Annotated in this window: 39 protein-coding genes; 22 read left to right on the forward strand and 17 right to left on the reverse strand. The window is 61.7% G+C overall.

Translation table 11 applies throughout. The features are described from left to right. Positions 1-446: 446 nt before the first annotated feature. The 3 genes from CXY77_RS01275 to CXY77_RS01285 form a co-directional block, all read right to left on the reverse strand. Positions 447-2,087, reverse strand: coding sequence for a P-loop ATPase, Sll1717 family (locus CXY77_RS01275; protein ID WP_140425436.1), 1,641 nt, complete (start codon positions 2,085-2,087; stop codon positions 447-449). A 575-nt stretch (positions 2,088-2,662) separates the two neighbouring features. After that, a complete protein-coding gene (locus tag CXY77_RS01280) occupies positions 2,663-3,229 on the reverse strand; it encodes a hypothetical protein (RefSeq protein ID WP_233197160.1) in 567 nt (188 codons plus the stop codon). A 7-nt stretch (positions 3,230-3,236) separates the two neighbouring features. After that, positions 3,237-3,665, reverse strand: coding sequence for a single-stranded DNA-binding protein (locus tag CXY77_RS01285; RefSeq protein ID WP_104129466.1), 429 nt, complete (start codon positions 3,663-3,665; stop codon positions 3,237-3,239). A 186-nt stretch (positions 3,666-3,851) separates the two neighbouring features. On the opposite strand from CXY77_RS01285, the gene CXY77_RS01290 reads away from it, so the two are divergent. Then, positions 3,852-4,586 (forward strand): VOC family protein, encoded by a 735-nt coding sequence (locus CXY77_RS01290; RefSeq protein ID WP_104129467.1) that lies wholly within the window; start codon positions 3,852-3,854, stop codon positions 4,584-4,586. 108 nt (positions 4,587-4,694) lie between these two features. Here CXY77_RS01290 and CXY77_RS01295 read toward each other — a convergent pair whose 3' ends face one another. From CXY77_RS01295 to CXY77_RS01305, 3 genes are all read right to left on the reverse strand, one after another. Continuing rightward, positions 4,695-6,497: a type IV secretory system conjugative DNA transfer family protein gene (locus CXY77_RS01295; RefSeq protein ID WP_104129468.1), complete on the reverse strand. Its 1,803-nt coding sequence runs from the start codon at positions 6,495-6,497 to the stop codon at positions 4,695-4,697. 169 nt (positions 6,498-6,666) lie between these two features. Continuing rightward, entirely contained in the window at positions 6,667-8,130 is a 1,464-nt protein-coding gene (locus CXY77_RS01300; protein WP_104129469.1) for an ATP-binding protein, read from the reverse strand. A gap of 23 nt (positions 8,131-8,153) precedes the next feature. Beyond that, positions 8,154-8,480 (reverse strand): hypothetical protein, encoded by a 327-nt coding sequence (locus tag CXY77_RS01305; protein WP_140425437.1) that lies wholly within the window; start codon positions 8,478-8,480, stop codon positions 8,154-8,156. 308 nt (positions 8,481-8,788) lie between these two features. Between CXY77_RS01305 and CXY77_RS01310 the strand changes: the two genes are divergently transcribed. Then, complete coding sequence (locus tag CXY77_RS01310) at positions 8,789-9,094, forward strand: hypothetical protein (RefSeq protein ID WP_104129471.1); 306 nt, start codon at positions 8,789-8,791, stop codon at positions 9,092-9,094. 55 nt (positions 9,095-9,149) lie between these two features. Here the strand turns inward: CXY77_RS01310 and CXY77_RS01315 are convergent, their stop codons facing one another. The 3 genes from CXY77_RS01315 to CXY77_RS01325 are packed head-to-tail and all read right to left on the reverse strand — an operon-like array spanning position 9,150 to position 12,256. Continuing rightward, positions 9,150-10,613, reverse strand: a complete 1,464-nt coding sequence (locus tag CXY77_RS01315; RefSeq protein WP_104129472.1) for an SCO6880 family protein — start codon at positions 10,611-10,613, stop codon at positions 9,150-9,152. A 2-nt stretch (positions 10,614-10,615) separates the two neighbouring features. Beyond that, positions 10,616-11,962 carry a conjugal transfer protein TrbL gene (locus tag CXY77_RS20025; protein WP_104129473.1) on the reverse strand — a complete coding sequence of 449 codons (1,347 nt, stop codon included), beginning with the start codon at positions 11,960-11,962 and terminating at the stop codon, positions 10,616-10,618. 24 nt (positions 11,963-11,986) lie between these two features. Next, on the reverse strand, positions 11,987-12,256 hold the full coding sequence (locus tag CXY77_RS01325) for a DUF6112 family protein (RefSeq protein ID WP_104090819.1): 270 nt from the start codon (positions 12,254-12,256) through the stop codon (positions 11,987-11,989). A 156-nt stretch (positions 12,257-12,412) separates the two neighbouring features. On the opposite strand from CXY77_RS01325, the gene CXY77_RS01330 reads away from it, so the two are divergent. After that, positions 12,413-13,993: a CdaR family transcriptional regulator gene (locus CXY77_RS01330; RefSeq protein WP_104129474.1), complete on the forward strand. Its 1,581-nt coding sequence runs from the start codon at positions 12,413-12,415 to the stop codon at positions 13,991-13,993. A gap of 12 nt (positions 13,994-14,005) precedes the next feature. Here CXY77_RS01330 and CXY77_RS01335 read toward each other — a convergent pair whose 3' ends face one another. From CXY77_RS01335 to CXY77_RS01360, 6 genes are all read right to left on the reverse strand, one after another. Next, the gene (locus CXY77_RS01335) at positions 14,006-14,653 is read right to left on the reverse strand and encodes a DUF6308 family protein (RefSeq protein WP_104129475.1); all 648 of its coding nucleotides are present in this window, start codon (positions 14,651-14,653) and stop codon (positions 14,006-14,008) included. A 30-nt stretch (positions 14,654-14,683) separates the two neighbouring features. Further along, positions 14,684-16,021, reverse strand: coding sequence for an FAD-binding oxidoreductase (locus CXY77_RS01340; protein ID WP_158252732.1), 1,338 nt, complete (start codon positions 16,019-16,021; stop codon positions 14,684-14,686). 76 nt (positions 16,022-16,097) lie between these two features. After that, on the reverse strand, positions 16,098-16,925 hold the full coding sequence (locus tag CXY77_RS01345; protein ID WP_199181833.1) for a transporter substrate-binding domain-containing protein: 828 nt from the start codon (positions 16,923-16,925) through the stop codon (positions 16,098-16,100). Next, a complete protein-coding gene (locus tag CXY77_RS01350; protein ID WP_104129477.1) occupies positions 16,922-18,775 on the reverse strand; it encodes a hydantoinase B/oxoprolinase family protein in 1,854 nt (617 codons plus the stop codon). The genes CXY77_RS01345 and CXY77_RS01350 overlap by 4 nt, the downstream gene beginning before the upstream one ends. Positions 18,776-18,778: 3 nt before the next feature. Continuing rightward, positions 18,779-20,863, reverse strand: a complete 2,085-nt coding sequence (locus CXY77_RS01355) for a hydantoinase/oxoprolinase family protein (RefSeq protein ID WP_158252733.1) — start codon at positions 20,861-20,863, stop codon at positions 18,779-18,781. A gap of 150 nt (positions 20,864-21,013) precedes the next feature. Beyond that, entirely contained in the window at positions 21,014-21,430 is a 417-nt protein-coding gene (locus CXY77_RS01360; protein WP_104129479.1) for a thioesterase family protein, read from the reverse strand. Between the two features lie 171 nt (positions 21,431-21,601). Between CXY77_RS01360 and CXY77_RS01365 the strand changes: the two genes are divergently transcribed. The 5 genes from CXY77_RS01365 to CXY77_RS01385 all read left to right on the forward strand — a co-directional run bounded on the left by CXY77_RS01365 (position 21,602) and on the right by CXY77_RS01385 (position 25,782). Beyond that, positions 21,602-22,564 (forward strand): phosphotriesterase, encoded by a 963-nt coding sequence (locus tag CXY77_RS01365; protein ID WP_104129480.1) that lies wholly within the window; start codon positions 21,602-21,604, stop codon positions 22,562-22,564. 72 nt (positions 22,565-22,636) lie between these two features. After that, complete coding sequence (locus CXY77_RS01370; RefSeq protein WP_104129481.1) at positions 22,637-23,458, forward strand: transporter substrate-binding domain-containing protein; 822 nt, start codon at positions 22,637-22,639, stop codon at positions 23,456-23,458. Positions 23,459-23,529: 71 nt separating this feature from the next. Further along, the gene (locus CXY77_RS01375) at positions 23,530-24,180 is read left to right on the forward strand and encodes an amino acid ABC transporter permease (RefSeq protein WP_104129482.1); all 651 of its coding nucleotides are present in this window, start codon (positions 23,530-23,532) and stop codon (positions 24,178-24,180) included. Positions 24,181-24,183: 3 nt separating this feature from the next. Beyond that, positions 24,184-24,948, forward strand: a complete 765-nt coding sequence (locus CXY77_RS01380; RefSeq protein WP_104129483.1) for an amino acid ABC transporter ATP-binding protein — start codon at positions 24,184-24,186, stop codon at positions 24,946-24,948. Positions 24,949-25,005: 57 nt separating this feature from the next. Further along, positions 25,006-25,782, forward strand: a complete 777-nt coding sequence (locus tag CXY77_RS01385; protein ID WP_104129484.1) for an enoyl-CoA hydratase/isomerase family protein — start codon at positions 25,006-25,008, stop codon at positions 25,780-25,782. A 43-nt stretch (positions 25,783-25,825) separates the two neighbouring features. On the opposite strand, the gene CXY77_RS01390 is transcribed toward CXY77_RS01385, so the two are convergent. Then, entirely contained in the window at positions 25,826-26,275 is a 450-nt protein-coding gene (locus tag CXY77_RS01390; protein WP_104129485.1) for a GNAT family N-acetyltransferase, read from the reverse strand. A 111-nt stretch (positions 26,276-26,386) separates the two neighbouring features. Here CXY77_RS01390 and CXY77_RS01395 point away from each other — a divergent pair, with 111 nt between their 5' ends. From CXY77_RS01395 to CXY77_RS01445, 11 genes are all read left to right on the forward strand, one after another. After that, positions 26,387-28,039 (forward strand): AMP-binding protein, encoded by a 1,653-nt coding sequence (locus CXY77_RS01395; RefSeq protein ID WP_104129486.1) that lies wholly within the window; start codon positions 26,387-26,389, stop codon positions 28,037-28,039. Positions 28,040-28,108: 69 nt separating this feature from the next. Next, the gene (locus CXY77_RS01400) at positions 28,109-28,846 is read left to right on the forward strand and encodes a TetR/AcrR family transcriptional regulator (RefSeq protein WP_158252734.1); all 738 of its coding nucleotides are present in this window, start codon (positions 28,109-28,111) and stop codon (positions 28,844-28,846) included. Positions 28,847-28,869: 23 nt separating this feature from the next. Further along, positions 28,870-30,099 carry an acetyl-CoA C-acetyltransferase gene (locus CXY77_RS01405; RefSeq protein ID WP_104129488.1) on the forward strand — a complete coding sequence of 410 codons (1,230 nt, stop codon included), beginning with the start codon at positions 28,870-28,872 and terminating at the stop codon, positions 30,097-30,099. 41 nt (positions 30,100-30,140) lie between these two features. Then, positions 30,141-30,902, forward strand: coding sequence for an SDR family oxidoreductase (locus tag CXY77_RS01410; RefSeq protein ID WP_104129489.1), 762 nt, complete (start codon positions 30,141-30,143; stop codon positions 30,900-30,902). Next, on the forward strand, positions 30,895-31,386 hold the full coding sequence (locus tag CXY77_RS01415; protein WP_104129500.1) for a MaoC family dehydratase: 492 nt from the start codon (positions 30,895-30,897) through the stop codon (positions 31,384-31,386). The genes CXY77_RS01410 and CXY77_RS01415 overlap by 8 nt, the downstream gene beginning before the upstream one ends. 5 nt (positions 31,387-31,391) lie before the next feature. Next, on the forward strand, positions 31,392-33,032 hold the full coding sequence (locus tag CXY77_RS01420; protein ID WP_233197161.1) for an amidohydrolase: 1,641 nt from the start codon (positions 31,392-31,394) through the stop codon (positions 33,030-33,032). A 713-nt stretch (positions 33,033-33,745) separates the two neighbouring features. Next, on the forward strand, positions 33,746-35,776 hold the full coding sequence (locus CXY77_RS01425) for an ATP-dependent RecD-like DNA helicase (RefSeq protein ID WP_369831283.1): 2,031 nt from the start codon (positions 33,746-33,748) through the stop codon (positions 35,774-35,776). 756 nt (positions 35,777-36,532) lie between these two features. Further along, positions 36,533-37,615, forward strand: a complete 1,083-nt coding sequence (locus CXY77_RS01430; RefSeq protein WP_104129491.1) for an ABC transporter substrate-binding protein — start codon at positions 36,533-36,535, stop codon at positions 37,613-37,615. Continuing rightward, positions 37,600-38,439, forward strand: coding sequence for an ABC transporter ATP-binding protein (locus tag CXY77_RS01435; protein ID WP_199181835.1), 840 nt, complete (start codon positions 37,600-37,602; stop codon positions 38,437-38,439). Before CXY77_RS01430 ends, CXY77_RS01435 begins: the two co-directional genes overlap by 16 nt. Next, a complete protein-coding gene (locus CXY77_RS01440) occupies positions 38,436-39,296 on the forward strand; it encodes an ABC transporter permease (protein ID WP_104129492.1) in 861 nt (286 codons plus the stop codon). Before CXY77_RS01435 ends, CXY77_RS01440 begins: the two co-directional genes overlap by 4 nt. 118 nt (positions 39,297-39,414) lie before the next feature. Next, complete coding sequence (locus tag CXY77_RS01445; RefSeq protein ID WP_140425438.1) at positions 39,415-40,218, forward strand: MBL fold metallo-hydrolase; 804 nt, start codon at positions 39,415-39,417, stop codon at positions 40,216-40,218. A gap of 5 nt (positions 40,219-40,223) precedes the next feature. Here the strand turns inward: CXY77_RS01445 and CXY77_RS01450 are convergent, their stop codons facing one another. Continuing rightward, a complete protein-coding gene (locus tag CXY77_RS01450; RefSeq protein ID WP_104129494.1) occupies positions 40,224-41,243 on the reverse strand; it encodes a LacI family DNA-binding transcriptional regulator in 1,020 nt (339 codons plus the stop codon). A 79-nt stretch (positions 41,244-41,322) separates the two neighbouring features. Between CXY77_RS01450 and CXY77_RS01455 the strand changes: the two genes are divergently transcribed. From CXY77_RS01455 to CXY77_RS01465, 3 genes are all read left to right on the forward strand, one after another. Further along, positions 41,323-42,705: a sulfatase gene (locus CXY77_RS01455; RefSeq protein WP_104129495.1), complete on the forward strand. Its 1,383-nt coding sequence runs from the start codon at positions 41,323-41,325 to the stop codon at positions 42,703-42,705. Next, the gene (locus CXY77_RS01460) at positions 42,692-44,017 is read left to right on the forward strand and encodes a glycerophosphodiester phosphodiesterase family protein (protein WP_104129496.1); all 1,326 of its coding nucleotides are present in this window, start codon (positions 42,692-42,694) and stop codon (positions 44,015-44,017) included. The genes CXY77_RS01455 and CXY77_RS01460 overlap by 14 nt, the downstream gene beginning before the upstream one ends. A gap of 832 nt (positions 44,018-44,849) precedes the next feature. Further along, the gene (locus tag CXY77_RS01465) at positions 44,850-45,170 is read left to right on the forward strand and encodes a hypothetical protein (RefSeq protein ID WP_104129497.1); all 321 of its coding nucleotides are present in this window, start codon (positions 44,850-44,852) and stop codon (positions 45,168-45,170) included. The last annotated feature ends 64 nt before the right edge of the window (positions 45,171-45,234 follow it).

Here is a 45,234-nt window from a genome sequence, read left to right on the forward strand (position 1 = left end):
CTACCAGTTCATATTTCGACCACACGTACAACACCTCACAAAAATCGAGTGTTGCGACGACCGGTTGAATCCGCCGTTCCCTTTACGGGAATTAAGGTTCGTCGGTGGCTGGAGCGAGGTGTGCACGCGAGTACGAACATTAGTGCAGACGAATTCGAAAAATGACACCGATCAGTTTCGTCTTTTCTGCTCCCGGGGTGTCTCCTAACCAATGGCGGGTACCACGGTTCAGGCATGTGGTTATGCGACGTAGTTATGAGAATCGGCCCGCCACAAGATTCCGGCGATTCTGAGGAAGCTCAGGTCGCGGCGGTGAGACGTCTTATATCGTCAGGGATACAAGACAGCTACTTTGGACGATGGCCCCTGCTCGAACGCACCATCCGTAGCTGGAAAAATTGCTTGAACCCGCACCTAACGACCTCTCCTGCGCACTTCCATAGGAGCTAGTCACTCACTTTGACTTCGAGAGCGGAGTGATACGCCCTAGCAACGAAGTACGACTCCACCAAGTCAATCTGACGTTCGAACTTGAGCGAATTGGGCTCTTCGATGTAAAACGTCGGGTTTCTTCGTCCTTGGGAAGCGACGCCCAAGAAACCGATGCTGTAAAGCATCTTTAGAATCGGCCCGTAGCGCGCAGCCCAAGACTGTTTCGAGTGCCCTGACAGTACGGCCGCCCCCAGCGGCTCCAGCCACCCCTTTCCCGTGAAACCATCCTCCGCGAGTAAAAGGATGCAGTCATCGAGCCGACGCTCGATCTCTTCCCGATTCATCCTTCCGCTTGCATGTCGGAATGTCTCAAATGCGCGATCAATCCCGGGGTAATTGATCTTCCATTCATCCCGCAGAGCAAGCAGCCGATTTTCCGAGTAGACAATCTCGGCCTGCTTGATCGCATCCCATGAGATTTGGCTCTTCCCCTCACTCTGCAGCAGACACTCCCGTACAAAGGAAATGAGATCGCGAGGACGCAGAAGCGTCCGGTCCAATAGATAAGTGAGTGCACTCCCTCGTTTTGCGTTCTGGTTAGGGAGGATTCCACGAAAGGACACCGTGTCCGCTTTTTGATAACGACTCGCAACCCTTGTGCGTTCGTCGATAAGACTTTCCAACTGCTGACGTGTCCAATTCATGGGAAGAACTAAAGAGCGGTACTTCTCTTCCTGCCCACCACTTGCCGACCCAAAATCAAGATGCTCAAAAATGTTGGTGCGAAGTGCCACAAGGACCTTTAGGTTTCTCACCCGTTTGAGGTCATGCACCGTTTTGAAGAGGGCCATGATCAGATCATTAGTGAGAACTGCATCAACCCAGTCCTTATCCAAGTCGTCAATGACGATATATGTGAAGTCTTGTGTAGACCCGAGGACGTCTTCGTCTAGGACATCCATCATCTTGTTCAGTCGCGCTAGTTGCGTCTCATTGATGATGCGCTGATACCGCTGGCCAAGTTCCCGACGATCGGATTCCGACATTTCGACAGATCCGGACGTCGAACCAGCGCCGGACCCAATACCTGGAAGCCCTGCACGCATTTCAGCGTCACCCTCGATCTTCTTCGTAAGCGTCGAGGTGATTTCGCGAACACGTTCGTCTGTCTCTGCCCAAAACTTGCCCTCAAACTCGTCAAGGTATGCGAGAGCCAGCTTCTTTCCCGGGTTCCGCGCGACTTTTTCACGGAGCGTTTGCAGAACCGTCGACTTACTGTCGGCGTTGTCGATTTTGTATCGATGTCGAATTACTTCCACGATGAACACATGTCGCCAGAGCGCCTTCCAGAACGACTGGAGGTCGACGTCAAGAGCTTGAAGCTTCTTCACAACATCGAGATTCGTTATGTAGGGCAGCGACAGGTCCTCAGGGACGATGCGAATGACTTTTTCAGGGTGGTCTTCCATAAGCCTTTTGAGAGCTGCGGATTTTCCTGATCCGGTTCTCCCGACAATGAAACATCTTGTGTCCAGACGGTCCGCAAGCGTTGCGTATTGCCCCGAGGAATAAAACGCTTCGTCGAGTATGGGGTCAGCTTCGGCCTGATCCCCGCCGATATTGAACCCTGATCCCAAACGGACCTTTTTGCTCATTGAGTCCCCACATCCTTGTGGATCAGAGTAGCTCAAGTGAACACGTCTTTCGTCGGCTTTGGATCTTCTGGCGTGTACTAACTGTCGCCTCAACTCAAGAAGCCGTGACTGTGACCGAAATTCGAGCGGATCGGCGCAATATTCTTGAAAATGACGGCCGAAACTTGCGCAGCTAGGCGGTGACGGAACTGCGGTGAGACATCCCATATCCCATGGGTTGGAAGACGGGCGATGTGCAAGCGGCCTTTTCACCAGTCGAGAGCCGCCGAGGCGATTCGGTGGTCGATGATCGAGCCGTCTGCCGTCGAGAACGGCGTGATGCCGGGAGGTATTGACCGCTAATGGCGCGGCGGACACCCGTGGCAACATTTTGGCAACATTTGAACGAAACTACATCGCTTTCAAGGGTGTCCAACTGATCGAAAAGCCGCGTAATAGTGCGGATCTGAAGCCGTTCCCGCAGCCTAATTGGGGCCGCATTAGGTTTCAAATCCCACCGGTACATCAGGAAAGGCGCCGGGCCACGATGGGGGAGCCCACGACGAGTCGTACTGACCCGGATGCCCATAGACGAATCAGGGAAAATCGGGTCCAGCATTGGTACGAGCTCCGGCCTCGCGTCGCCTTGCCACGTCGTCGACGACGAATTCCACGAAGTCCTCGTCGCGATCGCCGATGACGACGTCCTCAACTGCGTCGGCCAGAGGTTCACCTGGCCAAGCCGTCTGTCGCGTTGCCCGGTCCCGCTCAAGCCGCGTGCCCGAGATCGCGACCCAGTCGCGGAGCCGCTGGCGGGCATCCGCGAAGTCGCGATGCCAGCCGAGCGGGGCGGAGCCGTGCTGGTCGGGGTCGTAGGCGCCAAGCCAGTGCAGGTGCAGGGCGGAGAGCTCCCAGACGAGTTCGGCGTGACGATGCCAGAACGGCGGCACAATGGATGCCGGCAGCCCGTAGGTGCGTCGCAGCCAGTTCACCCACCGGTTGAGTTCGATCCATTCGGCCTCGGCGTCGTCGGCGCTGAGCAGATTCCAATTGATTGGATGCGGCGGCTCGGCCGTGAGAGGGCCGTCAAGGTCGTCCAACGAGCTCGCCCTGAACGCGTCATCGTGATCGCCGGAAGCCCACTCGACGAGTGACTCTGACATCGCCCGCTCACCGCCTCGAGCCTGTGTGCGCCGCTTCGTGCTCAACCTCGGTATCCCGCGCGGTCTTCGAAACGTCGCGATGGGTACGGTCGACCTGGTAGTTGGTGCGGGCGAGGTCGTGGCCGATCTTCTTGGCGACGAATTCCTCGCGTTGGGCGGTTTCGCCGTCGTGCTCGACCTGGAAGGTGCGCACATATCCTTCGGCGACAAAGCTGTCGCCCTTGACGAAGCGGGTTAGAGCTCGTTCAGCGGTGGCACGGTAGGCGACGAGGTCGTGGAACGTCGGCTCGAGCACGGTAAAGCTGCCGCTGTATTCGTGACGGAAGTGCGGCTGGCCAACTCGCGCATGGAAGCGAGTGTCGCCGTTCTCGGTGACCGATTCTTGCGGGTCTGATGCGATGAAACCGGATAGCGATTGCTGGGTGTGAAGTGCCATGGGACTTTGCCTCCTGTCATGTGGGCAGACCGTCGTGATCTGCGCTCACTAGGAGGTGCACCAAGCGCGTCATGGCATTCTTGCCGGTACTCGACGGGACCCGGCCGGCGAGGCCCGACTGCCACCTGAAGGTCAACGCGGGCAGTGTCTGGTCTCAAATGTGGCAGGCGAATAGGCTTGGGCGCCATGGCCCTTCGACTGGTTCAGGTGAATTTCAAGGCCCGGGATGATTCGGTGCTCGGCAGGTTTTGGGCGGATGCGCTCGGCTGGGGTGTGTCCAGCGAAGGTCCGGGCGTGACTAATGTTGAACCGCCCGGCATGGTCCTGCCGGATCCGGTCGCAGTCTGCGTCGACGTCGTCACGGTTCCAGACCCCGAGGCGGTGAAGTACCGCGCACACCTCGATCTGGCCACGTCGTCCTTGGCTCATCAAGCGGAACTGGTCGCGCGATTGAAGGCGCTGGGCGCAACATCCGCTGATATTGGGCAGGGCGACGTGCCGTGGGCGGTTCTGGCCGACCCGGAGGGAAATGTGTTCTGTGTGCTCGAGCCGCGGACGATCTATGCGGACACCGGGCCGATCGCCGCGGTGGTGGTCAGTTGTACTGATCCACGGACGATGGCCCGTTTCTGGAACGGGGCGATTGATTGGACCCTGCACGAGGTGACCGACGATTTTGCACGGCTGCGGTCGGCCGCGGGGGTCGGTCCGTATCTGGAGTTCGTGCGCGTTCCCGACGTCACGATGTGGACCCGCGTCCACCTCGACCTGCGTCCGTACCTTCGTGATGACCAGGCGGGTGAGGTGGCCCGGTTGAGATCTCTGGGTGCGATGGATACTGACATTGGGCAGGGCGACGTGCCGTGGGTGGTTCTCACCGACCCCGAGGGCAACGAGTTCTGCGTCCTCACCCCGGGGTAATCCCGTCGAGGGCTTGGTGATGCAAGTAGAGCGGATGTCCGCAGGTCGGTAACGAGACCTCTTTTATATGAGGGCAGTCTAGACGGTATCGGAGTGGGCGGCTGGTCGTCATTCCGGCTCGACCGGCTCGGGTGCGGGCACAGGCCGAGTCGGTGCCCGCATCAATCCTTCGATTTCCTCGCGGTTCGCGCGCAGCTCCTTGGCATCCGACCGGGCAGTCCACATCTGCAGGCTCGCGATGATCGGCGGGGCCGCTCGAAGCATGATCAATCCTGTACCAAACGGCAGGGTGCGGATCGTGTCAGGAGGCATGATCGGCACCCGGCGGATGGACCGCTGCGACGACCGCGAGCCGCGATCACCGATTGTGGTCGAGTCGGTCGATTCGTCGCGGTCGCCGATGAGAGTCGAGAGGTCGTGCAGGTCCCGCGAGTTGGATCCACCGCCGAGCACGATCTTGACGATCGATGAGTCCCAGATGGTGCCGGCAGCGTTGTCGCTCCACTTCGTGCGTGCCTGAGCGAGCGACTGCAGCACGGGCATGGTTGTGATTCCGGTGCCGCCGCCCTCCGCCATCAGCGTGGGAAGCGAGGGGAGTGGCGCTAGGTTGCCGATCTCATCGAGCGCCAGCAGCAGCGGCGGGTCGAGCCGCGCACCGGCGCTTCGGGCGGCGATGCGGCGAGCGGTCTCGACGAGGTCCTCGACGAAAGCCGAGACGAGGGCGGCCGAGTTGTTCGAGCCCGCGCCGGTGGCGAGCAGGTAGAGGGTGCCGTTGCTGCGTAGGAACCCCTCGGGGTCGAACCCCTCGCCCTCTGGCGGAGAGACGGCGTCCAACACGCGTGGGTCAGCCAAGGCGCCCAATGACAGTGCGACCCCTTGCCATATCGAATCCCGGGTGCGCGGGTCGGCCTCGAGCGTGGCCCGGAGGGAGTCGCCCCAGCCTGTGGCCGCGCCCGGCGTGCTCAACAGTATGGAGACTGCATCGTGGGCGGCGGCCGGGTCGAGGGTCCACCGAAAGAGGTCAGCTGGCGAGCAGTGGTCGAGCGCTGCCGCGTGCAGCATTGACTGGAGGGCCGTGCGGGTCTTGGCTTCCCAGAATCCGCCGCCATCAACTCCGCCCGCGGCCAGTCCGGTTCCGGCAGCGAGTCCCGCCGCGCGGATCATCGCGGTGAGCGGGTCTTCACATCCGCGGATTGGCGACCAGCGCAGGCCTACCGGAACGCCCGCGGCAAGTTGCTGCGGATCAAACACCGCCACAGGCCCCAGCCGTTGCCGAGCGCGCAGCGTCGTGGTGAGGTTGTCGGGGCGCGTCGACGTGGTCACGACCGGACCCGGGGCGTCGAGGATGGCGTTGATCACGATGTGCGCCCCCTTGCCAGAGCGCGGCGGCCCGATCACCAGGATCGAGTCCTCGACGCTCGCCCACACCGCAGTGTTGCGCGATCGCCCGATCCGATACCCGACATCGCTCGGGCCGGCCTTGGCGAGCGACGGTCGAAGATGCGCGGCGCGTTTCATAATGGCCGAATGCGACGCGGCGTGAGCAACCTCAGCCCGGGTCGCGATGCCAGCGATGCGGTAGGGGTCGGTCTTTGTTGTGACGCCCCTGAACATGTGCCACGACGCAAACGCCAAGGCGGATGCCAGCCCCACCAACACAATCGTCGTCACCCAGTATGCGACCGGGTTCAGATTCGGTGCCCGCAGCGCTGCGGCCGGGTTTCCTGGGTCGAGAAGCACGGCGAGTCCGGACTCCAGCCCGCCGTTGGGCTGCGCGATTCCACTCACCCAGGCCGCGACAGCTCCCGAGCCGCGAAGAAGCAGGGCTAACACCGCGGCAGCGATCAGGAGTCCAATGCCAAGATTGGTCAGCTCGTCGCCGAGGCCGGTCTGCGGTCGCTGGGTGGTCATCCGCTTGAAGATTCAGACTTGGGCCGGTACGGCTGAACGGGCTCGTGGGGGAGCAAGAGAAGTTTCGTCCGTCGGAAGGACACGGCGCTGGCCTTGGGCCGTCCGGCGAGCATCACTTGCGCTTCTCGTTCCATGACCAGGCCTCCTCAATCGAAGACAAGGTGCGCAGTTATTGCCCAGACGTCATCCGGGCCGTCGTGTCAAAGGCCGCGAGCTCGTCGGGGTGCAGCTGGTGCTGCACGACGAAGCTGCGATCTTTGATGCGCCAAAGGCCCTGACCGGTGCCGAGCGCGGGGAGAAGTCTCTGTTCGGTTCGGCTCAGGCCGAGTGCGCTCGCGGTGGAGCCGAGCTGGTCCGCCTCTTGCCGATAGACGATGCGCGTTTCCGCGTTGGCCAGCAGCGACGACGCGAGTGCCCGCATGGCCGACCCGGAATCGCCGACGTTGTCCAAGTCGCTGAGCTTGTGGAAGATGAGCATGTTCGCGATGCCGAAGTGCCGGGCGAGCCGCCATTGGGCGTCCATTCGGCGCAACAGCGCCGGATACGCCATGAGCCGCCAGGCCTCGTCGTAGATGACCCAGCGCTGGCCGCCGGCCGGATCGGCCAGGGCGGATTCCATCCACGCCGACGAGCAGGTCATCAGCACCGAGATGAGCGTCGAGTTCTCGGCCACCCGAGACAGGTCGAGCGAGACCATCGGCAGCGACGGGTCGAAGCGCACGGTGGAGGGTCCGTCGAACAGTCCGGCGAGGTCGCCTGCCACCAGTCGTCGCAGTGCATGGCCGACGAGGCGTCCATCGGCGGCGAGGCGGCCCTCGTCGTCCTCGGGGTTGGGGGAGAGGATGCGATCAACCACCATGGGCAGAATCGGCACTTCGGAGCTGCGCACGGCATCGGCCAGGGCGAGGTCGATCGCGGTGTGCTCGAGCGGGTTGAGTGGTCGATCGAGCACGGTTTCCGCTAAAGCGCCGATCAGGTCGCGGCGGCGTGCGGCCAGCTGCGCCGACCATTCGGCGTCCGACACGGATGCGGCGCGGTGGCCTTCGTCGAGTGGATTCAGCCGGTTGCGCAGTCCATGGCCGAGGATGATGGCCTTGCCGCCGACGGCCTCGGCGACGGCGGTGTGCTCGCCCTTCGGGTCGCCGGGTACGTAGACGCGGCGGCCGAAGGGGAGCGAGCGGGTGTAGAGCGACTTCGCCAGCGAGGACTTGCCGGAGCCGACGATGCCGGCCAGCACGATGTTCGGCGCGGTGATCAGGCCTCGCTGGTAGAGCACCCACGGGTCGTAGACGAAGGATCCGCCCGAGTAGAGGTCCTGCCCGACGAAGACGCCGGCCGAGCCGAGTCCCGCCTCGGCGAGGAACGGGTAGTGGCCGGACAGCGTTGCCGTGGTGTCTTGGTGCTTGGGAAGTTTTAATCGTCCGGGCGTGCGTAGCTGTGCAGGGCCTCCCTCGCCAGCTTTGGGTAGGTAGGCGCCCGAACGTGCTTCGTCCCGCTCGGCGTGCCAGCGCGTGCGGGCCGCGAGAGCCTTCGCTGTCTGCGCATCCGCTTCGATCTTCGCTGCCTCTCGTCGACGGGCTCGACGGTCGCGGCGCAGCTCGCCACGCGGCTCGACCAGCGCGGCCGTGTGCATCCGCTCGGTTACAAGCGTGTCTTTCACAGCGTGACCGTGCGCTCGGCCAGGCGCGCCGACCGCGGGGCGGCCCAGATGTCGTCTCGACGGGGAGCCAGCCGTGCCGGTTGCATTTCAGATTCAATCGGATGCCACCGCAACAGTGAAACGTACCGGTACGTCCTGCTGTAAGTCAGTGCGTACGGAGAGCCGTCGTGCTCGATGATGTGGTCGGTCCGGCCGGCCGGGATGCTGTCGTAGACGTACCCGTTCTCGAGGGCGGCGTCGGTCGTGGCCTCGCCGAGGTCCCGTGGCTGCAGGTAGTCGAAGGCAGCGGATGCTCCGCTTTGGTCGATTAGTCGGATCACCATGTCGGCCTCAGTTCCTTGCAGGAACACGACACTGATCCATCGGCAATCGCGTACTCTCGGCCTGTCGAGCATATTGACTCCCATCGCTTTACAAGACAGGAGCGCACCGCTCGCACAGTACTGCAAGGAAGGATCACACCAGCCGCGGCTGGCTTGATCGTCGCGTCGCATAGCGCGGTCTTGTCGGGTCTACTGGAACTAGTTGCCGGCGACCTACTTCTGCGAAGATGTTGACAGTTGGGCAGGATTTCACCTGCGCAGCATCCCAAGCAGCCGCGAGGCTGAAACGTCGACTGCGGAGGAACCCGATGACAAAAAAGAGCAGCAGCGCCAACAAGAAGATCTCCATGGATGCTCAAAAGGCTTGGGATGAGGGGAAGTCCTTCTACGCACCGAGTTTTGTCGACTTTGCGGGTACGGGAGTGGAGCAGATATTCGAGTCGGCCGATGAACCCTCGCGGATGGCTCAACGTCATGTTGACTGGGAGTCTGCGCTCGAAGGAATTTCCGCAGTCGGGTGGCAGCTGAACACCTGGTCAGTTCAGCGCACAGTGTCTGAGGGCCAGCTCAAGATTTCGTCCGACAGGGCGTTCGCGCTGTTCGTTCGCAGCTGAGAGTGATCCGCGACCACGATATCTAAAAATGGCTAAGAGGTGAGCCTTCAACGGCTTACACGCTCCGACACAACGGCAACGCCGCCGCCGTAAACGCCTGCGCCTGCTGGCCCACGAGCCGCCGCGTCTCACACGACGCCTGAATCGCGGCCTGCTCGATCGACGCCACCGCAGCATCAAGCTCATCGACCGTTGGAGCGGTCACGCACACTAGCCCGGTCGTGCGTAGCACGCCGTGGCCGGCGGTGAGGTCGGCTTCCTGGTGCAGGAGGTCGTCGTATTCGGCGGTGGCGCCGGCATCCTCTATTTGGCCGATGCGAATGCGTTGGTGGGCGTCGCTGATTAGCTCGGTTTTCTTCTTGCGCAGGTCGCGCGCGGCCCGGTCGGCGCGCACGGGCAGGTAGTGCAGTGACACCGTGCGCAGGATGCCGTTGGTGAAGACCAGCGGCGACAGAAATCCGGGGAACACCTGCGACCTGGGCCATTCGCTGATCCATAGCACCGCGTGAAACGCACTGTCGGTGCGGAGGTGATCCCAGCTCTCGGCGACCGCGACTGGTCCGGCCGTGGCCAGTGACCGCCCGACCAGCGGATGCCGCTCCAGATCGATACCAATGGCCGGGTCATAGGCGGTTCGCAGAATGACTGCGAGCTCGTCGGCGGTGAGCCAGCCGCATACGGTGAGATCCGCCGCGCGCAGCGCCCCGGTCAGGGCCGTCATTTCCTGCCGCAGCACCGTCGCTGCGCCGCGCATGCCGCCGCCTTGCGTGCGTACCTGCCGGGACGCAGCACTGAGGTCGAGGGAGAGCGCGATCGTCGTGGCATGGCGTTCACCGGCAGGCCCGGCCCGGTTGATGAGGTCACGGTAGGTGGTCGCGGCCCAACTGTCGTCGTTGATGCCGTGCCCCTCCCACCACTCGGACAGGCCGGTGCCCGAGTCGGGCAGCGTGCGCTCGGACACCTGCAGGCGCGCGATGCGTCCTGATCGGCAGGCGCCGGCCAGCACGCGCCCCCACGCGACCACGCGCCGATGCTGCTCGTCCGGGTCGAGCAGCGCGAAGGCCGGGTGCGACACCGTCACGACCGCGGTCAGGGTCTTCGCGTGCGGGTCGTGGATCATGACCGCTCCCGATTCAGGATCGTTCCATTCGCGCAGCGCGGCCGCATCGCCTGGCAGCGACAGCGTCCCCACCGGGCGCGGGCGGATGATGCGGCGCCGGTAGGTCAGTTGCTCATGACCCGAACGCCACACCCACCGGGTGACGACCGGCATCCACTCGACGATTTTGCGCCCACCGATCGGGATTCCCGCGATCACCGCTGCGATACCCCAGATCGGGCTCGTCCACGCGACGCCGGTGGCGCCGGCCGTGTAGAGCGCGGTGACGATGGTGAGCGTGCCGATCGACAGGGCGACCAGTTGCGGCACCGACAGGCCCAGCAGGATGCCACGCTTGGTCAGTCGCGAGAACTGCACCGGTGCAAGGCGGTAGTCAGTACGGTTCGTGTCGGTGTCCATGGCTACACGTCCCTAATTTTTCGTCCGGCTGGCAGCTCCTGCGGTGAAGCGGATGCCGGTGGTCGCGTCTGCTTGGATGCCGGCGCGCTCGGGGCGCTGGCGTTGCCGGCGGATTGGGTGTGGGCATCCGCTCTCTGAGCGACGGCGTTGCCGATCTTCGGGCCGGCCTTGGCTGCGGTGCTGACGACCGCCGCTCCGGCGGCAACTCCCGCGGTGGCCACGCCGGCGCCAGCACCCACTGCTGCGCGGCCTGCTCCGGCGCTCGACCCAGCACCAGCGTACGCAGATGTGCCGGCAGCCGACGACGAGGGACCGGGCCCGCCGCTGCTGGACGGTGCCGTTGGTGCAGGGCCAGCTGATGTCGCCCCACCGCTGCCACCCGGGCCCAGAACCTTCTGCGCGCTACTCATCATCGGTGCGCTCGGCACTGGCACCGGGCGGTTCAGCGCTGACTTCGCTTCCTGCTCGCTGGACATGGCGTGGTACATGTCGAGGCCGACGAAGTTGAGGAACTTGTAGGTGATGTAGGGCGCGAAGGCGGCTATGAACATCAGCACGATGCCGGCGATGGGATCGCTGACGGAGGCCAGGTCCGCATCGATCGGGGCCGAGACCTGCGCGACCGCGACCAGAAAAATCACGACGAGCACGAGCTTGGAGAGGATGAGCGCGATAACGAAGGCGACCCATTTGGAGAACCAGCCTTTGGCGGCGTCCCAGGTGGCGCCGGCGAGGGCGATCGGTCCGAAGACGATGGCCACGAGCAGCAGGGCTTTGCGGATGAGCAGGGAGAACCAGACGATGGCCGCGCCGCTGATGGCGAGGCCAGCGAGGAAGATCGTGAGGATGGCGCCGACGCCGGGTGCGCCGGGGCTGATCGCGGTGAGGCCCACGGCGAGCAGCGCGATGCGGTGGCCCATGCCTTCCATGGTGTTGCCGCTGGCCTGCACGACGCCGATGGAGAGTTGGTCGGTGATTTCGAGGAGCAGGCCGGTGATGGTGATGATGACGAAGGATCCAAGAATCGATTTGGCGACGCCGATCGCGGCGCGGGAGAGCGCTGTGGTGTCGCGGTGCACGAGACCGGTGATCAGTTGCAGGCAGAAGAAGATCAGGGTGACGAAGACGGCAAGACCGAAGAGCACGTTGTAGACGTCAATGTAGGTCGGGTCGGTGAGGTCGACGAGGGTGGTCGTGTCGAAGGCCGCCCAGACGGATTCGAAAAGCCAGGCGGCGGTGGAACCCATTGCGCCGGCGAGCCAGCCGAAGGGGGCGGCGACGACAGCGGATGCAACGTCGCCCACGCCGGTGCAGACATCCGCTACGACCGGCACATCGCACACGCTCATCAGCTGCCCCGTTCGGATTCGGGGTCAGACGGACTGGCCGACGTTCCAGAAAAAATTGACGAGGGTGACGGCGGCGCCGCAGATGATCGCTGCGCCACAGGCCACCATCACTCCGGTCTTGCCACGGGAGGCCAGGTGGGGGTTGGATGAATTGGCGCCGAACCCCCAGACAATTGCTGCGACGATGAGGGCGAGCACGCTCAGCACGAGGCCGATGGTCATGACCGCGCCGACGATGACGCGCAGCTGCTCAATGCCGGGAAGGCCCGTGCCGTTCGGGTTGATGTCGATCATCGGTGGCTCCTGTGTCGATTGGTGTGTACGACAGGGAGGAGAGCAGCGCATCCCGTGATCGCGCAGGTGAAATCTTCACGACTTGGAGGAGGTGCGGTGGGCCTAAGCGGCTTGCGCCGTCCCCTGGCTGGAACGTTGACCCTCTATGGTCGAGATATGATCCCCGGCGCTTCCCTCCACACGACCGGCACTGATCTCCGCGCACTGTGGCAAACCCAGCCCGCACTGATTACGACGAGCGTGCTCTGGGCGCCCGCTCACCGATTGAACGCCACCGTTGCCTGGGTCACCGTTTGGTCACCGGACCACATCGATGGCGATCTGGCAGGCCACCTTCTGCTGGCACGACCCGACATGGCTCTCCTGGCGATCGACTACGCGGTTGAGTGCGGTTCCGTCGCAATTGCAGTTCTCGGTGGCGCCGTCGATCTGGACCCAGATGTACTTGCGGCGGCGCGCCTGCGAAACATAGCCATCGCTACGGTCGAAAGTGCTCTGACGCCGACGCGTTTGTCACGCCAATGGAATACGCAACTAGTACAGGCACGTGATCGCCGGGCTGAAGAGGCGCTCGATCTGCATGAGCAATTGGCGAGGGCGCTGCTCGCGAACGCTGGAATCAGCGGTGCGTTGCGCTTGGCGCTGCGACCGCTGCCCGAGGTAGAAGCCGTCGCCTACAGCTATTTCGGCGAGATCGTCGGCTCGCGGCAACCTTCCGCACGCATCGTGACCCAAGTAGAGAGCCTGTTCATTACGGCGAAGCGCCTGCTCCACGACCACGACTGGGCCGAGGAAACACAGCCGGATGGCACGACGATCACCGCCGCTACCGTGCGAGTTTGGCGCAACCCGGAGGTCTTTCTTGCATTTCGCAGCACCCGGGCGGCTACTGACCGGGATCGACTTGCGTTTCGGCATTGCGCGGTCGCCGTGCTTCTTGAACTTGGTCGGCAGCAGACCGTTCGGCGCGCCCGCCGCTCTGCGGTGGAACCCTTCCTGCGCGGCCTCGATGAGGGCAGTCTCAGCCTGTCGGACGCGAGAAACCAACTTCAAAATCTCGGTTTCCAAGCAGTCGAGGGGTATCGGGTGCTCTGCCTGAACGCCCCAGTCGAACTCAGCACAGGGCAGGTATGTTCCCTTGCTGAGGATGCGCTTGAAACATCGGGAACTCCCATTGTTGGTTCGATCGACGAGCACGTTTACTGCCTCATCGAGGAATCCGGAACTGATCAGGCGCAACGACTCCTGGAAGCGTGTGTCGGCCGCGGTTGGACCGGGGTCAGAATCGGCGTTAGCCGGGTGAAGTCTGATGCGATCAACCTCCGTGCAGCTATGCGCGAGGCCAACATCGCTGCATCACAGCAGAGTCTCACCCAGAATGGAATCCAGCGAGTTGAAGACCTTGGCATCCAGTCGATGCTGGCACCCTTGCTGAGCTCTGACGCGACGACATCGTTTCTGGCTGGGCTGCTCGGGCCCCTGATCGAACGGGATATCGCTGACGACACTCGCCTGCTGGAAACTCTGATCGCCTATTTCGATGCTGGTTGTCATCCCGGGCCGACGGCGTTGGCCCTCAGCCTGCACCGACACAGCCTCGGGAACCGGCTCGACCGCATCGAAGGACTGCTTGGGATGGACCCGCGCGACCCTCAATACATGCTGACCTTCTCACTCGCCGTGCAGCTGTGGAAAGAGTTGGGCGAGTCGGGGCAGCGAGTCCTAACAGCCGAGTGAGGCGCCTGTCGGTCAAACGCTCGAGGAATCGACCATTTGTTGGGCAATGATGCAGTGCAGGCGAACGTCACTGAGTCTTGACAACGCACGACTGTATTCGTCGGGATCCGCTCGCAGTCGCACTCGGAGGCGAGTGAGCTCGTCACGGTTGAAAACGAGGTCTCGACGGATGGATTCCCAGAACATCGGTGTTGAACTGTTAAACTCGCGGGCGATCTCGCTCGCCAGGGGCGTGTAGAAGACGAACAAAGCGTCGGTGAACAAGGGGACAAGGTGCGGGCGACGGAGATGCAGAATCGCCAAGGCCAGCGGCGCGCCCAACCCGTACCGATACCGAAAGTGCGTGTACAGCTCGGTTATCTGATCGAGAAGTCCTGGATCAACCGAGGGGTCGGCGTCCCGCAACCGTACATGCTGCGGCACGCCGCCCCAATTCGCGCTTACCGCCGCAATGAGCGCTCGTGAAACCCGATCACCGTCGAGCTCGACGCCAAGGGCAAGGATTCGACCAAAATCGGCGAGTGTTAGTACGTCATTCGGCTGCGGATCCAGCGCAGGCAGAATGCCGGCGAAATCGAAGTAGATAACCGCATCCTGCCGATAAACGTGCAGCAGCAGCCACGCCTCGCTCTCATCGAGCCGGGTTCGGCCAATCCGCATTTCGCCCTCCGCAGGTTTGCTGTTGCAACTCTATGCGGAGACGGCAACCCGACTCCGCCGGGACGTTGGGGCCGGCCCGCGGCTGCCGAAGCGGTTCGCGTCGAAGGGGGCACTCCAACCGGGTAGCTTGTGCCCGCCTATGGCACTTATGGCTAGTTCAGCGGATGCCGGGCCGAGAGTCAGGCCAATCATGTTGTGTCCCGCAGCCACCACCACACGGTCGCTGGATCGAGCAGCGCCGATGAGGGGGAGTCCGTCGGGCGTCATCGGCCGGGGACCGACCCACTCGTCGAAACGGGCGTCCCAATCAATTCCCGTCAGGTAGGGGCTGGCCGCGCGAATGATGCGTTCGATGCGACTCGGGTTGAACTTGTCCATAGTGCCGTCGAACTCGACTGTGCCGCCGATGCGCAGTCGGTTGCCCATAGGCGTGGCGACAGCGTTTGATTCGGGCATGTTAATCACGTGCTTGGGCATCGTCTCGGGAGAGACGCTAAAGCTGTAGCCCTTGCCGGACTGAATGGGTGCACGCACACCCACAGATTTGAGCACCTCCGGGGTCCAGGCGCCTGACGCGATGACGACGGCATCAGCATGGTGATCGCCCTTATCCGTGTGCACAACGACCGAGTCGCGGTACGGAGTGACACCGGTGACTTCCGTATGCTCGATGAATTCGACGCCGACCGCAAGCAGAGCGGCGTGCAAATCGCGCACGAGGACCGACGGGTCAACGAACCATTGGTCGGGCCAGTGGTAGCCGGCGACAACTTTATTCGATACCACCGGAGCTAGTTCGCGAATCTCGTCGCCAGAGATCAACTCGGTCGGCGCGGCGAGACCGAACCGGCGCACGTTCTGTGAGACCGCAAACTCGCGGTGCGCCCGCGCGTTATCGGCGAAGCAGCGCAGATTCCCCGATTTATCCAGTGTGGTCGCGACTCCCAGATCGGGGAGCTGCTCGAACAGTTCGAAGCTGCGCTTTGACAGCGATGACAGGGCTTCAAACCCGTGCTCGTACGCGGCTGGTCGGCAGTTGCGGGCGAATCCCAGCAGCCAGCGGCTGAGGTTCACGCTTGGGGGTAGGTGAATGCGAAGAGCCGCATCGGGAGCCAGCGAGTTCGCAAGTCCGTTCTTGACCATGCCTGGGGCAGGCATCGGATTAGCCATTGACGGGCAAATCTCGCCAGCGTTCCCCTGTGACGCGCCGCTTCCGACCGCGCTGCGTTCGATCACCCGAACCTTGTACCCGGCGCGCTGACCGTACAGTGCCGTGAACAGGCCGATGAGCCCGCCTCCGACAACGGTGATCTCACTGATTCCGGGGCGCTGCGTGGGCAGGGTGCCCGGCCGGTTATCCGCGCTCATGATGTTTTTCCTTTTCTGTCGTGCTCGAGAAGCTGCGGGGTGGGCCGTGCAGCGCGCGGCCCACCGATGAATGCAACTAGCTGATGTCTTCGCCGAACCATTCCATGCTGATCTTTGTGTACGTGCCATCGTCATGGATGGCCGTCAGCGCAGTGTTGATGGCGGCCAGCAGCTCCGGGTTCTCCTTGTTGACAGGGATAGCGGCGATGTCAGGCAGCAGAACGTCGCCGACTGATTCAACCTTCAGATCGGCGCTATTGGCGAGGAATTTCCCGATGAAGCCCTGGGCGATGACGGCATCCACGCGACCAGCATCCAGGTCGCGGAGTGCGTCGACGGTTGCCTGATAGGTCGTGATCTCGCCGACACCGGTCAACGTTCGCGCGTAAGTTTCAAAGGTGGTGCCGAGCGCTACTCCAAGGTTGGAATCGGCGAGGTCGGTGACATCCGCGATCGGTGAGTCTTCGTGCACGAACAGGCTGGCACCGGTCGAGTAGTAGGGATCGGTGAAGTCAACCTCTTTAAGACGTTCTTCGGTGCTCGCCATGGATCCTACGATGGCGTCAAAACGATTGCTCTTCAAACCCGCGATCAACGTCGTGAAAGCGCCGGTGACGGGTGCCGCTTCCAGATCCAGCTTGTCGGCGATCGCATTACAGATGTCGACGTCAAAACCAACAAGGGTATTGGTGTCGTCATAGAAGTTGAACGGCCGGTACTCGCCGCTCATGGCGCAGATGAACTTGCCCTTCTCCACGGTGGTGACAGCAGTTGCGGCCGCCGTGTCGGTCGGTTCGGCCTTGTCAACAGCGGCAGAACAGGCGGTGGCGCCTAGGAGCAATCCTGCCGCGAGCGTGGTCGCCGCAATGCGGCGTAGTGCGGTGAGCGAGTGTTGAGTCTTCATAGGATTGTCCTTCTTTCATTGTTGGCTGCTGCGATTGATGAGGGAAATATGGGGGGAGCGGATGCGACGGCGCGGCTGGAACGCAGCGCCGCGGTTTTCGGGATATCGACCAGACCATCAAGGGTCAGGACGACGCCGTAGTCGGCTTCGGCCTGCGCGGCGTCGATATAGCCGAGCTGGCAATCGCGCGCGACCCGAGCGGAATCGCGCTCCAAAGGGTCGCCGTATCCGCCGCCGCCAGGGGCGTAGAACGTGACGGTGTCGCCGAATTCAAGGTCGAGGGTTGGTCCAGCTTGATTGGCCAGAATATGTGCCGCAGGCGTGCCTTCGTTGATAATCCAGCGGCTCACCCCGCCGCTGCCCCCACCGAATAACCCGTGGGGTGGGATAACCGAGCGCTGAGACGTGTGCGAGAACTTCACCTCGTTTCCGAGGGCTCGCCAAGATAGAATCACGCCCAGACCACCGCGATACTTGCCCGGGCCTGCGGAGCCGGGGCGCAGTTCTTTGCGCAGGTAGCGGACGGGGCCCTCGACCTCCGAACTTTCAATCGATGTGCTCGCGACGTTGGTTATCCAGCCGGGCATTCCGGTCAGGCCGTCTTTGGTGGCGCGAGCGCCAAGCCCGCCGACGCTCGGTCCGGCACCGTTGCCCCAGCCTCGGCGCCCGGAAACGTCGCCTCCATCGGGATGGCTGTCGCGATTGATGGCCGACGCAACGCAGTAGACCATTCCGCACGAGTTGGCCACAACGGCGGTCGGGACAGCTGGCGCGAGCGCTTCGAAGACGAGGTCCACGATCTGGTGTGTCACGGCCATACGCTGGTACACAGCGGCTGGGAACCGCGGATTCACCAGTGTGCCCTCTGGTGCGACGATGTGGACGGGGTTTGACGAGCCTTCGTTCTTGGGAATGTCGGTGGGGAGGAGCGACAACAACCCGAAGAGGCTGGCCGATATCGTTGCCGACATGGGGCAATTGATCGGTCCGGCAACGGATGGATCGGTGCCGGTGAAGTCAAAGGTGATCTCGTCGTCGTCGACGATCACCGTCAGCGCAAGCTTGACCGGGCCGCACATGCTCCCGTCTTCGAGCAGGGTCGTCTCGGCAGAATATCGTCCGTCGGCGATTTGGGAGATATAACTGCGGGTGCGTCGCTCTGCGTAGTCGATCTGACTGTCGATGGCTTCATCGATCGCGGAGAGACCGTACTTCTCAACCAGGGCGAGAAAGCCGTTCGAGCCGACCTTCGCCCCTGCCACCTGCCCGAGGATGTCCCCACGCTGTTCATACGGAGAATTCGTGTTGGCCAGAATCATTTTGAAGAGCTGTTCATCCAGAACGCCTTCATTGAAGAGTTTGATCGGCGGAATGCGGAGGCCCTCCTCGAAGATGGTCGTGTGCCAGCCTTCAGGATCGTTTCCGCCGGAACCAGCCAGGTGGGCGAAAATCGTCGAGAATCCGATCAAGCGGTCGCCGAGGAATATCGGGTGGTAAACGATGAAGTCCGAGGTGTGGTGCGCTCCGACGCTGCCGCCGACGTAGGGGTCGTTGGTCAGGATGATGTCGCCAGGCTTCATGTCGCTCGCCGGGATGTGCTCCTGGAGCATTGCTCGCAGGCACGGGCCAAGAGCGTTGAGATGAACGGGGATGTTCGCGCCTTCAGCAACGAGCCGGCCTGAGACGTCGAAGATGGACGAGGAGCAGTCCTTACCTTCCTTGAGAAGTAGCGAGTAGCTGGTGCGCTCCATCGTGTCGGTCATCTGTTCGGCGAGAGATTCCAAAGCACTACGGATGACCTCAACCGTGATGACGTCAAGTGTGCTCGTCGGAACGAGAGATGTGGGCATGGGTCAGACACTCCTTGAGGAAGTAGACGAGGCGAGGGCCGGTGCGAGATCGTAGATCACGAGACTGCCGTCGTCGGCGGGCTCCAGAAGGTGGCCGGGCGGCACGACAATGGTGCTTCCGGACTCTTCGATGATCGCCGGACCCGTGATTGAATCGCCCTGCCGGATGGCGGCGCGAGCGAAGACGGGTACGTCAAGCCAAGTGCTGAAGAAAGCGCGACGAGTCGTGGTGGGCATCGGCGCGACGCCGTCCTCTGCACGGGCGAGCGCAATAGGACGGGGGCTGTAGGTCTTTCCGATTCCGGTGACGCGGAGGTTCACGAGCTCGATCGGATCGGATTGGGACGCGTGTCCATATCGGCCTTCATGTTGGCGATGGAATTCGCGCTCCAGGCCGTCGAGAGTGGTGGTTGTGATTGGTCCGGGTGGGCACGGCACAATCAGTTCGAAAGTTTGGCCGAGGTAGCGCAGTTCGACGAATCGACGGATTTCGCGGGAATCCTCCTGGACATTGTCCTCTTCCAGCTGGAGCGCGCAGTCCGATTCGAGCTTTCCGAATGCGGTGTTCAGTGCCTCTACGTCGCTTCCAGCCAAGAGGGAGAGGAATGAGGCAAGAACGTCGTGGCGCTGCTCCGTGAGCAGGAGTCCAAGGGCGGAACTGTTGCCGGGATTTTGAGGAATCACGAGCCGGGGGGTGCCCAATTCGTGAGCCAGCGCGGCGGCGATGAGTCCGCCAGCGCCGCCGAAAGCGATGAGTGCCATGTCGCGGGGATCGTGGCCGCGCGCGATGGTGAGTCTGCGGATGGCTCGCAGTGATGCGGCAGCCGCGAGGGCCATGATTCCGCTTGCAACGGCAGGCATCGACATACCCAGCGGCTCGGCGACGGTTTCTATGGCGCGCACTGCGGCATCGCGATCAAGGGTGCGACGGCCGCCAAGGAACGCGTTGCTGCCCAGATAGCCAAGCGCGAGCGCGGCGTCAGTGACTGTGGGACGAACGCCGCCCTCACTATAGGCAGCGGGGCCGGGATGCGCGCCAGCGCTTTCCGGGCCTACCCGCAAGGCGCCGCCATCATCGACCCAGGCGATCGAGCCGCCGCCAGCGCCGATCGGGTCGACTTCAATGGCGGGTTGCTGTACTGGATGACCCTGCATGGCATCGCTGGGCACCTCGATGGGCGCACCGTCCAATACGAGGGCTACGTCCGTGCTGGTTCCGCCCATGTCGAGCGTTATCACCGCGGGCAGGTCTAGGTTGCGCGCGATCGCGGCGCCTGCGATGACGCCGGCGACTGGACCGGAATTCGTCACTCGGATCGGTTGGCGCCGTGCGGCGTCGAAGGACATCGTGCCGCCGTTGCCCTGCATGGTGAGTAGGACGGCATCAATGCCCATATTCCGCAACCGCTCCTCCAGATGTGCGAAATGCTCAGTGAGGCGGGGTTTGACGAATGCATCGACGGCGGCGGTGCTGGCTCGCTCATATTCGCCGATGGTGGGGCTTAGGTCTGACGACACTGAGATGTAGGCCGCCGGCAGGTGCTCGCGGACCAGGGCGGCGATTCGTTGCTCATGCTGATCGTTTTTATACGAGTGCAAGAGGCAGATGGCAACTGATTCGACGCCACTGTTCGCGAACGCAGTAATCGCTTGGCGCACATCCGCTTCATTCAACGGCTCGACGATTTGTCCGCGAAAGTCAATACGCTCGCGCACGCCGAGCCGCAGCTCGCGGGGAATGAGCGAAATGGGCTGTTCCCACTGAATGTTGTAGATGCTTCCGGCCCGGTGTGACCGAGCGAGTTCGAGCACGTCGGTGAAGCCAGCCGTGGTGATCAGTCCACTGACTGTTCCATCACCCTGAATAATGCGATTGACCATCACCGTGGTGCCGTACACCACTGTCGACACCTGGGCCGGGCTGACTCCGGCCGTTGCAAGAACGCGCTCGATGCCATTAAGGACGCCGATAACGGGGTCGCTCGGCGTCGAAGACACTTTGTCCACCCAGACGGCACCGGTTTCCTCGTCGAGCAGCACGAGGTCGGTGTGTGTGCCGCCCGTGTCGATGCCCACTCTGAAAGTCACAATTGAATCCTTTGCTCGGGCTGGAATTCCGCGGCGTTGGCCGCTGAAAGCCATCCCACCAGCGGGCACATAGTCTTGTCACCTTCCGAACGGCAGGTTCGCGACGGCGCTGCCTGGACAAATGTCTAGTGTGGCAAATTGATGATCGCGCTATCCCTTTAGGGATTCCAGCCAACGACGCTCCGGAACAGTGAACGGGCGCGACCGCCCAGATCCCTCGTTGATGGCGACCATAACCACGTTTCCAGCGGCGTAAACGCGAGCGACCGAATCCGCTGGTGCGTCGTAGATGCGACATCTCAGAGTGAATGAGGAGGTTCCGACTCGCGAGACGCTGAGGCCAACCAGCACCGGTTCGTGTCTATAAGTCAACGGCATGGAGTAGTCGAGGCCTTGGCCCGCGACAACAATTCCACTGGTGAGCAGGGACGCGCCATCGCCCGTGGTCGGAAACCAGCGCGCCCGCGCTTCTTCGAGGAGTCGAAAGAATTCGACGTTGTTCAAGTGCCTGTTGGCGTCCATGTCCGCCCACCTCAGTGCGACTTCGATGTTCTGTTCCGTTGGCATGGCCGATTCCGTTCTCTGAGATCTTCTATGTGACGTTCCTGTTTCGTTTGCACCGGAAGCTTGCTTCGCAGCAGGTGCCGCCTATATTGTAAAACACATGATCGATCGATCGATCGATCAATTCGTCAGGGAAGCTCAGCTCGCTGGCAATCTCAAGGGGCGGGAAAGAACATGGCAATACAGACTGTCCTTGGTCCGGTCGCCGCGTCCGATCTTGGTATTACGCTGCCGCACGAGCACCTTTTCATCAATCTCCTTCGGGAGCGTCGCGGAGACGGCCTGACCCACGATGAGAACCTCCTACGCGACGAGTTGGCGGTTTTCCGCGCGCAGGGCGGCGCCACGGTTGTAGAACTGTCCTCTCATGACCTCACTGTGGGCGCATCCGTGGCGGCGACAAGAGACATAAGGCGGTCGACGCGTCCGAGAGAGAATGTCGAGGCCATCGCTCGACTCTCAAAGGCCACCGGATTGAACATCGTGCTCAGCACGGGGCACTATCGGGATCCATTCCTGAACCATGAATTTTTCGACATTCATTCCGTGGACGAAATTGCTGAAGGAATGGTTGGCGACCTTACTGAGGGTTTTCCCGGGACGGATGCCCGTGCGGGTGTGATCGGCGAGATCGGCTCAGATAAATGGTTCATTTCGGCGCGCGAAGAACGTTCCTTTCGGGCCGCTGCGCGCGCCTCGCGCCTCACTAACGCGGGGCTCTACACCCATGCCGCGCGCTGGCCGGTCGGTCTTGCACAACTGGATCTGCTCGCCGAAGAATCCATGCAGCCCGACCGGGTTGCCGTTGGTCACGTGGATACGGTGCCGGACCCTGACTACGCGATCGCAGTTGCGAAACGTGGCGTATTCGTCGGGGTCGACACGATGTTCGAGTCGACCGAACATGCTGTTCGGCACCGTGTGGAGCTTGTCCTTCGGCTAGTGGACGCAGGTTTCGCCGACCAGATTCTCCTCTCCCAAGACGTGTGTGTACCGTCTCAGCTTCAAGCGAGCGGGGGTCCTGGATTCGGGCTCGTTCACGGCCTTTTCAAAAGTACGGCTCTTAGCTCGGGTCTGGACGAAGGACTCTTCAACCGGATAGCCACTGACAACCCGGCGCGCTTTCTAGCCGGATAGGCGTCCGCTAACTCACTAACCCGCAAACTCCAACGCCCAACAGAATCGCACCAGAGGAAAGAAGGATATTCGATGAATCACATCCGCACCCCACGCGCAATGCCCGGTCGCATTGCGGCAGCAGCGCTCATTGCTGTGTCGTTACTCGGTATCACCGCATGCTCAGCTGAAGTTGAAACAGACCCGTCCGCGTCGGCATCAACCGTGACGACAGTAGAGTCGGGCAAACTGACCTGTGCAATGAGCGGTGAATACCGGCCCTTCAATTTCTATGATGAGACGAACACACTCGTTGGCTTCGACGTTGACATTTGTTCTGCCGTCGCTGAGGAGTTGGGACTCGAGGCGGCCCCGACAACTGGTGCGTTCAACACATTGATTGCAGGTCTCACCAGCAGCCGATACGACGCGATTATCGGATCTATGGCTGTCACGGATGAGCGCAAGACTCAGGTGGACTTCAGCGATTCTTACTATTCAACGGGTGCTGAACTTTTCGTCGGCAAAGACTCGTCTATTCAGGACGTGACCGACCTGCAGAGCGCGACTGTGGGCGTTGCTCTGGGGACCACGTTTGAGGAATACGCTCACACCCTTGAAGGGGTGAGCGACGTTACGACCTATCAGGCCGACATCGATGCTCTTCGCGATCTCGCGGCAGGTCGCGTTGATGCGGTGATCACACAGGGATTTATGGGCCGTTACTTGGCAAAGAACGCGGACCTCGAAGTTGTTGCCGTAGGTGACGTTCTGTACCCCGATATCGCAGCCATTCCCGTGAATAAGGACACCCCGGAGCTGTTGGCTGCGATCAACGAAGCACTCGCCACGATGCACGAAGACGGTACCTATGCCGCCATCAGTATTGATTGGTTCGGCGAAGACATCAGCTAGTCACTGGGTGGGCGGCCTGGTTCGCTGCCGGCCGCCCACCTGAATCGTCGCTCAACCACCGGGAGTATTACATGGAATTTCTGAATGCCCTAATAACTAGCTGGCCCACCTTGATTAAAGGATTAACGGTCACGCTCAGCCTCACAGCACTCACGCTCGTGTTCTCGGTCATCCTGGGCGCGATCATCGTCACCCTCAAAATGAGCAAAATACGCGCCCTGTCTGCGTTCGCCACGGCTTACCTCGCCATTGTGCGTGGCGTGCCGCTCATTGCACTGTTGTTTGTCATCTATTTCGGCATCGTATCGATCGTCAAGGTCGACGCCTTTGCTGCGGCCGCCATTGGTTTGAGCGTGCACAGTTCTGCCTATGTCGCCGAGATCTTTCGATCGGGAATCAACTCGGTTCACAACGGCCAGATTGAAGCATCGCGATCTCTCGGTATGAGTCGCGTAGCCACGATGAGTAAAGTCGTGGCACCCCAGGCCCTGCGAGTTGTCGTGCCAGCGCTCGTCAACCAAGCCATCATTTCTCTGAAAGACAGCGCGGTAGCGTCCTTCATCACTGTCGATGAACTCTTCATGAGCGCTCAACGGCTTTCCGCGGCAACCTTCCAGCCCCTCACCTATTACGCAATCGTCAGCCTGTATTACCTGGCAATTGTCGGGGCGATGACCTATTTCTCCGGTCGCGTCGAGCGCTACTTCGAAAAGCGAGGCTAAACCATGATCAATACCGCATCCCTCACGACCACACCGCGCGTCACCATCACCGGGGCGGTGAAGAAATTCGGAGACACCGTTGTGCTCAACGGCATCGATCTGCAGGTTCGCTCCGGCGAAGTCGCTGTACTGATCGGCCCTTCCGGGGCTGGCAAGAGCACGCTGCTGCGATGCATAAACGGGCTCGAGCGCCTCACTGCCGGGACCGTTGACATTGACGGTGTGCGCCTTGAGTATCGAGAAAGCGCCCTGAACCACATGCGCGAACACGTCGGCATGGTGTTTCAGTCCTTCAATCTCTTCCCTCACCTGACAGCCCTCGAAAACATCACGATGGCCCAAACTCGAGTCTCCAAGCGCTCCAAAGCGGATGCCCGCGATCGCGGAATGGCTTTGCTCGCGCGAGTGGGGCTGGCCGAAAAAGCCGACAGCTATCCGAGCGCGCTTTCGGGTGGTCAGCAGCAGCGCGTGGCCATCGCTCGAGCGCTGGCCATGACACCCAAGCTGATGCTGTTCGACGAGCCCACGTCTGCGCTCGACCCTGAGCTGGTTGGTGAAGTACTCCAGGTTATGCGGGAGCTCGCCGATGAGGGAATGACTATGGTCGTCGTCACTCACGAGATGCGCTTTGCCCGTCAGGTGGCCGATCACGTGGTGCTCCTCGCCGACGGAGGCATCGTCGAAGAGGGACCCCCCGAGAAAGTGCTCGACGCTCCCGAATCCGAGCGTGCACGGAGCTTCCTGAGCCAAATTCGAGCCGATGACTAAACGGCGGCGCCCCCGCACTTTCGCCCATACCCGCACGACCGACAAGGAGAACAACCAGTGACCGGCACGACCTCTCAACCCGAGTTCGTCACCCTGACCCTGGAGAACGGCGTAGCCGTCCTCCAGCTCAACCGCCCCGATCGTTTGAACGCGGCATCGCCCGAGCTCGTGGCAGACTTCAAGGCTGCGCTCGACCGTGCCGTTTCCGACAAGGCTGTCGTCGTGATCGTCACCGGAGAAGGCCGAGCCTTCTGCGCCGGTCACGATCTAAAGTCGAGCACGTTGCAACCGGAATCCCCTGAGGCTCTCAAACATCTGCACAACGTTCAGGACATCACCCGGCTTCTTCGCAGCGCCTCGATAATCTCGATTGCCGCCGTCCACGGGTACGCTCTCGGAGCTGGCATCGAGTTCGCCTTGAGCTGCGACCTGGTCGTTGCCGAGGAGGGCACTACGTTCGGGTTCCCCGAAGTGTCCGTGGGATTGTCGGTAACCGGTGGCATCTCCTATCTCCTTCCGCAGGCGATCGGACTGCCGCGGGCCAAGGAGCTGATTCTTCTCGGCGAGAATTTCGGAGCGGAGAAAGCATTTGAACTCGGTCTCGTGAACCGCGTGACGGCAGCGGGGGAGCGACTCGTCGTGGCACGTGAACTGGCCGGCAAGATACTGAGCCAGCCGCATCACGCGCTGGCGCTCGCTAAGGAGTCATTCGAAGTTGCCGTGCGCAGCCAGGTCGAGTCGGCCATGGCCGTGGAGATTTCTAACGCACTACTCACCGGAGACTCGGCGGACGCCGACGTGGCAAAGGCAGAATTCGCCGCCAAGGGCCAGTAGTCCGGGGTTGGAGCCGGGCGAGCGTAGTCGCCCGGCTCTGGTGTCAGCTTGCGGGCAGCCACCGGTAGGCGGTCCACCCGGATTGCGCGACGGCCCCCAACTTGCGGTAGAAGCGCTCGGCGCCCTCGTTGCCTGCTGAGACGTCCCACTCGATCCGTCCAGCGGTGCGGGTGCGCAGATCGTTCATCAATTCCAGACCGAGGCCAGCATTTCGATAGCTGTCGTCCACAAAGAGGTCCTCGAGCCAGATGCCGCCGGCCAAGGACCATGACGAGAAAGTCGGATACCACATTGCCAAACCCGCGATGGTTTCGGGTGCATTTGGCAGTGACACGACGGTCACGAATACAGTCGGCGTAGCCCCGATCAGGGCCTGCTCGAGTCCATCGTCTGCACTGGCTACGGCGCCCACGCCACTCTCCGTCTTGGCATGAGTGCGCAGCATCGATCGGATGGTGTCGAGATCAGCGGGGGTGGCGAGTCGAACAGACATTTTTCCTCTTTTGGCCGGGGGTGCTTGGTGGGAGTTCAATTGCACCGTAGCATGGAGGGGTTACCGATCGATCGATAGATTGCAATTGGACAACACATGAAGGACGTCTAGATGAACCGCGGGCAAACCGAAAGCAGCTCCAGCGCCACCCCGACCGATGCTCCATTGACCACGCCGGGCGCCGGGATCGATAACCTCGGGCAGCTCATCCTGCGGGCCGCAGCGCGGTGGCCCCAGCAAACCGCATGGCGTTTCGATGAGACCTCCGACACCCTCACATTCAGCCAAGTGGAGCAGGTCACCCGCCACTTGGCCGGTGAACTGGCCGCTGCCGGCATCCGCTCGGGAGATCATGTCGCCGTGCTCGCGCGTAACACCCTGGATTTTCCGGCGGCCTGGCTTGCCCTGGCCCGGCTGGGTGCGGTCATCGTGCCGCTCAATGTGAACTACCGACTCACCGACGCCAGCCACGTCGTGGCCCACGCACGGGCAAGCTTCATTCTCGCCGTTGACGAGTTTCGCCTCCTGGCCACCGCGGTAGGCGAGCGCTGCCCCAACGTGCGCACAGTGCTATCGCTCGACGAGATGCTGACCAAGTGGAGCGCGGGTGGCCCGGCCAACATCGTCCCGACTCTGGATCAGTCGACGCGCGACCACGCCGCGAACATTCAATACACCTCGGGTACGACGGGCAAGCCGAAGGGATGCGTGCTCGGCCACGACTATTGGCTGTCGATCGCGACGACCATGCAGAACGACTTTCCGTTCCTCGCTCCCACCGATGTGATGCTCACCGTTCAGCCGTTTCACTACATCGACCCCCAGTGGAATGTCGTCAGCGCTCTTCTCACGGGGGCCGAACTCGTGGTGCTCGACCGATTCCACCCGAGCACGTTCTGGCAGCAGGTACGCGCCTATGATGTCACCTACTTCTACTGCCTCGGCCTGATGCCCACGCTGTTGCTGAAAATGCCCGTTTCGCCTGACGACCGGAACAACCGCGTTCGGGCGATCCAGGCCTCAGCCATTCCGGCCGGGCTACATCGCACGCTCGAGGAACGATGGGGCGTGCCGTGGTACGAGGCTTATGGCATGACCGAGACTGGCGCCGACCTGTACGTCGATGAACTCGAACACGACGAACTCGTAGGTAGCGGATGCCTGGGCCGACCGCGCAGCCACCGCGAAGCACTCGTCGTGAATAGTTCCGACCAAGCGTGCGCTCCGGGGGAGGTCGGCGCGCTGCTCCTGCGCGGTGCGGGCTTGATGCACGCCTACTACGACGACCCCGCAGCCACCGAAACGGCCTTTGCGGGGGGATGGTTCCACACCGGTGACCTTGCCAGTGTCGATTCGGCGGGGCGCCTCTACTATCGCGGGCGCACCAAGGACATGATTCGGCGAAGCGGCGAGAATATCTCCGCGATCGAGGTTGAAGAAGTGCTCGGCCTGCATGTGTCGGTCGATCTCGTAGCCGTCGTGCCGATCGCCGACGAGCTTCGGGGCGAGGAGGTGCTCGCGTATATCGTCAGTGCGGAAACGGTCGGCAGCATTCTGCCTCAGTCTGATGCGGCGCGTGAGCTCTTCAAGAGCGTGCAGGCGCACTGCGCTGCCGAGCTGGCCTACTTCAAAGTGCCCCGATATTGGAAGCTCCTGGATGACCTGCCCCGCACCGTCTCGGAACGGGTCGCCAAGCACGAGTTGGCCCAATCCGGCAGCCTGTCGGGTACCTGGGATGCAACGGAAGGCCGATGGAATGACTGAATCCCCGTGTTTCACCGAATACAATCGATCGAACGTTCGGACTCCGAGTTCGTGTCTGAAGGAGTTGTTTTGTCTAAACCCGGCGTGCCGTCACCGGCCATCAATGAGACGCACCAGCGCATCCTCGAATCCGCCGTGCGACTGTTCGCAGACCGTGGGTTCTACGGCACAGGTATTCGTGAGCTTGCCGCGAGCGCAGGACTGTCCACGGCTAGCCTCTATCACTACATGGGCACCAAAGAACGACTGCTCTTTCAAATCATGCATGACGCACTCCAGCGCCTCGTCCTGGCGGCGTCGATCATCGAAGCGCAATCTGACGACGTGCGGGTTCGTCTTGACCGTCTCGTGCGCATGCACGTCGTCACTCACGCCCTCAGCCGCGATGCCTCCAATGTTGTCGACAACCAAGTCGGAGCCCTTGATCCGGTCGACCGCTTGGTCATCGTGGAACAACGAGACGCCTACGAGCGTTTCTGGGCGCACGCGATCCGCGACGGCGTCGATGCCGGATATTTCCACGTACCCGACCAGAGCTCGGCGCGCATGGCAATCCTCGAAATGTCTTCCGGCGTTGCTCGCTGGTACTCAGCTGGAGGCAGGTACTCCGTCGATGAGATTGCCGACATCCACGTCGACCTCGCCGCGAGTCTCTTGCACGGTGGCGGCACCCGCTTCGACCGCCCACAAACGGAACCGCACCTGGACATCCACGAGCTGGTGGAGAGCATCTGGGCCATTCGATTGCCCGAGCGGGCGAGTTCCCCGGGCACAAAAGCAGCAAAGACTAAGCGCGTCCCGCGCTGAACTGGCCCGGCGGGAGGCCACTCATGTCTGAGCCGGTCATCGTTGCCACCGCGCGCACCCCGATCGGACGTGCGTTCAAGGGAAGTCTGGCCGCCGAACGTCCCGAAGATCTTGCTGCCGCAGCGATTACCGCCGCACTAAGCCAGATTCCACAGCTTGACCCGTGCGAGATCGACGACCTCATCGTGGGCTGCGGTGTGCCCGGTGGAATTCAAGGCAGTAACCTCGCCCGGGTCATCGCCGTTCAGCTGGGTTGGGATAGCGTGCCGGGTGTAATCGTGTCCAGGTTCTGCGCATCGTCCCTCCAAAGCATCCGCTCGGCGGCCCATGCGATTCGCGCCGGCGAGGGCGACGTCTTTATCGCTGCAGGCGTCGAATCCATCTCGAGCTTCGCTCAAACGGATGTTGACGGCTCACCCCAGGCGCACAGCCCCAATTTTGCGGCTGCGGCCGAGCGAAGCGGGCTTAGGGCCGCTTTGAACGCTCAATCAGCCGCGCCGTGGCGTGACCCGCGCGAAGACGGAGCTCTGCCGGACGTCTATATTCAGATGGGTCAGACTGCCGAAAACGTCGCCTCGCTGACGGGGATCACTCGTCTCGATCAGGACGTTTTTTCCCTGCGCAGTCAGACGCTCACGGCCGCTTCCGCCGCCAGCGGTTTCTGGGCTGAGGAAATCAGTCCGTATCGCCGCGCAGACGGGTCGTTCGTGCGGGCAGACGACAGCCCACGTCCGCAGACCACGCTCGAAGCGCTTGCCGGGCTGCAACCGGCATTTCGGGCTGGCGGATCGGTGACGGCCGGCAACAGCTGTCCGCTCAACGACGGCGCTGCAGCCGTGGTGATCATGTCGGATGACCGGGCACGGGAGCTGGGTATCGTGCCGTTGGCACGCATTCTCGGGACCGGAGTGTCCGCAGTGTCACCGGAGATCATGGGCACCGGGCCGGTCGGTGCAATTTCTCGGCTTCTCGATCGGCTGGGAATGAATTTGAGCCAAATCGATGAATTCGAGATCAACGAGGCTTTTGCCGTGCAAGTGCTGTCGAACATTCGAGCCCTGGGAATTGATCCGGCGCGCGTAAATGTGAACGGCGGAAGCCTCGCTGTTGGCCACCCCTACGGCATGACAGGCGCCCGGATTGCGACAACCCTCGTGCACTCCTTACGGGTTCACGACAAGCAATTCGGAATGGAAGCAATGTGCGTTGCCGGCGGGCAGGGCATGGCCCTGGCACTTGAACGCATGAGCTGATCAGCGCAACCAATCGCAACAACTAACGGGTGGGGAATCCAATGACAACAACAACGAGACCGGTCGCGATTGTGACGGGTGGCGCACAAGGCATCGGTGCGGCGATCGCGCGACGGCTGGCCGCAGACGGAATGGCGGTCGCCGTTCTCGACCTCAACCTCGTCGCTGCCGAGGACTGCGTGCGAGACCTCGTTGCGGGGGGAGCCACAGCGATCGCCGTGCAGGTCGATGTAGCCGATGAGGTCTCTGTGGCAAGCGCTGTGGCACTCGTTGCAGAGCAGCTTGGAGCCCCCCAGGTCCTCGTGAATAACGCGGGAGTTCTGCGCGACAATATGCTGTTCAAGATGACGACTGTCGACTGGGATCTCGTGCTGGGTGTGCATCTGCGCGGCGCGTTTCTCATGTCCCGCGCCGTGCAAAGCCACATGGTTGCGGCGAAGTGGGGCCGCATCGTCAACTTGTCAAGCACTTCGGCGCTCGGCAACCGCGGTCAGGCCAACTATGCGGCGGCTAAAGCGGGAGTTCAGGGATTCACCAAGACGTTGGCATGGGAACTCGGCCCGTACGGGGTGACCGTGAACGCGGTCGCGCCAGGATTCATCGCGACCGATATGACTCGCGCTACGGCCGAGCGGCTCGGCGTCACTTTTGAAGACTTCCAGGCAAGCGCTGCGGCCACGATTGCTGTGCGTCGGGTTGGCGACCCCGACGACGTCGCAGAGGCCGTGGCCTTCTTTGTCGGAGTCGATGCTGGCTTCGTGTCCGGTCAGATTCTGTATGTGGCCGGCGGCCCGCATGGCTGAATCGGCCCTGCCACGGGTGTTCTCCGGGGTTGACGCCGTCACGGCTGCGTGCGGCGAGGAACTCGGTCCCACCCCTTGGCTGCTGATCAGCCAGGACGATGTGGATACCTTCGCCCGCGTCACACAAGATTGGCAGCCGCTGCACTGCGACCCTGCGGTGGCGGCGCTATTGCCGTGGGGCACGACCATCGTTCACGGGTACCTGACGATGTCGCTCCTCAGCTTCTTTGCCGGTCAGCTGTACCGTGTCGAGGGCGTCGCTCACGTGCTCAACTACGGCATCGACAAGCTGCGCTTTCCTGCGCCCGTTCCGGTCGGCTCGCGCATTCGTGCCCGCGCAGTTGTCGGATCGCTCGCCATGAAGGGGGAACTAGGAGTTGTCGGTGTCACGTACAGCATCGAAGTTGAGGGAGCCGCGAAATTGTGCCTCGTGGCAGAAACACTCGTAGGTCTCGTACCCGTCGGCGCTTCAGAAAGCAGATAGACGTTATGGCCATGCCACCGCTCGACCTCATCATTCGAAATGCCACTGTGCTCACCATGGACGACCGCCGGCCGGAGGCCGGGGCGATTGGAGTTCTCAATGGCCGAGTCGTCGCGGTCGGGGCCGACCTCGATGGGAATGCGGCAACGCGGCACATCGACGGCGCGGGGTTGACCGTTTTGCCCGGATTCAACGACGTGCACTGCCACACCACGTGGTTTGGCTTGTCTCTCACTGAAATCGATTGCGCTCCGCTCCGTCGACTGGACGACGTCTACGCGGCCCTTTCCGCGAAGATCGCTGAGACGGCGGAGGGAAACTGGGTTTTGGCGTCCGGGTTCAACCACCAGTCGTTTGGCGGACAGTACCCCGATATCGCCATTTTGGATCGGCTCGCACCGAAGCATCCACTGTTTATTCGACACAATTCCGGTCATGCCGGCATCGTCAACACGGCGGCACTCGAACTGGCCGGGTTTCTTGCCTCGGATTGGGTCGAGGAAGACGGTGCCCTAGCCGTGCGTGACGCCGGGGGACAATTCACCGGATTGCTCGAAGAGCGTGCCCAACAGCAGGTCCAAGATCTCTTCCTGCCGCACTCCCAACGAACCATCACTGCGGCGATAGACCTAGCTACGTCGGTCTACGCTGCCGAAGGAATCACGAGCTTTACCGAGGCCGGAATCGGCGGCGGCTGGATTGGTCACAGCCCGCTCGAACTGGCGGCATATCAGACGGCACTCGACAGTGGCGTGCTCTCTGCGCGGGCGCAGCTCATGGTTGCACTCGATGCTCTCCACCCGGTGGTCGGGCACGCAGACGACCGGATCAAGCTGGGGCTCGACCTCGGCGTACGAACCGGATTCGGAGATGATCGCCTGCGAGTCGGGCCGACGAAGGTATTTCTCGACGGCTCGTTGCTGGGTCTGACTGCCGCAATGAATGATCCGTATTGCGTGGGTGCGGCGCACAACCACGGCTACTTTCAGGGCGATGTCGGGCAACTCACGGAGCGCATCCTCGCTGCCTACCGGTCGGGCTGGTCCATCGCAGCGCACGCCATTGGAGATTCAGCCATAGACCTCGCGATCGAGATATTCGATCAAGCGCGGTCACTCTACGGTGACCGCCCTGTGCCGAATCGTATCGAGCATGGTGGTGTAATAACGGATGCCCAACTCGCCCGAATCAAAACCGTGGGTGCGATCGTGGTGCCGCAGCCAGGCTTCATCCCAGCCTTTGGTGTGGAGATGGCCCGCGCCCTCGGAGCTGACCGGGTGCCGCTGTCCTACCGCGCGGCATCACTGCTCTCGGCAGGTATTCCCCTACCTGGAAGTTCGGATCGTCCGGTGACGTCGGGCAACGTGCTGCGCAATGTTCAGGCTTTTGTTGAACGGCTCGACGCTGACGGTGAGGTTTATGGGCCGGACGAGCGCATCAGCGTGGCCGAGGCGCTGAGGGCATACACGCTGGGCTCGGCGCAAACAACGGGCGCTGAAAACATCGTAGGGAGCATCGCCCCCGGAAAGCTCGCTGACTTTGTTTTGCTCGATCGCAACCCGTTGACTACGCCGGTTGAGTCCCTTGCCCAGATCGGGGTCGCGGCAACGATGATGAACGGCGAATTCACGTACGACCAGCGCTAGCGATGGTCGAGACCGATGGTCATCAGCGTGCCGACGATAATGCGCCGTTTCTCGGGGCCGATAAACCCGGCGCCCGTCGTGTTGAGGTCGCTCATTCGTGACTCCCTCAGTCGCTTCATGTGCACGACAGGGACATGCGGAAAGGAGAATGTCTAGCGATGGTCTCAATATGGACATCTGTTCCATTAAGGCCTTCGACGTCGCAAAGAGGGTAAGCGATCGATTTGTCGAATCCAACGGCTACACCGGTCTCTCATGGCGCGGTGAGGGTGGTCATTGTGAATTCACTGATCTGAGTTGTGGGACGGTTCAGATGAGAGTATCGCTACGGACGAGGACGCGTCTCATGATCATTGGGTGTCAACTCGTCAACGCGTCGTAGTCGTGCCGGAGGCTGTAAAGATCGCGGTGGACGCGATCGCTGGAATCACGCATGACCGCTAATTGTGTGTAGACGCGAATCCAGTCGTCTCGAATGCGTTCTTGAAGCTCAAGTGTGTTGGTCTCCGGCGTTATGGCAGACCCCTTCGTCAATTGTCCGAGGAGACGAACGGTGTAGCGGAGGAAGGCGATCCAAGTAACGAGGCTCCCGTCACCCGTGTCCCATCTTGCTGCTTTCTCGAACGCCGCGTTTGCTCGCTCGTAATACTCCCCCTTTCACGTCGACAGAGTTGCTGGACGCTGAGTCTCGGCTGCTCGAGCGGGCCGCGCTCTTGACTGCACCACGTGTGTCGCTCGGTTCGGCCGCTTCATCGCGACTACCGGGTGGTGGGCGGCTCGCCGATGACCAGCTTGCGGCGCTCTCTTCCGTTGCTGGTTCGGGCCGCGTGATCGATGTTCTGGTCGGGCCGGCCGGCGCCGGTAAGACGACGGCGATGAACGCGCTTCGGCGGGCGTGGGAATCAGCTCACGGAGTCGGCTCGGTCGTCGGGCTGGCTCCTTCGGCTGCCGCCGCGACGGTGCTGGCTACCGACCTCGGCATCGCGACGGAGAACCTGGCGAAGTGGTGGCAAACGCATGTCGACCAGGGTTCGTCGTTTATAGCTGGTCAACTCGTGATAATCGACGAAGCCTCGTTGGCGGGCACCATTCCGCTGGATCGGGTCACCGCGCTGGCATTGGATGCGGGCGCGAAGATGCTGTTGGTCGGCGACTACGCGCAGCTGCAGTCGGTCGACGCGGGCGGCGCGTTCTCGCTGCTCGTGCACGACCGAGCGGATGCCCCCGAACTCACCGACGTGCACCGCTTCGTGCACGACTGGGAGAAGACCGCCTCCCTCGTACTGCGCCAAGGCAACCCCGACTCGATCGGCCGGTATGCCGCGCATGATCGCCTGCGCGATGGCAGCACCGAGGCGATGGCCGATGCCGCCTACGAGGCGTGGCGGGCGGACATCCGCTCGGGCAAGTCGACCGTGCTGATCAGCGACTCGAACGAGGCCGTCGCGGCGCTGAACGTGCGCGCTCGCACCGAACTGATTCTCGAGGGGCAGGTCGACGCGCTGCACGAAGTCGCCCTGCACGACGGAACTCGCGGGGCCGTCGGTGACACGGTCATCACCCGGCGGAACGATTGGCGGCTGTATGCGTCGCGCAGTTGGGTGCGCAATGGCGATCGGTGGAGTGTGATCGGCGTGCATCGAAACGGTTCGGTCGACGTGCGCCGGCCGGGTCGGCGGTGGGGGAGCACGGTGCTGCTGCCCGCGTCATACGTCGCGCAGCACGTCGAGCTGGGCTACGCGGTCACGTCGCATCGGGCGCAGGGAATCACGACCGACACCGCGCACGTCGTCGTCGCTCCGAGCATGCCGCGCGAAAACCTGTACGTCGCGATGACGCGGGGACGCGAGGCGAACACCGCCTATGTCGCCGTCGACCGGCCCGATGTTGCCCACGTGGGTCCGCGGCCGGGTGATGCTGCGGACGTGACGGCGCGCAGCATTCTCTGTGGCATTCTGCAGCACGTCGGCGCCGAGCTGTCCGCGCATGAGACTCTGGCGGCCGAGCAGGATGCCTGGGGATCGGTGGCGCAACTCGCGGCGGAGTACGAGACTCTCGCGGCGGCCGCGCAGCACGACCGGTGGGCTTCCATCGTGCGCGAGAGCGGCCTGTCGCCTTTGCAAGCTTCGGATGTGATCAATTCGGGTGCCTTCGGCCCGTTGACCGCGGAGCTGCGGCGAGCCGAGGCCCACTATGTCGACGTGGCGAGCCTGCTGCCGCGGGTGGTTGCGGCTCGTGGGTTCGAGGACGCTCAGGACATTGCGGCAGTTCTGCAAGCTAGGGTCGCAGTGGTCGTCTCGCGGGCCACCGGAGCGGGTCGCACGCGCCGTGCACTGCGTCTCGTCGCCGGGCTAATCCCTCGTGCGCTCGGGCCGATGGACGCTGCCATGCGCCAGGCGTTGGCCGAGCGGGCCGACCTGATCGAGTCGCGAGCGGCCGCCGTGCTCGACGAAGCATTGCTAGCGGGCGAGCCGTGGACTCGAGCGCTTGGGCCGGAGCCGCGAGGTCCGGCGGCCGTCGCTTGGCACCAAAACGGATGCACCGTCGCGGCCTACCGAGACCGCTATGCCATCACGGGTGCGAAGCCGCTCGGTGCCGCACCGGAGTCGACGGCACAGAAGCTCGACGCCGCTCGCGCTCGCGCTGCGCTTGAGGCGGCGCAGCGCCTGGCAACAAGTTCGATGTACGTTGCAGTCCGGCCAGCTGTCGCCGCAAGGCTCACTCTGCAATTCAGTAGACGGTGAGTCCGAACCGTTCATCGACGATAAGCAAGGATGCATCGTCGCGGCTGATGGGGCTGCTTCGGTTGTGGTTAGGGATTCCTCACTGAGCCCGTCGTCACTGTGCCGCGGGCAGTACGACCAGGAGTCCACGCCTCTGTGTTTGCTGCGGAACAAAAAGCCCAGCGGACGTTTCCCATCATCGAGCGTTCAATTCCTGATCCAGCTAGGGATTCCGGTGATGTCGCCGCGGAGATCGCCAGCGGAGAGGAAGGTCAGTCTCAATGTCTTGTTGTCTTCAGTGTCCCAATGGACACGAACGGCGGTGATGCTGTTTGAGTGTTCAATGTAACCCAGGATCCGCTTTCGGGTACTTATGTCTGCGCTAGTCGGGGGAAGTGCCCCAGTCTTCCTCTTCAGCCTGATGAATTCCAGCAGTGACAGTAAAGTTCCCGGTCGTCTCCCACCGGAGATTCGTAGACACCGAAATTTCGTGCCGGGGGTGCCAGCATATCTGCGCACGCCATCTCGTCGGTGGCGGTCAGGTTGAGAGTTGATCCCACGGCGTCTAAGCGGTTCAATCCCGCGTGAGCCGGCCACAACGAATCAGGTGGCGAAGAGGCATGGTAATTCTGCACCCAGGGCGACGGAAGCTGCGCACAGTTCGGCCGCTGTTCAGGTGCTGTCCATCCGCGACTAAATCGATTGAGTTAGCTTCGTAGTGGCGCACAAGTGAAAGTACAGTGCGGCGTTCCCCCTTCCTCATATTTCGGAGAAACCATGAATCGCACTCTCGCCGTTCTATCTGCCGCCCTCCTCGTCGGCGTTCTTGCCGGTTGTGCACAGTCCGCACCTGTTCCTGCCGAGTCCATCGCGCAAGAACCTGTTCATATCACATACGGTGTCGCCGCAGCTGCGCCTGGGCCCGACCAATCGCCCTACACGTCGCTCCCCATTCAGCTCGGCTACTGGGAAGCAGAGGGGTTGGAAGTGGAAGTGTTAGGTTTTCCTGGCAGTGGCGCGGCATTCCAGGCTCTCGCTGCTGGACAGATCGACGTCGCGCAGGGTCCGCCCGACCCGATGTTTGCGGCAAATGCGGCTGGTTCCGAACTTATCGCGTTCTACGACCACGTTCCCGGCAACTTCTTGATGCCCCAGGTTCCTGCCGGGAGCAAAATTACCTCAGGTGCCGACTTCAAGGGTGCCACGATCGGCGTAGCGAACCTAGAGGCTGGCGGTGTGACGCTCGTCAAAGCAATGGCGGCCAAGGCCGGCCTCGAAAGCACGGACTACGACATCGTGGCTATCGGAACTGGGGCCGAGGCTAAGCAGCACATCCTCAACGGTGACGTCGACGTCATTGCACTGTGGGACGCAGCATATACAGCGCTCGATATGTCATTGGAGCCAATCCAAGATGACTACTTTGAGAGTGTCGGTTTCAACAACGCCATAGCTACGACGCCCAAAATGCTCGACGAGCACAGAGAGGCACTTGTCGGGCTCGCCAGGGGGGTCGCGAAGGCGACGCTGTTCGCGCACGAGAACCCGGAGGCCGCTGTTCGGCTGCACTGGGAGTCGTACCCGGAGAGCCGGCCTGTCGGAGTTGAAGAGAGCGTCGCTGTCGCTAAGGCAGTCGCCATTCTAAAAGCACGAAACGCCAACACCAGTGCGCCGTCGGAGGGTTGGGGCTTCTCTAACAGCGAGACCGTCCAGCGACACATCAACATGCTCATCGAGGCCGGAGTGCTCACGAGTGATGTTGCTGCCTCGGACGTGTGGGATAGCAGCTTGCTCAGCGACATCGACGATTTCGATGAAGCCGTAGTCCGCGCGCAGGCGAAGGAATGGACACAGCAGTAGTGAAGAGAATTATGGACCTCGCAGAGACTTCGTCCTCTCGCTCGAGCGCCGAAGACCCTATCCTGAACATTGCTGGTGCAGCGAAGACCTTTAGCACTAGTGCCGGTCATCCTAAGATCGCCCTGCGCCCGGTGGATCTTGAGATTCGACGCGGTGAGTTTGTCAGCTTGGTAGGTCCGAGCGGCTGTGGAAAGACCACTCTCCTTAAAATGTGCGCGGGGCTTATCGCGCCGACTATCGGCACGATTGATTTCGCCGGGACCGGTCGGGCCATTACGCCCGCGGCTATGGGCATGGTCTTTCAGACTCCGGCGCTTCTCCCATGGCGCACGATTCTGGCGAATGTGATGTTGCCTGCGGACATCCTGAAGCTTGGAAAGCGAGACCACCGGGCGAGGGCTGTCGAATTGCTGCGACTCGTTCATCTGGACGGGGCCACAGACAGCTACCCCCATGAACTTTCCGGGGGGATGCAGCAACGAGCGTCTCTCGCTCGGGCGTTGTTCCATGAGCCAGACGTCCTACTGATGGACGAGCCATTTGGCGCCCTCGATGCTATGACCAGGGAAAGCTTAAACTTGGAGCTACAACGAGTGCATATGACGGAAAAGAAGACCGTTCTCTTCGTCACGCACAGCATCAGTGAGGCGGTGTTGCTGTCGGATCGCATTGTGGTGATGTCGTCGTCTCCTGGGCGGGTCGTCGATGTGCTCGATGTGCCGTTCGAACGACCGCGCGCTGCCGGGATTCAGACGACTCTCGGTTTCCAGCAGATCGCTGACCACGTCCGCCGACTTCTCGACCTCGCCGGCGTTCCGGAGTGAGCGTGCACTCTACGGCCGGGGCCATCCCCATCGAAACTGAGCAGGCGGCATCACCACCGTCCAAAGGCGAACTGGGCTTCGCACGGTCTTCACGCCGTATCCCGGCGTGGTCGGTCTCAATCACCCTCGCGATTGTGCTCTTGGGCGTCCTCGAAATTCTCGCCTCAGCTGGCCTTGTCTCGGCCATTATCCTGCCCGCACCGAGCGCAGTTGTTCTCGCTCTTTTCGACGGAACCGTCAGCGGCATCTTCGGTCCGTCGATCGTGTCCACTGTCACGGCCACACTCATCGGATTTACGATCACGACAGGGTTGGCACTCGCGGTGGCCGGAATACTTTCCAGTGTGCCTTACCTAGAACGGGTTATGGTTCCGTTCATCGTCGCCTTCCAGACACTGCCCAAGATCGCCGTGGCGCCGCTGATCATTCTGTGGCTGGGCTTCGGACAGGAGGGCAAGGTCGTCATCGTGGGGATCGTTTGCTTTTTCCCGATTCTCGTAAACACGTTGCAGGGTCTGAAACTACGTGACCGAGATCGATATGAGCTGTTTCATTCGCTCGGTGCTTCACGGTGGCACATCCTCCGCTACCTTCGGCTGCCTTCCGCCGTGCCATACATCTTCGCCGGTTTGCATATCGGACTCATCTTCGCGCTTATCGGAGCGGTCACGGCTGAGTTCGTGGGCTCACGTGATGGGCTCGGCTACGTGCTCATGCAAAATAAGGCCGCGTTTAACGTGCCCGGCGTTTTTGCAGTCCTCGTACTTTTCATGGTTGTGGGACACGTTCTCGACGCAACTATGCGCGTGGTCGAACGACGCTTCTCGCACTGGACAGCCGAAGTGTCCAAATCATGAGTGTCTCGTATTCGCCTATTTTCCGTCTTTGTCACACCACAGGAGCCACGTGTTGATTCAGCGCTCAGAGTCCACCCCGAACGTATCGGGTTCAGTCCGTCTCACTAACGTCGTTTCGATGGAAGTTATCGGCTGTTCCGCCGGGTCGCCGCAAGGGTCGGGAGCGGCCTCGGGATATCTGCTCCAAGCCGCTGGGCTCACCATTCTCATCGACTGTGGGCCAGGGGTTGTGAGTGCACTTGCGGCTTCCGGACGCCTCGATGACCTGGATGCGGTCATTATTTCGCATGAGCACTTCGATCATTCGGGTGATCTCATGGCGCTCGCCTACCATCGTGCGTTTCCAGTGAGAAGACGTCCCTTACCCTTGTATGCCCCGAAAAGTCTCACGCGCACCCTCAGGCTCTTCGACGAACTCTTCGGCATACCATCACTCGAGGACCTACGCACGCCGCTTCGCACCCAGTTGAATTTCGTTGAAGTTGAGATCGGATCAAGTTTCAGCATCGGCGACTTGCGAATCGACACGCTCGCCGCGTCCCATCCGGTGCCGACGATGTCGATGCGGTTCCCCCAAGTCGGGCTCGTGTACACCGCGGACACGGCTCTCACGCCGGAACTTATTCGCTTCTCTCAAGGGTCAATCCTTCTCGCCGAGGCGACCTATGTCACGGCACACGGTCGGGATTTCTCGGCGCACGGCCATATGAGCGGGATCGAGGCTGGGCGCCTCGCTCTTGAAGCGGAATCGCCCTTGCTGGTACTCACTCATTTTGCCGATCCGCGGGAATCGGCAGATACATTGGCTTATTCCGCAGAGCACTTCTCTGGACTAGTCACAAGGGCAACCCCGGGAATGATTCTTCCCCTCGACGGACGAGCGCGCGTCGAACATCCGGCCCAACCGTCACGAGTCGAGTGAGCGACTCAGGGTACAGGAGCGGTCGAACCGCGCACGATGAGCTGCACCGGTTCAACGTGATCTTCGGTTACCGAGGCGTCGAGAAGACGGCGAAGTGTCTCCCTGCCAATGGACGAACGGGAGAGCCGCACGGTCGTGAGTGGCGGATCGAGAAAAGCGGAGGTCGACAAATCGTCGTGCCCTACGACCGACAGATCCCGACCGATCTTTGCTCCGACCAGAGCGGCGGCGGCGTAGACGGCTTGCGCTGTGTGATCGGAGCTGGTGATCAATGCCGTCGGAGGATTGGGACCGAGCAGAACCGCTCGGATGTTTTCCCGCACGGATTCCAGATCGAGAGCCGTTTCGATAATTCGAAATTCTCGACCTCCTCGTTGTTCCGCGTGGCGTTGGAATGCAATGAGGCGCGATCGGTCAGCAACCACTGCGGACGGAGCCGTCATCATGCCGATTCGACGATGGCCGATGGAAGTCAAGTGCCCCACGGCGAGGTCGACGGCATCATCATCCGCCGGACCGACGTGCACAACGCCAGAGAACTCGACCGCGCGCGCGTTCAACACGACGACCGGGGTTCCTGGGCGCTGACGCGTCCAGACCTCGATCGAACTCCCCGAACCGGTGGGAGCGATCGCGAGGCCGTCAAACCGCTGGGCCGCCATGTGCAGCAAGTGCTCGGTCTCGCGCTCGACCGAGTAATGAGAGTCCACCATCATGATCGTGCTTCTCGATGCGTCAGCTTCTGCCTGCGCTGCGACGAGTACGTCGAGAAAAAAGGGGTTGGACAAATTGCGGGCGAGCACTCCGACCATTTCGGAGCGACCGGTCCTCAGCGCCCGCGCACCTTGGTTAGCGGTGTAACGGAGTTCGTTAGCGATCGCACGGATGTGCGCGCGAGTAGTTTCGGAGACCCCGGGGCGCCCATTCAGCGCCAAGCTGACGAGAGACACCGACACGGCTGCGACGCGGGCGACATCTTTGATGCCGGCTTGCGTCGGAAGGTCGCGAGCGCCCGGATCCCGCATGATCTAACTCCTCGTGGACGTCTCATCTGCACAGTCGCGCTTGTTGCGCCCCATTTTGACAACGACCGGAGCCATTCCAATGCCTCATAAATCCCCGAAGACGCCGAACATCATCCTACTGGTCGCGGATGATCTGGCGTCGTGGGCTCTTCCTTCCTATGGCAATGCCGAAATGGTCACGCCGAACATCGACGCGCTCGCGGCCCGCGGCGTGCGTTACGCGAACTACTACACGGCGTCGCCGGTGTGTTCGCCGGCACGAGCTTCGATGCTCACCGGCCAGATGCCGTCGACGCACGGAGTCGTTGATTGGATCGCCCCACCGCCGAAGGGCGAACGCTCCGACAGCTTTCTGGAAGGCCAGGAAACATACGTAGAACGACTTGAAGAAGCCGGTTACTGCGCCGGTCTCTTCGGCAAGTGGCATCTCGGCGACGCTAGCTATCCTGCCGCAGGATTCACCCGATGGTTGGCCCTCGAGGGAAGTCATGGCCCGTACTATGACGCGGATTTCGTGTCCGACGCAGTCGGGGACGACACCAGCGGATATGTCACCGACGTCATCGCGGATGCCGCAATCGCGTTCCTCGAGTCATTTTCCGACTCGCATCAGCCGTTTCTTGCAAGCATCAACTTTACGGCCCCGCATCATCCGTGGGTCGGTCAGCACCCAGATCGATTCACTGCCCTATACACAGACTGCGCATTTGAGTCCTGTCCACAAGAGGATGCCCACCCCTGGACCCATCCCTCCCTGGCTCCCGCGGTCCAGCGGGCCGTAGCGGATCCCCGGCCGAGTCTTGTGGGGTACTTCGCCGCCGTTAGCGCGATGGACGACGCAATCGGCCGCATCCTCACGAGTCTGGACGACTTAGGCCTGACCGAGGAGACCGTGGTGATTTTCACCAGCGACAACGGCTTCCAGTGCGGGCAGCACGGAATCTGGGGCAAAGGCAATTCGACGTGGCCCCTCAACGTGTTCGAGAATTCCGTCAAGGTACCGTGCATCGTGACAGGCCCGGGATGGTCAGCCGGCGCGGTCATCGACCAGCCGTGCAGCGCCTACGACCTCTTTCCGACGCTTCTCAAGATCGCGGGAGCGCCAATGAGCGACTCCGTGTTTCCCGGAAGGCCGCTTATCACCGATGCTAACGAGCCACGTGGTGACGTGGTGGTATGCGATGAATACGGCGAGACGCGCATGATTCGACGGGGCAATGACAAATTTGTGCATCGATTCCCCGATGGACCGCACGAACTCTACGATCTAGCTTCTGACCCCAATGAGCGCAACAATCTTGTCGGCCGTCCGGAGTTCGAAAGCATACGGCGTGCATTGGAGGACGGGCTGCTCAGCTGGTTCTCGCACTACGCGAATGGCCCGTATGACGCACGATTTCTTTCCGTGACGGGCCGCGGCCAGGCTCATCGCCACCCAAAAGGAGAACATGATGCAAACTAATAACACGCCTCGATTTATCGCTTCAGGGCTGGTGGTACTCGTCGCCGCAAGCGTGCTCGTGCTATCGCCGTTGGGTGCCGCCGTTGCCACATCACCCCTAGATTCGATTCCCGACTTCGGGCCACAGGGACACAGTGGAAGCATCGGTATTGCACACCGTGGCAACAGCGCCGAACGACCAGAGAATACCCTCGCCTCGTTGACCAGCGCGGCGACCGAGCACGCCGACTATGCCGAAGTAGACGTAAGACTCTCGCAAGACGGCGTCGTCGTACTGATGCACGACAATAATCTCCGGCGCACCACGAATGTGGAAACCGTATTTCCGTCGCGCAGCACGGACAGTGTGAACTCCTTTAGCTACGCTGAGCTTCAGCAACTCGACGCCGGGTCGTGGTTCGACTCCCGTTTTGCCGGCCAAAAAATTCCAACGCTCACCCAGGCGTTGGATGTCGTCGGTTCGACGTCGACGGGGCTCGTCATTGAGTTGAAAATCAACGGTGTTAACCAAAAAGTCGTTGACGCGTTCGCTGCGTTCGAGAGCACGGTGCCGGGTCACCCTGTAGCTGTCGCGTCGATCAACGCGGCGCGCGTCCAAGCTTTTCACGCCATCGCACCTCAAGTGCCAACGGGAATAATGTCTCTCGATCAAACTGTAGTGACTTCGGCGGAGCTGTCCGGGTACGCCGCATACGCAGACTTCGCGATCTTCCAGCAAGATGTCGTCGCGGCTTCATCGGTGTCCAAGGTTCATGCAGCCGGTCTACTCGCACTGCACAATTCCAGCACAAGATCGTGGATGGACCAGTCTTTGACCGCCGGCGCCGATGGCACGATGACGGATTATCCGGTGCGTAAGTACAACCAGCGGATCTCGACGACCGGCCGTTCTTATCAAGCCGAATCATTCGCCAACTCTGCATCCCACACCGCGCCTCTGCTCGTAACCGACAACACGTACCTGGTCGGCGGAAAGTTTTCGGAAAACGAATACCTTCGAACGGATGCCAATGCGGTCGGTCAGTACGTCCAAATCGTATTTGAAAACTCCAGCGCCGGAGTCAAAGAATGGGAGCTCGTTATGGTCAAGAGCGATCACTTCGGCATTGTTGATGTCAGCCTTGACGGCGTTACGGCAATCTCCGCTTACGACGGCTATCGGCCGTCGATGTCCCGTGAGACGGTATCTCTCGGCGACCGGTCGTTGGCGGTGGGTTCGCACACGCTGCGTTTCACTGTCGTAGGTAAGACGGACAGCTCCCTTGGTTATCGCACGGGGTTCGATCTGCTGGCCTCACGGCCCTCCTCGTAGCACCATAATCCCGCGTCGGCACGCTGGCCGCGTATGCGGGTGAGGCCTTAGGTCGATGAGAGGCCAACGACTTCGAGACCTGCTAAGGGAACCACGTTGTTGGCATGGCCGGAACCGGCAAACGAGGGATGACGTGAATTTGACGACGTGTTATAACCTCTTTGGTATTCGCAGTAGGTCTGTGCCGAGCCCACTACCGGTTGCGTGTTGGCCCGATAAGTACAGCGCCGACTGACGGCTGGCATGCCTCCGCGCGACTCGCACCAGTCGCGATCGATGGGTCATCGTAACGAAGTCGGCGTGCCGGAATTCCTGACGGGTACTGTCAGGCATTCCTGCACGGCCCTGGTCAGTCGCAGCGAGTTATGGCACACAGTAACTCGAAGGCGCACGTCTCGAAAGAACCCCACTGTGCCTCGCACAAATCATGTTCGGATCATGGGTATCGCAGAGATGACCGACTCGATCTGCGTCACCCGCAAGTCGCCTGATTCTGGAGTCAATTTCGTCAACTCGGCCAATCTCGACCCCCGGGACATCGCATCCCCGTGATAGAGGCTTAGGGTCGCTGCGCACACGTCGGCACCTTGCCGCACGGCAAACGTTCGCTCACCGGCCATAGTGTCCAGATTTTCGTTCAGTGGATAGGCGCGGGCGGGGGAGGGGAGCGCGGGGAAGCATCCGCTCTGAAATGTGCGAGCGCCACTTTCGCCTGTGGGCGGCCAGTTCTACAATGTTGGTAGGCAACCTCTATTACGCGCTGTCGCTCGTTGCGGTGGTATGACTTTCAGTCCTTCAGGTTCTTGTTGCCGAACATCTGAAAGGCCGCGCAATGTTCGAATTTATTCTGGCCGCCACCGCCCGCAGCTACTTCTTCATGCGCCGATTCATGCCGACCGCCATCGTGATCGACGCGATCAACACGCGGCGCGGGCTGAAGTGGGGCGTGCCCGCGATGCCGCTCGCCGTCCCGTATGCGCTTGCAGCCATCTACTGCCGATCCCAGATCGAAGCCGGTGGTCCCGGTTGGCTAAACCTGCTCGTGATTCTGTGTCTCTGGAATACCCTGAAGCCTCTTCTGATCGGGCCGATCAGCCTGCTGAAGCTGATCGTGGTGCGCGTTCGTGAAGCCGTGGCCTGTCAAGGGCCATGAGGAACGGCCCACTGGCGGCCACTAGTAATGCCCGCTGGTGGCCATGAAAACTGCCCAGTCATGG

Source organism: Cryobacterium sp. N21, assembly GCF_002929575.1.
Classification (GTDB): domain Bacteria; phylum Actinomycetota; class Actinomycetes; order Actinomycetales; family Microbacteriaceae; genus Cryobacterium; species Cryobacterium flavum.

What these genes read in the sequence shown, in the direction of transcription:
- CXY77_RS01275 (WP_140425436.1), bottom strand. Translation starts at nt 2,087, where the DNA reads ATGAGCAAAAAGGTCCGTTTGGGATCAGGGTTCAATATCGGCGGGGAT.
- CXY77_RS01280 (WP_233197160.1), bottom strand. Translation starts at nt 3,229, where the DNA reads ATGTCAGAGTCACTCGTCGAGTGGGCTTCCGGCGATCACGATGACGCG.
- CXY77_RS01285 (WP_104129466.1), bottom strand. Translation starts at nt 3,665, where the DNA reads ATGGCACTTCACACCCAGCAATCGCTATCCGGTTTCATCGCATCAGAC.
- CXY77_RS01290 (WP_104129467.1), top strand. Translation starts at nt 3,852, where the DNA reads ATGGCCCTTCGACTGGTTCAGGTGAATTTCAAGGCCCGGGATGATTCG.
- CXY77_RS01295 (WP_104129468.1), bottom strand. Translation starts at nt 6,497, where the DNA reads ATGACCACCCAGCGACCGCAGACCGGCCTCGGCGACGAGCTGACCAAT.
- CXY77_RS01300 (WP_104129469.1), bottom strand. Translation starts at nt 8,130, where the DNA reads ATGCACACGGCCGCGCTGGTCGAGCCGCGTGGCGAGCTGCGCCGCGAC.
- CXY77_RS01305 (WP_140425437.1), bottom strand. Translation starts at nt 8,480, where the DNA reads ATGGTGATCCGACTAATCGACCAAAGCGGAGCATCCGCTGCCTTCGAC.
- CXY77_RS01310 (WP_104129471.1), top strand. Translation starts at nt 8,789, where the DNA reads ATGACAAAAAAGAGCAGCAGCGCCAACAAGAAGATCTCCATGGATGCT.
- CXY77_RS01315 (WP_104129472.1), bottom strand. Translation starts at nt 10,613, where the DNA reads ATGGACACCGACACGAACCGTACTGACTACCGCCTTGCACCGGTGCAG.
- CXY77_RS20025 (WP_104129473.1), bottom strand. Translation starts at nt 11,962, where the DNA reads ATGAGCGTGTGCGATGTGCCGGTCGTAGCGGATGTCTGCACCGGCGTG.
- CXY77_RS01325 (WP_104090819.1), bottom strand. Translation starts at nt 12,256, where the DNA reads ATGATCGACATCAACCCGAACGGCACGGGCCTTCCCGGCATTGAGCAG.
- CXY77_RS01330 (WP_104129474.1), top strand. Translation starts at nt 12,413, where the DNA reads ATGATCCCCGGCGCTTCCCTCCACACGACCGGCACTGATCTCCGCGCA.
- CXY77_RS01335 (WP_104129475.1), bottom strand. Translation starts at nt 14,653, where the DNA reads ATGCGGATTGGCCGAACCCGGCTCGATGAGAGCGAGGCGTGGCTGCTG.
- CXY77_RS01340 (WP_158252732.1), bottom strand. Translation starts at nt 16,021, where the DNA reads ATGAGCGCGGATAACCGGCCGGGCACCCTGCCCACGCAGCGCCCCGGA.
- CXY77_RS01345 (WP_199181833.1), bottom strand. Translation starts at nt 16,925, where the DNA reads ATGAAGACTCAACACTCGCTCACCGCACTACGCCGCATTGCGGCGACC.
- CXY77_RS01350 (WP_104129477.1), bottom strand. Translation starts at nt 18,775, where the DNA reads ATGCCCACATCTCTCGTTCCGACGAGCACACTTGACGTCATCACGGTT.
- CXY77_RS01360 (WP_104129479.1), bottom strand. Translation starts at nt 21,430, where the DNA reads ATGCCAACGGAACAGAACATCGAAGTCGCACTGAGGTGGGCGGACATG.
- CXY77_RS01365 (WP_104129480.1), top strand. Translation starts at nt 21,602, where the DNA reads ATGGCAATACAGACTGTCCTTGGTCCGGTCGCCGCGTCCGATCTTGGT.
- CXY77_RS01370 (WP_104129481.1), top strand. Translation starts at nt 22,637, where the DNA reads ATGAATCACATCCGCACCCCACGCGCAATGCCCGGTCGCATTGCGGCA.
- CXY77_RS01375 (WP_104129482.1), top strand. Translation starts at nt 23,530, where the DNA reads ATGGAATTTCTGAATGCCCTAATAACTAGCTGGCCCACCTTGATTAAA.
- CXY77_RS01380 (WP_104129483.1), top strand. Translation starts at nt 24,184, where the DNA reads ATGATCAATACCGCATCCCTCACGACCACACCGCGCGTCACCATCACC.
- CXY77_RS01390 (WP_104129485.1), bottom strand. Translation starts at nt 26,275, where the DNA reads ATGTCTGTTCGACTCGCCACCCCCGCTGATCTCGACACCATCCGATCG.
- CXY77_RS01395 (WP_104129486.1), top strand. Translation starts at nt 26,387, where the DNA reads ATGAACCGCGGGCAAACCGAAAGCAGCTCCAGCGCCACCCCGACCGAT.
- CXY77_RS01405 (WP_104129488.1), top strand. Translation starts at nt 28,870, where the DNA reads ATGTCTGAGCCGGTCATCGTTGCCACCGCGCGCACCCCGATCGGACGT.
- CXY77_RS01410 (WP_104129489.1), top strand. Translation starts at nt 30,141, where the DNA reads ATGACAACAACAACGAGACCGGTCGCGATTGTGACGGGTGGCGCACAA.
- CXY77_RS01415 (WP_104129500.1), top strand. Translation starts at nt 30,895, where the DNA reads ATGGCTGAATCGGCCCTGCCACGGGTGTTCTCCGGGGTTGACGCCGTC.
- CXY77_RS01420 (WP_233197161.1), top strand. Translation starts at nt 31,392, where the DNA reads ATGGCCATGCCACCGCTCGACCTCATCATTCGAAATGCCACTGTGCTC.
- CXY77_RS01430 (WP_104129491.1), top strand. Translation starts at nt 36,533, where the DNA reads ATGAATCGCACTCTCGCCGTTCTATCTGCCGCCCTCCTCGTCGGCGTT.
- CXY77_RS01435 (WP_199181835.1), top strand. Translation starts at nt 37,600, where the DNA reads ATGGACACAGCAGTAGTGAAGAGAATTATGGACCTCGCAGAGACTTCG.
- CXY77_RS01445 (WP_140425438.1), top strand. Translation starts at nt 39,415, where the DNA reads ATGGAAGTTATCGGCTGTTCCGCCGGGTCGCCGCAAGGGTCGGGAGCG.
- CXY77_RS01450 (WP_104129494.1), bottom strand. Translation starts at nt 41,243, where the DNA reads ATGCGGGATCCGGGCGCTCGCGACCTTCCGACGCAAGCCGGCATCAAA.
- CXY77_RS01455 (WP_104129495.1), top strand. Translation starts at nt 41,323, where the DNA reads ATGCCTCATAAATCCCCGAAGACGCCGAACATCATCCTACTGGTCGCG.
- CXY77_RS01460 (WP_104129496.1), top strand. Translation starts at nt 42,692, where the DNA reads ATGATGCAAACTAATAACACGCCTCGATTTATCGCTTCAGGGCTGGTG.
- CXY77_RS01465 (WP_104129497.1), top strand. Translation starts at nt 44,850, where the DNA reads ATGTTCGAATTTATTCTGGCCGCCACCGCCCGCAGCTACTTCTTCATG.